At 66.2% G+C, this 55,713-nt stretch carries 55 protein-coding genes and 1 pseudogene (1 of these 56 only partly in view); 29 read left to right on the top strand and 27 right to left on the bottom strand.

Going from position 1 to position 55,713, the window contains the following annotated elements; translation table 11 throughout:
* The 3 genes from F7Q96_RS22860 to F7Q96_RS22850 all read right to left on the bottom strand — a co-directional run.
* Nucleotides 1-169, bottom strand: partial view of a VOC family protein gene (locus F7Q96_RS22860; RefSeq protein ID WP_053821711.1) — the 5' portion only. The gene continues 302 nt to the left of window position 1, outside the view; 169 of the gene's 471 nt are visible here — the first part of the coding sequence; the start codon lies at nt 167-169; its stop codon lies beyond the left edge, outside the window.
* A 69-nt stretch (nt 170-238) separates the two neighbouring features.
* Nucleotides 239-679: a YciI family protein gene (locus F7Q96_RS22855; protein WP_053821712.1), complete on the bottom strand. Its 441-nt coding sequence runs from the start codon at nt 677-679 to the stop codon at nt 239-241.
* A 48-nt stretch (nt 680-727) separates the two neighbouring features.
* A complete protein-coding gene (locus tag F7Q96_RS22850; protein WP_344234318.1) occupies nt 728-958 on the bottom strand; it encodes a YybH family protein in 231 nt (76 codons plus the stop codon).
* Between F7Q96_RS22850 and F7Q96_RS22845 the strand changes: the two genes are divergently transcribed.
* On the top strand, nt 850-1,998 hold the full coding sequence (locus F7Q96_RS22845; RefSeq protein WP_151023332.1) for an Nramp family divalent metal transporter: 1,149 nt from the start codon (nt 850-852) through the stop codon (nt 1,996-1,998). The two genes, F7Q96_RS22850 and F7Q96_RS22845, sit on opposite strands and share 109 nt — an antisense overlap.
* 118 nt (nt 1,999-2,116) lie before the next feature.
* Here F7Q96_RS22845 and F7Q96_RS22840 read toward each other — a convergent pair whose 3' ends face one another.
* Nucleotides 2,117-3,073: a manganese catalase family protein gene (locus F7Q96_RS22840; RefSeq protein ID WP_053821715.1), complete on the bottom strand. Its 957-nt coding sequence runs from the start codon at nt 3,071-3,073 to the stop codon at nt 2,117-2,119.
* Between the two features lie 298 nt (nt 3,074-3,371).
* The gene (locus tag F7Q96_RS22835) at nt 3,372-4,265 is read right to left on the bottom strand and encodes a c-type cytochrome (RefSeq protein WP_053821716.1); all 894 of its coding nucleotides are present in this window, start codon (nt 4,263-4,265) and stop codon (nt 3,372-3,374) included.
* Between the two features lie 205 nt (nt 4,266-4,470).
* On the opposite strand from F7Q96_RS22835, the gene F7Q96_RS22830 reads away from it, so the two are divergent.
* On the top strand, nt 4,471-5,148 hold the full coding sequence (locus F7Q96_RS22830; protein ID WP_144425783.1) for a J domain-containing protein: 678 nt from the start codon (nt 4,471-4,473) through the stop codon (nt 5,146-5,148).
* Between the two features lie 117 nt (nt 5,149-5,265).
* On the opposite strand, the gene F7Q96_RS22825 is transcribed toward F7Q96_RS22830, so the two are convergent.
* From F7Q96_RS22825 to pdxR, 4 genes are all read right to left on the bottom strand, one after another.
* The gene (locus tag F7Q96_RS22825) at nt 5,266-6,261 is read right to left on the bottom strand and encodes a tripartite tricarboxylate transporter substrate binding protein (protein ID WP_053821718.1); all 996 of its coding nucleotides are present in this window, start codon (nt 6,259-6,261) and stop codon (nt 5,266-5,268) included.
* Between the two features lie 144 nt (nt 6,262-6,405).
* Nucleotides 6,406-7,341: an alpha/beta fold hydrolase gene (locus F7Q96_RS22820; protein WP_212762931.1), complete on the bottom strand. Its 936-nt coding sequence runs from the start codon at nt 7,339-7,341 to the stop codon at nt 6,406-6,408.
* Nucleotides 7,342-7,462: 121 nt separating this feature from the next.
* Complete coding sequence (locus tag F7Q96_RS22815) at nt 7,463-9,892, bottom strand: DUF3772 domain-containing protein (RefSeq protein ID WP_053821719.1); 2,430 nt, start codon at nt 9,890-9,892, stop codon at nt 7,463-7,465.
* Nucleotides 9,893-10,148: 256 nt separating this feature from the next.
* Nucleotides 10,149-11,564 (bottom strand): MocR-like pyridoxine biosynthesis transcription factor PdxR, encoded by a 1,416-nt coding sequence (gene pdxR / locus F7Q96_RS22810; RefSeq protein ID WP_053821720.1) that lies wholly within the window; start codon nt 11,562-11,564, stop codon nt 10,149-10,151.
* 151 nt (nt 11,565-11,715) lie between these two features.
* Here pdxR and F7Q96_RS22805 point away from each other — a divergent pair, with 151 nt between their 5' ends.
* Genes F7Q96_RS22805 through F7Q96_RS22795 form a run of 3 tightly spaced genes read left to right on the top strand, consistent with a single transcriptional unit; the run spans nt 11,716 to nt 13,312 of the window.
* Nucleotides 11,716-12,171, top strand: coding sequence for a cupin domain-containing protein (locus tag F7Q96_RS22805; RefSeq protein ID WP_053821721.1), 456 nt, complete (start codon nt 11,716-11,718; stop codon nt 12,169-12,171).
* On the top strand, nt 12,168-12,623 hold the full coding sequence (locus F7Q96_RS22800) for a carboxymuconolactone decarboxylase family protein (RefSeq protein ID WP_053821722.1): 456 nt from the start codon (nt 12,168-12,170) through the stop codon (nt 12,621-12,623). Before F7Q96_RS22805 ends, F7Q96_RS22800 begins: the two co-directional genes overlap by 4 nt.
* Nucleotides 12,624-12,667: 44 nt before the next feature.
* Entirely contained in the window at nt 12,668-13,312 is a 645-nt protein-coding gene (locus tag F7Q96_RS22795; RefSeq protein WP_082371452.1) for an HD domain-containing protein, read from the top strand.
* Nucleotides 13,313-13,371: 59 nt separating this feature from the next.
* Here F7Q96_RS22795 and arsH read toward each other — a convergent pair whose 3' ends face one another.
* The 5 genes from arsH to F7Q96_RS22770 all read right to left on the bottom strand — a co-directional run bounded on the left by arsH (nt 13,372) and on the right by F7Q96_RS22770 (nt 16,707).
* Entirely contained in the window at nt 13,372-14,136 is a 765-nt protein-coding gene (arsH, locus tag F7Q96_RS22790; RefSeq protein ID WP_053821723.1) for an arsenical resistance protein ArsH, read from the bottom strand.
* Nucleotides 14,133-14,561 carry an arsenate reductase (glutaredoxin) gene (gene arsC / locus F7Q96_RS22785; RefSeq protein ID WP_053821724.1) on the bottom strand — a complete coding sequence of 143 codons (429 nt, stop codon included), beginning with the start codon at nt 14,559-14,561 and terminating at the stop codon, nt 14,133-14,135. Before arsC ends, arsH begins: the two co-directional genes overlap by 4 nt.
* Before the next feature lie 24 nt (nt 14,562-14,585).
* A complete protein-coding gene (gene arsB / locus F7Q96_RS22780) occupies nt 14,586-15,662 on the bottom strand; it encodes an ACR3 family arsenite efflux transporter (RefSeq protein WP_053821725.1) in 1,077 nt (358 codons plus the stop codon).
* The gene (locus F7Q96_RS22775) at nt 15,659-16,015 is read right to left on the bottom strand and encodes an ArsR/SmtB family transcription factor (RefSeq protein WP_053821726.1); all 357 of its coding nucleotides are present in this window, start codon (nt 16,013-16,015) and stop codon (nt 15,659-15,661) included. The genes arsB and F7Q96_RS22775 overlap by 4 nt, the downstream gene beginning before the upstream one ends.
* A gap of 104 nt (nt 16,016-16,119) precedes the next feature.
* Nucleotides 16,120-16,707 (bottom strand): hemerythrin domain-containing protein, encoded by a 588-nt coding sequence (locus F7Q96_RS22770; protein WP_226994863.1) that lies wholly within the window; start codon nt 16,705-16,707, stop codon nt 16,120-16,122.
* Between the two features lie 125 nt (nt 16,708-16,832).
* On the opposite strand from F7Q96_RS22770, the gene F7Q96_RS26900 reads away from it, so the two are divergent.
* Complete coding sequence (locus F7Q96_RS26900) at nt 16,833-17,003, top strand: hypothetical protein (RefSeq protein WP_158507257.1); 171 nt, start codon at nt 16,833-16,835, stop codon at nt 17,001-17,003.
* The gene (locus F7Q96_RS22765; protein WP_226994864.1) at nt 16,963-17,394 is read left to right on the top strand and encodes a hypothetical protein; all 432 of its coding nucleotides are present in this window, start codon (nt 16,963-16,965) and stop codon (nt 17,392-17,394) included. The genes F7Q96_RS26900 and F7Q96_RS22765 overlap by 41 nt, the downstream gene beginning before the upstream one ends.
* A gap of 8 nt (nt 17,395-17,402) precedes the next feature.
* Here the strand turns inward: F7Q96_RS22765 and F7Q96_RS22760 are convergent, their stop codons facing one another.
* Together F7Q96_RS22760 and trpS are read right to left on the bottom strand one after the other, a co-directional pair.
* Nucleotides 17,403-17,651 carry a hypothetical protein gene (locus tag F7Q96_RS22760; protein ID WP_053821729.1) on the bottom strand — a complete coding sequence of 83 codons (249 nt, stop codon included), beginning with the start codon at nt 17,649-17,651 and terminating at the stop codon, nt 17,403-17,405.
* Between the two features lie 233 nt (nt 17,652-17,884).
* The gene (trpS, locus tag F7Q96_RS22755; protein WP_053821730.1) at nt 17,885-18,901 is read right to left on the bottom strand and encodes a tryptophan--tRNA ligase; all 1,017 of its coding nucleotides are present in this window, start codon (nt 18,899-18,901) and stop codon (nt 17,885-17,887) included.
* Between the two features lie 347 nt (nt 18,902-19,248).
* Here trpS and F7Q96_RS22750 point away from each other — a divergent pair, with 347 nt between their 5' ends.
* From F7Q96_RS22750 to F7Q96_RS22715, 8 genes are all read left to right on the top strand, one after another.
* Nucleotides 19,249-20,466: a chromate transporter gene (locus F7Q96_RS22750; RefSeq protein WP_082371453.1), complete on the top strand. Its 1,218-nt coding sequence runs from the start codon at nt 19,249-19,251 to the stop codon at nt 20,464-20,466.
* 192 nt (nt 20,467-20,658) lie between these two features.
* Nucleotides 20,659-21,582 (top strand): LysR substrate-binding domain-containing protein, encoded by a 924-nt coding sequence (locus tag F7Q96_RS22745; RefSeq protein WP_053821731.1) that lies wholly within the window; start codon nt 20,659-20,661, stop codon nt 21,580-21,582.
* A gap of 172 nt (nt 21,583-21,754) precedes the next feature.
* Nucleotides 21,755-22,897, top strand: coding sequence for an NAD(P)/FAD-dependent oxidoreductase (locus tag F7Q96_RS22740; protein WP_053821732.1), 1,143 nt, complete (start codon nt 21,755-21,757; stop codon nt 22,895-22,897).
* Nucleotides 22,881-23,189, top strand: a complete 309-nt coding sequence (locus tag F7Q96_RS27065) for a (2Fe-2S)-binding protein (RefSeq protein ID WP_053821733.1) — start codon at nt 22,881-22,883, stop codon at nt 23,187-23,189. The genes F7Q96_RS22740 and F7Q96_RS27065 overlap by 17 nt, the downstream gene beginning before the upstream one ends.
* Entirely contained in the window at nt 23,186-24,682 is a 1,497-nt protein-coding gene (locus F7Q96_RS22730; RefSeq protein ID WP_211923519.1) for an FAD/NAD(P)-dependent oxidoreductase, read from the top strand. The genes F7Q96_RS27065 and F7Q96_RS22730 overlap by 4 nt, the downstream gene beginning before the upstream one ends.
* Before the next feature lie 177 nt (nt 24,683-24,859).
* The gene (locus F7Q96_RS22725; RefSeq protein ID WP_053821735.1) at nt 24,860-25,825 is read left to right on the top strand and encodes a Bug family tripartite tricarboxylate transporter substrate binding protein; all 966 of its coding nucleotides are present in this window, start codon (nt 24,860-24,862) and stop codon (nt 25,823-25,825) included.
* Between the two features lie 219 nt (nt 25,826-26,044).
* Nucleotides 26,045-26,983, top strand: a complete 939-nt coding sequence (locus F7Q96_RS22720; RefSeq protein ID WP_053821736.1) for a Bug family tripartite tricarboxylate transporter substrate binding protein — start codon at nt 26,045-26,047, stop codon at nt 26,981-26,983.
* An 11-nt stretch (nt 26,984-26,994) separates the two neighbouring features.
* Nucleotides 26,995-28,452: an N-acyl-D-amino-acid deacylase family protein gene (locus tag F7Q96_RS22715; RefSeq protein ID WP_053823082.1), complete on the top strand. Its 1,458-nt coding sequence runs from the start codon at nt 26,995-26,997 to the stop codon at nt 28,450-28,452.
* Here the strand turns inward: F7Q96_RS22715 and F7Q96_RS22710 are convergent.
* Nucleotides 28,430-29,371 (bottom strand): LysR substrate-binding domain-containing protein, encoded by a 942-nt coding sequence (locus tag F7Q96_RS22710; protein ID WP_082371625.1) that lies wholly within the window; start codon nt 29,369-29,371, stop codon nt 28,430-28,432. The two genes, F7Q96_RS22715 and F7Q96_RS22710, sit on opposite strands and share 23 nt — an antisense overlap.
* Before the next feature lie 98 nt (nt 29,372-29,469).
* Between F7Q96_RS22710 and F7Q96_RS22705 the strand changes: the two genes are divergently transcribed.
* Nucleotides 29,470-31,029, top strand: coding sequence for an amidase (locus tag F7Q96_RS22705; protein WP_226994865.1), 1,560 nt, complete (start codon nt 29,470-29,472; stop codon nt 31,027-31,029).
* 54 nt (nt 31,030-31,083) lie between these two features.
* Here the strand turns inward: F7Q96_RS22705 and F7Q96_RS22700 are convergent, their stop codons facing one another.
* The 5 genes from F7Q96_RS22700 to F7Q96_RS22680 all read right to left on the bottom strand — a co-directional run bounded on the left by F7Q96_RS22700 (nt 31,084) and on the right by F7Q96_RS22680 (nt 36,079).
* Nucleotides 31,084-32,379, bottom strand: a complete 1,296-nt coding sequence (locus F7Q96_RS22700; RefSeq protein WP_053821739.1) for an MFS transporter — start codon at nt 32,377-32,379, stop codon at nt 31,084-31,086.
* 152 nt (nt 32,380-32,531) lie between these two features.
* Entirely contained in the window at nt 32,532-33,218 is a 687-nt protein-coding gene (locus F7Q96_RS22695; protein WP_053821740.1) for a TetR/AcrR family transcriptional regulator, read from the bottom strand.
* A gap of 137 nt (nt 33,219-33,355) precedes the next feature.
* Entirely contained in the window at nt 33,356-33,892 is a 537-nt protein-coding gene (locus F7Q96_RS22690; RefSeq protein WP_144425784.1) for a GNAT family N-acetyltransferase, read from the bottom strand.
* Between the two features lie 14 nt (nt 33,893-33,906).
* Entirely contained in the window at nt 33,907-35,034 is a 1,128-nt protein-coding gene (locus F7Q96_RS22685; protein ID WP_053821742.1) for a CaiB/BaiF CoA transferase family protein, read from the bottom strand.
* Between the two features lie 55 nt (nt 35,035-35,089).
* Nucleotides 35,090-36,079, bottom strand: coding sequence for a Bug family tripartite tricarboxylate transporter substrate binding protein (locus F7Q96_RS22680; protein WP_053821743.1), 990 nt, complete (start codon nt 36,077-36,079; stop codon nt 35,090-35,092).
* Between the two features lie 99 nt (nt 36,080-36,178).
* Here F7Q96_RS22680 and F7Q96_RS22675 point away from each other — a divergent pair, with 99 nt between their 5' ends.
* Nucleotides 36,179-37,150, top strand: a complete 972-nt coding sequence (locus F7Q96_RS22675) for a LysR family transcriptional regulator (RefSeq protein ID WP_053821744.1) — start codon at nt 36,179-36,181, stop codon at nt 37,148-37,150.
* A gap of 226 nt (nt 37,151-37,376) precedes the next feature.
* Here F7Q96_RS22675 and F7Q96_RS22670 read toward each other — a convergent pair whose 3' ends face one another.
* On the bottom strand, nt 37,377-38,255 hold the full coding sequence (locus F7Q96_RS22670; RefSeq protein ID WP_053821745.1) for an alpha/beta fold hydrolase: 879 nt from the start codon (nt 38,253-38,255) through the stop codon (nt 37,377-37,379).
* A 127-nt stretch (nt 38,256-38,382) separates the two neighbouring features.
* Here F7Q96_RS22670 and F7Q96_RS22665 point away from each other — a divergent pair, with 127 nt between their 5' ends.
* Nucleotides 38,383-39,348 (top strand): AraC family transcriptional regulator, encoded by a 966-nt coding sequence (locus F7Q96_RS22665; protein ID WP_151023334.1) that lies wholly within the window; start codon nt 38,383-38,385, stop codon nt 39,346-39,348.
* 304 nt (nt 39,349-39,652) lie between these two features.
* On the opposite strand, the gene F7Q96_RS22660 is transcribed toward F7Q96_RS22665, so the two are convergent.
* Nucleotides 39,653-40,243, bottom strand: a complete 591-nt coding sequence (locus tag F7Q96_RS22660) for a hypothetical protein (protein WP_149320284.1) — start codon at nt 40,241-40,243, stop codon at nt 39,653-39,655.
* A 362-nt stretch (nt 40,244-40,605) separates the two neighbouring features.
* Here F7Q96_RS22660 and F7Q96_RS22655 point away from each other — a divergent pair, with 362 nt between their 5' ends.
* The 3 genes from F7Q96_RS22655 to F7Q96_RS22645 are packed head-to-tail and all read left to right on the top strand — an operon-like array spanning nt 40,606 to nt 45,047.
* The gene (locus F7Q96_RS22655) at nt 40,606-42,636 is read left to right on the top strand and encodes a hypothetical protein (RefSeq protein WP_198751781.1); all 2,031 of its coding nucleotides are present in this window, start codon (nt 40,606-40,608) and stop codon (nt 42,634-42,636) included.
* 3 nt (nt 42,637-42,639) lie between these two features.
* Entirely contained in the window at nt 42,640-43,620 is a 981-nt protein-coding gene (locus F7Q96_RS22650) for an ATP-binding protein (RefSeq protein ID WP_149320283.1), read from the top strand.
* Between the two features lie 2 nt (nt 43,621-43,622).
* A complete protein-coding gene (locus tag F7Q96_RS22645) occupies nt 43,623-45,047 on the top strand; it encodes a TniQ family protein (protein ID WP_151023330.1) in 1,425 nt (474 codons plus the stop codon).
* 239 nt (nt 45,048-45,286) lie between these two features.
* Here F7Q96_RS22645 and F7Q96_RS22640 read toward each other — a convergent pair whose 3' ends face one another.
* Entirely contained in the window at nt 45,287-45,538 is a 252-nt protein-coding gene (locus F7Q96_RS22640; RefSeq protein ID WP_150084112.1) for a hypothetical protein, read from the bottom strand.
* A gap of 639 nt (nt 45,539-46,177) precedes the next feature.
* Nucleotides 46,178-47,482, bottom strand: a pseudogene (locus F7Q96_RS22630) (sensor domain-containing diguanylate cyclase).
* 619 nt (nt 47,483-48,101) lie between these two features.
* On the opposite strand from F7Q96_RS22630, the gene F7Q96_RS22625 reads away from it, so the two are divergent.
* From F7Q96_RS22625 to F7Q96_RS22615, 3 genes are all read left to right on the top strand, one after another.
* Nucleotides 48,102-48,359, top strand: a complete 258-nt coding sequence (locus tag F7Q96_RS22625) for a hypothetical protein (RefSeq protein WP_149320281.1) — start codon at nt 48,102-48,104, stop codon at nt 48,357-48,359.
* Between the two features lie 284 nt (nt 48,360-48,643).
* A complete protein-coding gene (locus F7Q96_RS22620) occupies nt 48,644-48,928 on the top strand; it encodes a hypothetical protein (RefSeq protein WP_149320280.1) in 285 nt (94 codons plus the stop codon).
* 160 nt (nt 48,929-49,088) lie between these two features.
* Complete coding sequence (locus F7Q96_RS22615) at nt 49,089-49,328, top strand: AbrB/MazE/SpoVT family DNA-binding domain-containing protein (protein ID WP_149320289.1); 240 nt, start codon at nt 49,089-49,091, stop codon at nt 49,326-49,328.
* Nucleotides 49,329-49,680: 352 nt separating this feature from the next.
* Here F7Q96_RS22615 and F7Q96_RS22610 read toward each other — a convergent pair whose 3' ends face one another.
* On the bottom strand, nt 49,681-49,929 hold the full coding sequence (locus tag F7Q96_RS22610) for a hypothetical protein (protein WP_151023328.1): 249 nt from the start codon (nt 49,927-49,929) through the stop codon (nt 49,681-49,683).
* A gap of 271 nt (nt 49,930-50,200) precedes the next feature.
* On the opposite strand from F7Q96_RS22610, the gene F7Q96_RS22605 reads away from it, so the two are divergent.
* The 5 genes from F7Q96_RS22605 to F7Q96_RS22585 all read left to right on the top strand — a co-directional run bounded on the left by F7Q96_RS22605 (nt 50,201) and on the right by F7Q96_RS22585 (nt 55,258).
* Nucleotides 50,201-50,476 (top strand): hypothetical protein, encoded by a 276-nt coding sequence (locus tag F7Q96_RS22605; protein WP_151023326.1) that lies wholly within the window; start codon nt 50,201-50,203, stop codon nt 50,474-50,476.
* 93 nt (nt 50,477-50,569) lie between these two features.
* Nucleotides 50,570-51,082: a Csu type fimbrial protein gene (locus F7Q96_RS22600; RefSeq protein WP_149320270.1), complete on the top strand. Its 513-nt coding sequence runs from the start codon at nt 50,570-50,572 to the stop codon at nt 51,080-51,082.
* Nucleotides 51,083-51,162: 80 nt separating this feature from the next.
* Nucleotides 51,163-51,867 carry a fimbrial biogenesis chaperone gene (locus F7Q96_RS22595; protein WP_149320269.1) on the top strand — a complete coding sequence of 235 codons (705 nt, stop codon included), beginning with the start codon at nt 51,163-51,165 and terminating at the stop codon, nt 51,865-51,867.
* A gap of 50 nt (nt 51,868-51,917) precedes the next feature.
* A complete protein-coding gene (locus tag F7Q96_RS22590) occupies nt 51,918-54,290 on the top strand; it encodes a fimbria/pilus outer membrane usher protein (protein WP_149320268.1) in 2,373 nt (790 codons plus the stop codon).
* A complete protein-coding gene (locus tag F7Q96_RS22585; protein WP_170265944.1) occupies nt 54,287-55,258 on the top strand; it encodes a Csu type fimbrial protein in 972 nt (323 codons plus the stop codon). The genes F7Q96_RS22590 and F7Q96_RS22585 overlap by 4 nt, the downstream gene beginning before the upstream one ends.
* Nucleotides 55,259-55,713: the final 455 nt, after the last annotated feature.

Genomic DNA, 55,713 nt, shown 5'->3' with positions numbered 1-55,713 from the left:
GCAGCATCGCGTGCATCAGCTGGCCCTGCGGCGTAAGCAGCTTGAATTCCTCCGCCGCGCCGAATGCGCGCTTGTAGAACTCGATTGCTTCCAGCGCATTCTTGCAGACGATATGCGGGGTCAGCGTGGGCATGCCTTCGGGGATCGGCTTGACTTGCGTTTGTGCCATCTTGGTTCTCCTGTCTGATCGTGCTGTTTGAACGGTCCTGGACCGTCTGTCCTGCGCGTGATCGCGTCGTTATTGCGATTGTTGTGGCGATTGCTGTCGCTGCTGTATTTGTTCCAGCTCGCGGAAGCGCTCGATACCGTCGCTCGGTGGAAAATCCTCGAGGTCGTACAGCTGGCGTACCTCGATTTCGCAGTTGTCGTCATCGGTGGCCGGATTGGGAAAGCGCCGCGTCCATTCCAGTGCTTCCTCACGGGACTTCACCTGGATGATCGTGTAGCCCGCGATCAACTCCTTGGTCTCGGCGAACGGTCCGTCGGTGACGGTCCGCTGCTGGCCTTGATAGCGGATGCGCCAGCCCTTGGCGCTGGGTTGCAGGCCCGACGCATCGACCAGTACGCCGGCCTTCGATAGCTCTTCGTGGTAGGCCGCCATTTCGGCAATCAGCCCGTCCTCCGGCATCACGCCGCTTTCTGTCTTTTGCGTGGCCCGAACCAGAATCATGAAGCGCATTGCGGTATCTCCTGTCGGTAGATCAGTCTAGGCGATGCCAATCGCAGCTCAGGGTTGCAGATCGAACAGCGCCTTGCCGCTTTCCATGTCGAACGGTGCGGAAAAATGATCGTGCGCGATCTTCCAGCCCTCGGGGGTCTTGCGCAGGCCGACGGTAACGCGCATCCACGATCCGCTCTCCTTGCCGTTCTCATCCTGGTGGCCGCAACGCAGCAGGTAATGGCCATAGCCGAACTGCTGGTCGACGAACAGTTGCAGGTCGTGCATCTCGAACACCATCGGGCCTGGCGCAGGCCTGCCGGCAGCATTCGGGCAAACGCTCGGCGCTGGCGCAATGGCTGCTGTGCGAACTGGCGATTTGCGCGACCGATCTGGCTGAGGTGATCGGCACCGCCATCGCGCTGAATCTGCTGTTCGGCATTCCGCTGACCTGGGGCGTGGCCGCGACCGTGCTCGACGTGCTGCTGATCCTCGCGCTGCAGCAGCGCGGCTACCGGCAGCTCGAGGCGGTGGTCATCGCGCTGCTGGCCGTGGTGTTTCTCTGCTTCGCAATCAATCTGGTGCTGGTGCAGCCGCAATGGGGCGAGGTCGCGCGGGGCTTCGTGCCGAGCACGCGCGTGCTGACCGACACCAACATGCTGTACATCGCGATCGGCATCGTCGGCGCGACCGTGATGCCGCACAACCTCTACTTGCATTCGTCGATGGTCGGGCCGCAGCGGATCCGGCGCGGTCACGAAAGCATCGGCACCACGCTCGCGTATTACACGGTCGACATCATGCTGGCGCTGGTGATCGCCTTCTTCATCAACGCCGCCATCCTGGTGACCGCGGGTGCGGTGTTCCATGCCGGCGGCATGCACGAGGTCAACGACCTGCGCGCCGCCTACCAGCTGCTCGGGCCGCTGACCGGCACCGCGATCGCCAGCGTGCTGTTCGGCATCGCGTTGCTGGCGTCGGGCCAAAGCTCGGCGGTCACGGCGACGCTGGCGGGGCAGATCGTGATGGAGGGATTCGTCAAGCTGCGGCTGCCCGCCTGGGCGCGCCGGCTGCTGACGCGCGGCATCGCGGTGGTGCCGGCGATGTTCGTTGCGCTCGCCTACGGCGAAGCGGGCATCGGCCAGCTGCTCGTCCTGAGCCAGGTCATCCTGAGCCTGCAATTGCCGTTCGCGGTGGTGCCGCTGATCTGGCTGACCAGCCGCCGCTCCGTGATGGGGGCCCACGTCAACAAGCCGTGGGTCACGGTGCTGGCAGTGATCGCGGTGACGCTGATCATCGGCATGAACGTGACGCTGCTGGCGACGACCGTGTGGCCGTAGCGATCGCCATCGCGAAGGCCGGCCAACACCGATGGGCGTTGCCGACCTCCAAAGGAAAAAAGGCGGCCGATGCGGCCGCCTGGTTCTTCATCGCCCAACAACTCACGAGCGCAGCCGTTCAGGCCTGCCCCGGGGGAGTCTTTGGCGAACGCGATGCCGCGCCACCTGCACCGCCTGCGCCCGGCGCGCCGGTGTCGGTCGGCAGCTCGGACTCGTCGACGCTGCCCAGGTCGGCGCCGGTCACCGGATCGCTGTTGACGTCCGACTCGGTGCGCATCGCCGCCGCTTCCACGGCGCTGGCCTGGGTCGGCTCGAGCTGGACTTCCGGCATGCCGCTGCCGCCATCGACCGCCGGCGGGGGATTCTCGACGAACTCGAACGTCGAATCGGCATTCCACGGGCCGCGCAGCGCGTCGCCCTGCGACATCTTGTAGTAGACGCTGGCGAACTCGGGCATCGGCGGCGCCTTGCCCGGCGGGAAGCTGGGCTGGATCGAGTACAGGGCCTTTTCGAACGACTTCTGGTGCGACACCTCGCGCGTCATCAGGAAGCCCAGGGCTTCCTGCACGCCAGGGTCGTCGGTGACGTTGATCAGCCGCTCGTAGATGATCTTGGCGCGGGCCTCGGCCGCGATATTCGAGCGCAGGTCCGCGGTCGGCTCGCCGATCGTGTCGATATAGGCCGCGGTCCACGGCACGCCGGCGGAGTTGGTCAGCGGTGGGCCGCCGCCATACAGCAGCTGGGTCACGTGGCTGTCGTTGCCGGGCCCGGACAGCGAACGATAAAGTTCGGCTTCCTGCTCGACACCCTCGGCCAGCTGACCCTTGGCTCCCTTGTTCAGCATCGCGACGATCGATCCGATGACCTCCAGATGGCTCAGTTCCTCGGTCGCGATATCCAGCAGCATGTCCTTGCGGCCCGGGTCGTCCTCGGCCAAAGCCTGCGTGAAATACCGAATGGCGGCCGCCAATTCGCCCTGCGGACCGCCGAACTGCTCGAGCAACAGATTGGCCAGACCCGGATCGGGCCGCGCTACGCGTACGGTGTACTGCAATCGTTTGTTGTGAATGAACATGGGGATCCTCCGATCTCGGTCAACGGACATCAAACAGGGACTCAAGCGGTACTTCACGCCGCATGGGCGTGGGTTGCGCTGCAATGCCCATGCCCGCAGCAGGGACCGGCGCGGAGAATCGCCGTCGTGGGCACCGGCCGCCGGAGCGGCCGGCGCGAGATCAGGGGAGGGGAGGAGGCCCTATCGTAGTTGCGGCTCGGTGAAATTCGGCAATCGTGTAAAACTTTCGCCTTTGACTCTGTGCCGGGCGCGATGTCGCAAGCAGGCAACGCTCGCGCTCAGTCGGGGCCGAGTCGCTTCAGCGCGCCGCCTGCGTCACCGGCAAGGCCTTCAGATGGAGATAGAGCGCGGTCAGATCGGTGTCGCTCATCTTGCTCAGGCTTTCGAACGGCATCACCTTGCTGACCTCGGTGCCGTCCGGCCGCACGCCGGTGCGCATCATCTCGATAAAGCGATCCGGCGTGCGGTAGCGCAGCATCACGGCACCCGGCCGCAGGTCGGCGGCAGCGGGCCAGTCGGGCGGCGCACCCGCAATCTTGCCGCCAGCGAGGTCGGTCCCGTGGCAGCCGATGCAGGCGTTGGCGACATAGGCGCCATACGCCGCGGTGGGCGCGGGTTCCAGCGCAGGCGAGGGCGGGCGGCTGTGGTCGATCTTCGCGGCGGCGTCCTCGATCATGCCGAAGCCGTAGAGCACGCGCGCCATCATCGGCAGGCGGATCTCGGTCATGCCGCTGAGCAGCGGCGGCAGGCTGCGCATATAGGCGACCAGCGCCGACAGGTCTTCGTCGCTGAGCTGGTTGTAGTCCTCGCTCGGCATGATCATCAGCGGCCGGCCGGAGGGCGCGACGCCATGGCGGATCGCCAGCACCCAATCCCGTTCGCGATAACGCGCGACATCCGGATTGCCGGCGGTCACGTTGGGCGTGCGCACGAACATGCCGCCCGGGTCGTTGATCATCACGCGGCCACGGCCGTCGGCACCGTGGCATTCCATGCAACCGCGCGATTCATAGAGATATTTGCCGCGCGCCAGGGCTTGCGCGTCATCGCGATAAGCGACGGGAACCGCTGGCACATGCACGCGCCGTTGGGCCTTGCGTTCGGCCAGCAGAATGCCGGTCGCCAGCACCAGGCCCGCAACGACCGCCAGTCCGGCGATCGTCCAACCCGCAATACGGAACACGCGCTTCATCGTCGCCCCTGTCGATGCGGAAAGGCGATATTGCAGCGATGGCGGTGCTAGCGGTATGTGCGCGAGCGCACCAAGGGGGCGGCCGGGCGCGATGGGCACGCCATGCGGCAGGAGGGAAAAGCGAAAGGCAGTTGGTTTCCGCGGTAGCGGCCTTGCGGACATGGCGCAAAGATGGCAGCCCCCATGTCCTCAAGGAGAGTTATCAATGTCCCCCATTGCCATCCATGCCCAGCGGCCTTTCGACATGCCGGTCCTGCCCCAGGCGAAGTCCCCCGATCGGCGTTACGCGATGTCGCCGCAGGATGCCGTCAACGTGCTGCTGATGAACCTGCTGATCGCCAACCTGACCGCCAATGCATTTGCGCCCCGGGCAGCGGCGCCGATCCAGATCAATGCGGTCGTGCTGGTCGACAATGCCGGCAAGCTGTCGGCGGCCATCGTGGTGCTGTGGCCAGCGCGGAATCCCGAGCCGGAACCGAAGCAGCGCGACGATCGGCAAAGCGAGCGCGCCAGACAGCAGCGTCATCGGCCCGAACCGTCGCACAGCACGTCACAGCCGCATCGGCCCGAACCGTCGCACAGCGCACCGCCCCCGCAGCGGCCCGAACCATCGTACAGCGCGCCGCCCCCGCAACGACCCACCACTGCCGTCAATCCCCACGCGCCCGACGGATGGAGCTATGACCGTCTGCCGCACGAGATCCTTGGGCTGAACGCCGGCGAGACCGATGTCGCGAAGATCGGCAAGGCGTTCCGGGCGGCCTCGCTGAAGGCCCATCCCGACAAGGGCGGCACTCAGGAGGCAATGCAGGCGGTGTCCGCGGCGCGGGACTTCATGCAGGCCCAGGCCGAACAGGCGACCGCAGGCTCGGCTGCCCGCTAAGCGGCTTCTCACCAAGCGGCTGCCCACCAGGCGGCAGATAGCATAGGCGCCCCGAGGCGCCAACACTGGCCCGTCCAGCGCAACAAGCGGACGGGCCAGTCTGTTTTCGGTCTGTTCTCAGTCGACCTGCGCGCCCGAAGCCTTGACGATGCGCGCCCACTTGTCGATATCGCCCTTGAGCTGCGTCGCGAACTGCTGAGGCGTGGCGGACAGGGCTTCGGCCCCTTGCGCACCGAGCTTTTCGCGCAGCGCGGGGTCGGCCAGCGCGGCCTGCATGGTCTGGCCCAGCTTCTGCGTGATCTCTTTCGGCGTCCCCTTGACCGCGAACAGGCCGACCCACAGGTCGCCGCTATAGCCGGGCACCGTCTCGCCGATGGTCGGGATATCGGGCGCGAACGGCGAACGCCGGGCCGAGCTGACGCCCAGCGCCCGGACCTTGCCGGCCTTGATGTGCGGCAACACCGAAGGCAGGCTGGCGAACGCCATCGGCACCTGGTTGCCCAGTACATCGTTCAGTGCCGGTGCCACGCCCTTGTAGGGCACATGCTCCAACTGGATACCGGCCATGCTGTTCAGCATCTCGCCCAGCAGATGGTTCAGCGTGCCGTTACCGGCCGATGCAAAGCGATAGTGGCCCGGCTTCGCCTTCGCCATCGCGATCAGTTCGGGCAGCGACTTCGCCGGGAAGGCGGGATTGACCACCAGCACGTTGGGCACGGTCGCGACCAGCGCGATCGGCTCGAAGTCCTTGATTGGATCGAATGGAACCTGGCGGTATAGCGACGGATTGATGGCCTGGGAGCTGCTGATGGTCATCAGCAGCGTATAGCCGTTCGGCGTCGCGCGGGCCGCGAACTGCGTGCCGATATTGCCGCCGGCGCCGGGACGGTTCTCGACGACGACCTGCTGGCCGAGGCGTTGCGACAGATCGGCGGCCACCAGCCGGGCCACGATGTCGTTCGTTCCGCCCGGTGCTTGCGGCACGATCATCTGAATCGGCTTGCTGGGCCAGTGATCGGTCGGGGCGGTCGGGGCCGCGGCGCCGGCCGGCGTGGCGCCGATCCATGCCACCGCCGAAACGACGCAGGCGAGGGCCTGACGAATGCCTTGCATGATGTCTCCTCCTTGTTGACGCGCACCTCGGTCGCGCGCCTCGGTTGCGATGCGCGAGCGACTTTACCGAAGGAGAACCACGGCGAGAAATTCAATCTGCGACTACGGGCATAAGCGCCGCTTATCGGCGGCTTGACGCGCGCGTCACGGCCGGCCTGACTTCTCCAGGAAGGGCAGCGCGCGCGCCAGCAGCACGTCGGGCGCTTCCTCCGCGATATAGTGCCCGCACGGCAGCGGGCCGCCGTCGACGGCGGATGCCACGCGCTGCCATTCCTGCAGCGGCTGGAAGCAGCGATGGACCACGCCCTGTTCGCCCCACAACACCAGCAGCGGCATCGTCAGACGCTTGCCGGCCTCGCGATCGGCGCGGTCGTGCTCGAGATCGATGCCGGCGGCCGCGCGATAGTCCTCGCAGACGCCATGCGCGGCGCCGGGCAGCGCGGCGCAGCGCTCGTATTCGCGCAGCGCATGCGGATCGAACGGGCTCAGCCCGGCGCTGCGGCCGCCCATCAGGTCGCGGATATAGCGCGACGGATCGGCCTCGATCAGCCGCTCGGGCAACGGCGCCGGCTGGATCAGGAAGAACCAGTGCCAATACGCGCGGGCAAATGCCTCGGTGGTCTGCTCGTACATCGCCAGCGTGGGCGCGATATCGAGCAGCACCATGCGCTCGACCGCGTCCGGGTGGTCCATGCCGAGCCGATGGGCTACCCGTGCGCCGCGGTCGTGCGCCAGCACGCGAAAGCGCTCGAAGCCAAGCGACTGCATCACGCGCAGCGCGTCGCGGGCCATCGTGCGCTTGCTGTAGTTGCCATGGTCGGCCGTGCCGGCAGGCTTCGACGAGTCGCCATAGCCGCGCAGATCGCACGCCACCACGGTGAATCGCTGCGCCAGCGCCGGCGCGACCTTGTGCCAGATCGCATGCGTCTGCGGATGGCCATGCAGCAGCAACAGCGGCGGCCCGTCGCCGCCGACGACGGCATGGATCGTGACCTCGCTGTCGGTCTCGACGTCGATGCTGCGGAATTGCGGAAAGAGGGAAAGGTCCACGGCGCGATCTCCGAACGGGAATCGCGCCATTCTAGTGCGTCGACGGTACGCGATTGGGCGCCTGCCAGGCAACACAAGGCTAACTGGCAGGAAACAACGGCTGGAGGGCGGGGCCTGCGCCGCAGTGCCGCCGGTGCGCAGCCGATATCGATCAGGCCGCCAGCACCTCCGAATTGACCAGCCGCAGCGTCTGCGGATGCGTCAGCGGAATCTCCGCCGCGCGCAGCCGCTTCAGGATGTCGAACAGCAGATCGCTCTTGGTGCCGCCGGCGATGCGCGGGCTGGAGACGAAGCCGGTCACGGTCAGCGTGATGCCGTTCGGGGCCAGCTGGCTGAAGGTCACCGACGGCGCCGGATGGTCGAGGATCGTCTCGTTGTCGGCGTAGGCGGCGAGCAGCATGTCGCGGACCTCCTCGGGGTCGATGTTCAGCGGGAAGGTCAGCGTCAGCGAGGCCACGCCCAGCGTGCTGTTGTTCATCGTCACGTTGCGCACGCTCTGCGAGATCAGCTGCGAGTTCGGCACGATCATGGTCGAGCGGTCGCCCAGCTGGATCTCGGTGGCGCGCACGCTGATGCGGCGGATATCGCCCTCGACGCCGCCGATATTGACCATGTCGCCGACCTTGACCGGCCGCTCGGTCAGCAGGATCAGCCCCGAGATGAAGTTCTTGACGATCTCCTGCAGGCCGAAACCGATGCCGACCGACAGCGCGCTGACGATCCAGGCCAGGTTGTCCCAGCGCACGCCCAGCAGCGACAGCGTCATCAGCACCAGCAGCACGTAGCCGATATTGCTGAACAGCGTCACCAGCGAGGCCCGCATGCCCGGCTCCATGCCGGTCTTGGGCAGCAGGTCCGCATCGAGCCAGCGGCGCACCGAACGCAGGATATAGACGCCGACGCCGGTGGCGATCACCGCGTTCAGGATGCGCTCGGGCATGATGTTCATCGCCCGCAGCTTCTCGCCGCCCAGCACCATCAGCAGGCTGTCCAGCAGGTCCTTGGGCGTCGTGCCGAAGCCGCCGGTCAGCAGCGCGATCACCGCCAGCAGCAACAGCAGGCTCGAGCCGAGCCCCGACAGCACGGTCGACACCTGGTCCAGATGGCTGTCGCCGAGCCCGAACAGCTGCTTGATGATGCGGCCGCTCGAATAGTTGACCGAGAACAGGCTCTCGCAGGCATCGCGCGTCAGCTTGGTCAGCAGATACAGGCTGCACAGCACGATGTCGAACCAGACGATCTCGTAGGTCAGGAAGCGCGCGAAGGTGATATAGCCGGTCAGCAGCGCGGCCAGCGTCACGACGATGGTGACCGTCAGCCCGGCCAGCACGATGCCGGTCAGCGTCGAGCCGCTGCCCGGTCGCTCGCCGGCGGCGACCAGCGCGGCGCGCACGCGGTTGGCCCGCAGCAGCGCGGCGCCGATCGTCAGCGTCACCACCAGCGAGACCAGGCCGCGCCCGAACAGCGTGACCTGGACGCTGGTATCGATGGTGCGGTTCAACTGCTCGATGGTGCCAGCCAGCAACAGCAAGCCCGCCAGCACGATGGGGAAGGGCCGCAGCGCGCGGGCGATGTCGTCGTGCAGCGACGGCAGGCGCCAGGTCGGATGGCGCGTGCACAGCAGCGCGCGGCCCAGGCCGGCGATCAGCGCGCTCGTCATGGTCAGCTTGATCAGCTCGTCGGCCAGGTCGCGCATCGGCTCGGACAGCTCGTAGTCGCGGGTGAAGGCGAACAGCACGATGCGCACCGCCAGCGCGGTCGTCAGCACCGTGGCCAGCGCCGTCGACAGCGCCAGCGCGCTGCGCCGCAGCCGGTGCTCCGGCAGCCGGTGCAGGCAAACCCATGCCATGCCGCGCTCGATCAGCCGGCGGCCCAGCGACCAGATCGCAAAGGCCAGCGCCAGCAGCATCACCGTACCGGTCCGGTGTTCGGCGTCCCAGGCCTGTTTCGCCATCGGCGTGACCAGCGAGCGCAGCGACTCGAAGCGCTGCCGGTCCTGGCGGCTCGGGTCGAATGCCGGCATCCAGAAGTCGCCGCTGAGGATGCTGTTGGAGCGCAGCGCGACCTGGTCCTTCAGATGGCCGCGCTGCAGCTTGGCGATCTGCTCGGCCAGATTGCCCAGGCTTTCCTTGTCCTCTTCGGCCTTCTTCAACTGATCGTCGAGCGCCTTGGCGCGCCCGTTCAGCTCGGCGCGCTGCCGGGCCACCGCGGGCGCCTCCGATGCGCTGCCATCGGCCGGGGGCGGGCCCAGCAGATCGATCTGCGCCTGTACCTTGGCGCGCTCGGCCACCAGCGTGCCGCTCAGCGTATCGACGTCGGCCAGCAACCGGTGCACCGCGTCATCGAGCTCGGTCAACTGGTTGCCGCTGGTGTCCTTGGACGCTTGCTGCTTGATGCGGTCCTGTTCGGTCTGCAGCCGCTTGAGTTCCGCGCTGGCCGCGGCGGCGGAGAACGGGGCGGCGGGCTTGTCTTCGGTCTGGGACGGCTCGTCCGCGCCAAACGCCGCGGGCGCCGCGGCGGGTAAGCAATGCAAATAGACGATCAGCAGCAGGCTGAGCGCCATTCCGGGAAGTCGACGCATGTAGGGAGCACCTTTGAGCCGGCGCCTGCGGGCGCCGGACGTTGCCGTGGGGTCATCCGATGCGTGCCGGACGTCGCGCCATGCCGCGGGAAGTGGGCAAGGCCATGAGGGCGTCGCAGCCAACGCGAATGGACGCCGCCGGCACCGGAAAGCCCGGAATTATACATACGTCGTCGAACGCGGCTGCAAAAGTGGCTAAGTAGCCTCTATCTTGCTGGATGGTGGGTGTCGATGCCAGCGGGCCGGGGCCATCGCACTAGCGCCGGAAGCGCTCCACCACCGCCAGCAGACGGTCGCAGGCAGCCGCGACCTGCTTCGGCGGCGCGGTCGCGATGCCCAGCAGCAGACCGGACCGGGAGCGAGCCGGGGACGCATACCAGACCGACAGCGGCGACGGCGCGATGCCGAACGCCGCCGTTTCCTTCGCGATCGCGACATCGGCGCTGCCATCCGGCAGCCGCAGCAGCACGGCCAGTCCGGTCGGGGCCGCCGCGTCGCCGACGCGCGGTCGCAGATGGGCCAGCAGCCCGTCGCGCTGCGATGCGTAGAGCCGCTTGGTGCGCCGCAGATGCCGCAGGTAATGGCCGTCCTGCAGGAACTCGGCGGTGGCAAGCTGGATCGACGATGCCGGGGCCGGCGCGAGACAGGCCGCGATCTCGGCGAAGCGGGACACCAGCGACGGCGGCGCGACGACAAAGCCCAGTCGCAGGGTTGGACTGATGGTCTTGCTGAACGAGCCGATGTGGATCACCCGTCCGGCACGGTCCAGCGAGGCCAGTGCTGGCGCGGCACGGCCCTCGAGCCGCAGCTCGCTGAGGTAGTCGTCTTCGATGATCCAGGCGCCTTGCGCCGCGGCCCAATCGAGCAACTGCAGTCGCCGCGGCAGCGACAGCGTGCCGCCGAGCGGGGCCTGCTGTCCGGGCGTCAGCACCGCCGCCGCCGCATCGGCCGCATGCTGGACGCCGTAGTGGACATCGATGCCGTCGGCGTCCACCGGGACCGGTACCGGCGACAGGCCGGCCAGTTCGAGGCCGCGGCGCGTATACGGAAAGCCAGGGTCCTCGGTCCAGACCTTGCGCCCGTCCAGGCCCAGCACGCGCAAGGCCAGGCCGAGGCCGCCGGCGAATCCGCCGGTGATCAGCACCTGCGACGGCGAACACTGAATGCCGCGCGCGATGGCCAGGTAGGCGGCGATTTCGCGGCGCAACGCCGCTTCGCCGCGCGGATCCGGGTAGAGCGCGGCGGCGCCGAGTTCGGCGCGTGCGGCATGGGCACGCACCCGCGAGAACAGCTTGGCCGGAAGGCTCTGCTGGGCTGGCACGCCCATCTGGAAAATCGCCGGCCCCGCCATGAATTCCAGATACTTGTCGATGAACGAGCCGGGATCGGGCCGCTCGTCGGCATCGCCGGCGCGCCGCGCGGGCCGGTCGGCGACCCGGGTGCCGTTGGCGCGAGAGGCGACGACGAGCTGCGCGTCCGCCAGCTTCTCGTAGGCGGCCTTGACGGTGCCGCGTGCGACGCCAAGCTGGGTCGCCAGATCCTGCCAGGACGGCAGCCGCGCGCCGGGCGCCAGCACGCCGTTTTCGATGGCGGTGCCGATGCCGTCGCGGATCTGATCGACCAGCGGCGTCCTGGCGGACCGGTCGAGGGCGAGATGCAGGGGCTGGGTCATCGATGGCTCATGGTCAAGCAACTTCGCGAAGTACGGGACGCAATACATCGCCCTGGTACATCGCCGTAGTACATAAAAATAGATAATTCTTGGTTCTTTTATTTGTACCAGCGCGTGACCAGAATGGGAACACTTATCTGGAGAGTGTCCCGTGAATATCCGATCCTTGATTGGCGTCGCCTGTGCCGCGACGTATGCCGCCGCCGCCGTGGTCTGGAGCGTGTCCGCCTTTGCCCATGGCGCCGGAGAAACCGTCACCGAGAACTTCAATCAGCCGATTTCCAACATTCCCGGCAAGTCGCTGGTTGCCGTGGTGGTGGACTACGCCCCCGGCGCCGCGTCGCCGGCGCATCTGCATGCGGATTCGGCGTTCATCTACGCCTACGTCGTCTCGGGCGCGATCGAGTCGCAGGTCAACGACGGCCCGAGGCGCGTCTACCGGGCGGGCCAGAGCTTCAGCGAGTCGCCCGGCTCGCGCCATCCGGTCAGCCGCAATGCCAGTGCGACGCAGCCGGCGAAGCTGCTGGCCGTGTTCGTCGTCGACACCGAGGACAAGGTGCTGACTACCCCGATCCATTCCTCTGTCACCAAGGAGTCAAAGCAATGAGCAAGCGTCTCGACTACAACCAGATCGCCCCGGCCGGCATGAAGGCCCTGGGCGGTGCCTACGGCTATGTGATGCAGTCCGATCTGTCGCCGGTGCTGGTCGACCTGGTCTACCTGCGCGTGTCGCAGATCAACAATTGCGCCTACTGTCTCGACATGCATACCCGCGACCTGCTGAAGAAGGGCGTCAAGGTCGAAAAGCTCGCGCTGGTGCAGGCCTGGGCCGAGGCCGGCGATCTGTTCGACGAGCGCGAGCGCGCCGCGCTGGCGTGGGCGGAGTCGGTGACGCGCGTCGCGCAGACCGGCGTGCCGGACGCGGACTACCAGGCCGCGCGCGCGGTATTCGACGAACGCCAACTGGTCGACCTGACCATCGCGATCGGCGTGATGAACCTGTACAACCGCATGGCGATCAGCTTCCGCAATACGCCGCAGGCCGCGCTGGCGCAGTAGCCGGTTCGTTCCGCCGTTTCCGATCCATCTCTGGGAGTACCGCCGTGGCCACCGACGAGATTGCAGGCATCGCGATTCCGGACAGCAGGCTCGCCCGCGAAGCCGCCGAGCTGATTCGCGATACCGAGAGCGACCTGCTGTTTCACCACTCCGCTCGGGTCTATTTCTGGGGCAGCCTGCTGGGGCGAAGGCGGAAGCTCCGTTTCGATCCGGAATTGCTCTACGTCGCGGCGATGTTCCACGATATCGGCCTGACTTCGCGCTATCGGGACAGCCAGTTGCGTTTCGAAGTCGACGGTGCCAATGCCGCGCGCGACTTCCTGCGCAGCCACGGCATTGCCGAGAGCGACATCGCGACAGTGTGGGCCGCCATTGCCCTGCACACGACACCCGGCATTCCGCAACACATGCATCCCGAGATCGCGCTGATCCAGGCCGGGGCGGGAATGGATGTGGCGGGGCGCGGGTATGAAGATGTCGGCGACGACGAGCGCGAAGCGGTGATCGCGGCTCACCCGCGCGGACATGGCTTCAAGCACGGCATCATCGACGCGTTTTATGACGGCATGAAGCACCGGCCCGATACCACCTTCGGCACCTTCAACGACGATGTATTGGCGTTCAAGGATCCGAACTTCCAGCGCGGCAACCTCTGCAGCATCATCCTCGGCTCGCGCTGGCCGGACTGAGGCGGCCGGATCTACCGTCGGCGCTCGTGCCGGCGTGTTCGCTCCGGCAGAAGGCTGCCTTATTCCACCTCGCCGTCGTCGGTGTCGCCGACCTTGGCGTCCTGCTCGTGGCGCATCGCCGCGGCGGTCAGTGTCGTGGCGACCGCCGGCGCGGCCTCCTTGCGCTCGCTGTAGCGGTCGGTCAGATAGTCGGAGCGGTCGCGCGTCAGCAAGGTGAACTTGATCAGTTCTTCCATGACGTCGACCACGCGGTCGTAATACGACGACGGCTTCATGCGGCCGCTCGCATCGAATTCCTGATACGCCTTCGGTACCGACGACTGGTTCGGAATCGTGACCATCCGCATCCAGCGGCCCAGCACGCGCAGCGCATTGACGGCGTTGAAGGACTGCGAGCCGCCGCAGACCTGCATCACCGCCAGTGTGCGGCCCTGGGTCGGCCGAATGCCGCCGCTCTCCAGCGGCAGCCAGTCGATCTGGCTCTTGAAGACAGCGGTCAGCGTGCCATGGCGTTCGGGGCTGCACCAGACCTGGCCCTCCGACCATTCGGACAGCTTGCGCAGCTCGGCGACCTTGGGGTGGTCCGCCGGCACGCTGTCCGCGATCGGCAGCGCGTGCGGATCGAACACGCGCGTTTCGGCGCCAAGGCGCTTGAGGATGCGTTCGGCCTCCAGCGTAAGCAGCCGGCTGTACGATGTTGCGCGCAGCGAGCCGTACAGCAGCAGGATGCGCGGCGGGTGGGTGCTGGTCTTCGCCGGCTCCAGCTTGCGCGGGTCGGGAATGTCGAGCAGCGACGGCACGACGTTGGGCAGGTCGGCGCTCATCGGCCGACCCTCCGGCCCTGGGCGTCGATGACCAGCTCACCGTCCTCCTTGGCAAACGGACCTTGCTGCGGCGAGGGCAGGATGTCTAGCACCAGTTCCGACGGCCGGCACAGCCGAACGCCAAGTTCGGTGACCACGAACGGCCGATTGATCAGGATCGGGTTCGCCAGCATCGCGTCGAGCAACTGGTCATCGGTCAGCGACGGATCGTCGAGGCCGAGCTCGGCATAGGGTGTGCCCTTTTCGCGAATGGCTTCGCGCACGCTCAGGCCGGCCTGCCGGATCATGCCTTCGAGTTCGCCGCGCGTGGGCGGCGTCTTCAGGTACTCGATGACCGTGGGTTCGATGCCGGCATTGCGAATCATTGCCAGCGTGTTGCGGGACGTACCGCAGGCGGGGTTGTGATAGATCGTGACAGCGGACATGACGTTTTTTATCCGGGGCGTTTCTCAGGAGGCTTCGTACCAGCGTTGCGAGCGATTGACCACGCCGACGACCAGCAGCATGATCGGCACCTCGATCAGCACGCCGACCACGGTGGCCAGCGCCGCCCCGGATTCGAAGCCGAACAGGCTGATCGCCGTGGCGACGGCCAGCTCGAAGAAGTTGCTGGCGCCGATCAGCGCGGACGGGCCGGCGACGCAATGCGCCACGCCCAGCTTGCGGTTCAGGAAATAGGCCAGGCCGGAATTGAGCACGACCTGGATCAGGATCGGCACGGCCAGCAACAGGATGATCAACGGCTGTTCGACGATCGCATTGCCCTGGAAGCCGAACAGCAAGACCAGCGTTGCCAGCAGCGCGGCGATCGAATACGGGCCGAGCGCGCCGGTCACGCGCCGATACGTCGCTTCGCCGCGCGCCAGCAGCAGCTTGCGGATCGCCTGCGCGATCAGCACCGGGATCACGATGTACAGCACCACCGAGACGATCAGCGTGTCCCACGGCACCGTGATCGACGACAGCCCGAGCAGCAGCGCGACCACCGGCGCGAACGCCACCACCATGATGGCGTCGTTGACGGCGACCTGCGACAGCGTGAAATACGGATCGCCCTTGCACAGCTGCGACCAGACAAAGACCATCGCGGTGCAGGGCGCCGCCGCCAGCAGGATCAGGCCGGCCACATAGCTGTCCAGCTGTTCGGCCGGCAGCCACGGCGCAAACAGATGCCGCACGAAGATCCACGCGAGCAGCGCCATCGAGAACGGCTTGACCAGCCAGTTGACGAACAGCGTCACGCCGATGCCGCGCCAGTGGCCCGCCACCTGACCCATCGCGCCGAAATCGATCTTGATCAGCATCGGGATGATCATCACCCAGATCAGCAGCCCGACCGGCAGGTTGACCTGCGCGACTTCCATCGCACCGATGGCCTGGAACACGCCGGGAAACCACTGGCCGAGCAGGACCCCGGCCACGATGCACAGCGCGACCCAGATCGTCAGATAGCGCTCGAAAAAGCCGATGCCGCCGGCCGGCGATATCGTCGCCGTCTGTTCCGCCGCTCGTTCCGCCGCCGTCATGCCTTCGGCTCCACGACGCGCGGCGACGACACCGATACGGTGGAACAACCGGACACCGGGGAACACGGATTGCCGCCGCAGCAGTTCTCCGTCAGGTAGCCGAGCAGCGCATTCATCGTCTCGTAGCGGGCCATGTAGATGATCGAGCGGCCGTCCTGCCGGCTGCGCAGCAGGCCGGCCCGATGCAGTTCCTTCAGGTGAAAGGACAGCGACGAGGCGGGCATTTCCATCAGCTCGGCGATCCGGCCGGCAGGCAGGCCTTCCGGACCAGCCTGGACCAGCATGCGGAAGACGGCCAGCCGAACGGAATGGGCGAGGGCGGAGAGGGCCTCGAGGGCGGTATTGGTTTCCATGTTTCGAATATATTCGAAACATGGAAACCATGCAAGCAAGGCGCTCGGACGACGTGCGCACCACCCGTTCCTGTCCCGGTCGAGGGCGGCGGCGCCACGCCACCTCAGGCGCCGCGGCGCTGCGCCATCCGTTGGCCGATGGCCCGCAACGTCGGCTCGGGCAGGCGGGTCGCAAAGGGAAAGACCTCGCGCTCTTCTCGCTCGACGTGCCGCAGATAGCGCGCGGCGAACTCCGCGAGGGCGTCCGGCGCGGCGCCGGCCGAACCCTGCTGCACTGCCTCCAGCCACGGCCGGGCCTGATGCCACAACGCGTCCAGCGCGTCGTGGTCGTCCTCCAGCGCCCGCATCGCGGCCGTCAGCGCGTCGTCGCCGAGCGCGCGCAGGGCAGGGAACAGATCCGTTTCTTCATCGGCGTGATGCAAGGGCGCGGCAATCGTGAAGTACCGCACGATGCCGGCTGCCGCGGTGCGTGCCTGGTCGTCCGCACCATGCCGGGCGGTGTGTTCGGCAAGGCGGCCGCACAGCGATGCAAAACGGCGGGCCTTGTCGTGGCAGGCGGTCAGCAATTCGATCGGGGATTCGAAGGAGGGAATGGTGGGCGTGTTCGGCAGCATGGCGGGGCTATTATCGCGCTGTCTGCGAGGCACCGGCGCAGGCGACAATCGAGCGCCGTTTTTGCGGCGGGCGGGCAATCTTTACCGCCCGCGTCGGCCTGTACAACGGCAGCCGCTGCATTCCAGTGGTGGCGCAAGGCTTGCTTGGCGTCAATGGATTACCCTGCTGTACGACCGCTTTGGCTCACTCACTGGAGATCAATATGTCCGATGGAAAACTCGGCATCGCCGGCACGACGTTCATTGCCTTTGCCGTGGCCGGGCTCGCGCTGGCTGCTTCCATGTACCTGGCGTACCTCGCAGCGCCGCCGAAGGGGCGCGCCCTGATCCGCGATGCGCTGGATCGCGATTCGGGGGCGGGCCCGCAAGGCTGATGCAAGGCAGATCGTCCCGATGAAGGCGTTGCGCGACCCCAGGTGCCTGCTGGTTGAAAGCCGCTGGCTTGTCCCCCGGCATTTCGACGGCATCAGTCTCGGCCCGATCGTGCTGCTTCGCCCCGGCGTGTCGGCCGGGCTGATCGCGCATGAGCTGGTTCATGTGCGCCAGTTCTGGCGCCGGCCGTTCACGCACGGGCCGCGATATCTGCTGTCGAAGGCCTATCGCCAGGCCTGCGAGGTCGAGGCCTACCGGGCGCAGTTGCAGGCCGCGGGAAGGACGCCGTCCCGCATTGCCAATCTGGCGCGCTACCTGGCGACAAAGTACCGGCTCGATCTCGACGAGGAGACAGCGGTGCGGCTGCTTTCCGTCGAGGATTTGCCGCATTGACCTCCCGGTCAGCCCCGTTTCTCTTCCTCGGGAACACTGAACTGAGCCTTCATCGATTCGATGAAAGGCTGGATCCTTGCCATGCATGCCTCGGCATGCTCGCCTTCCATCTTCGAGAGCCCCCAGTTGCAGCCCGTGGCGTCGGGCGCCTGCACGCAGATATCGCCGAAGCACGCCTCCTTGCACTCGGGCCATTTGGCCTGCTCGGCCCGGATCATGGCGCGGATTTCCGCCTTGTTCTTGATCTGCCTGGTCATCGCTGTCTCCGTCGTTGTCGAGCGGCCGCCCTTTGCGCGGGGCTCCGGCAAGGGGACGGACGTGTTGCAGGCACTGCGGTGCTTTGGATCAGAGTACGTCGAAATGCGGATGCGCGCGTGACTTTCTGCACGCCGCGTGGCCGGAGAGCGCTCGCAGGACGATCCTGCACGGTGCGGCGCGTCCGGCAGTCCGGTCCGCAGACCTGAGCGACCCTGCCTCAGAGCCCGGCGATTCAGGCGCCAAAGTAATTCAAGCCCAGCGCCCCCTTGACCTCGGCGAGCGTCGCCCCGGCGGTTTCCCGCGCACGCATCGTGCCTTGCCGCAGGATCTCCAGCACGCCGGCGCGGTCGCGCTCGAACTCGCGGCGCCGCTCGCGGATCGGCGCGATCAGCGCCTGCAGGCGCTCGTCGAGCCGGCGCTTGACGACGCTGTCGCCAAGGCCGCCACGGCGATAGTGGGCCTTCATCTCGTCGATCGCAGCGGTATCCGGATCGAACGCATCGAGGAACATGAAGACGACGTTGCCCTCGACCTGGCCCGGATCGCTGACCCGCAGATGATTCGGGTCGGTGTACATCGCGTGGACCGCCTTCGAAATCTCGTCAGGCGTGGCACCGAGCGTGATGGCGTTGCCGAGCGACTTGCTCATCTTCGCCTTGCCGTCGATGCCGGGCAGCCGCGGCACCTGCGACAGCACGGCCCGGCATTCGACCAGCACGTCGCGTCCGACCGTCTGGTTGAAGCGGCGTACCAGCTCGTTGGTCTGCTCGATCATCGGCTGCTGGTCGTCCCCGACCGGCACGAGGGTCGCCTTGAAGGCGGTGATATCGGCGGCCTGGCTCACCGGATAGGTCAGAAAGCCGGCAGGGATGTCGCGCTCGAAGCCGCGCAACCGGATCTCTTCCTTGATGGTCGGATTGCGCTCGAGGCGAGAGACCGTCACCAGGTTCAGCAGGTATTGCGTCAGTTCCGCCAGCTCGGGCACCTGCGACTGGATGAAGATCGTGGACTTGTCCGGGTCGATGCCGACGGCGAGATAGTCGAGCGCGACCTCGACGACGTTCTCGGTGACTTGCTGATGACGGCCGACGTTGTCGGTCATCGCCTGCGTATCGGCGAGCAGCAGGAACTGCTTCGCTTCGTGTTGCAGCTGCACGCGCGAGCGCAGCGAGCCGATGTAGTGGCCGAGATGAAGGGGACCGGTGGTGCGGTCGCCGGTCAGGATGACAGGTCGGGAGGTCGTGGTCATTCGATGGTGTTCCGGTTGTCGACACCACCAGCCACTGTGCGCAGATACGAAGATGCCGCCAGCAGGCTGGCGGCATCGCGTTTTCGAGGTGCGTGTGGAAACGGGCCGCCTGGGTCAGGCGCGCCACCAATATTGCCGGGAGGGCGTGCTGTGCCTCGTGCAGGCGTTCATATTGGGCTTCGTTTCCATGAGGAGCGAGTATAGCGCAGGGGAGGCGGATCAGCCTGAGCGGCCCGATCCGCCCGCATGCCCCGGCGAGGGCCGCCATGGCGGTTTCTACGGTGTTGCCGCGATCGATCGGCCTGCATATGCTCGCGGTATGCCACCTACGGGGCCGATCGCCAACCATGACCTCGCATCAGCAACCGCCGAAGACCCCGCCCGCATCGACCGATGACACACCGGGCGCCAGCCGGCCCGGCTACACCCTGCGGCAACTGGTGCTGTATTTCCTGCGCCTCGGCACGCTGGGCTTCGGAGGACCGGTGGCGCTGGCCGGCTATATGCACCGCGATCTGGTCGAATCCCGGCAATGGATTGGCGAGGCCGACTACAAGGAGGGCCTCGCGCTCGCACAACTGGCGCCAGGGCCGCTGGCCGCGCAGTTGGCCATCTATCTCGGCTATGTGCATTACCGCATCGTGGGCGCGACGCTGATCGGCATCGCCTTCGTGCTGCCGTCGTTCCTGATGGTAGTGGCGCTGGGCTGGGCGTACGTTCGCTTCGGCGGGCTGACGTGGATGCAGTCCGTGTTCTACGGCGTCAGCGCGGCCGTGATCGGCATCATTGCCATCAGTGCGTACAAGCTCACCAGCAAGAGCGTCGGCAAGGACAGGTTGCTGTGGGCCGTCTACCTGGTGCTGGCGGCGGTGACCGTGATCACCGAGTCGGAGATGGCGTGGTTGTTCCTGGCCGCAGGCATTCTGGTGTGGTTCTGGCGCGCGCCGCCCCGATGGCTTCCCAACCGGCTGAACGCGGCAGCCGCCGCGCCGATTGCCGCCTCGGGCGGCTTGCTGAGCGCGATCGATTGGCCGCTGCTGACGCAGATCGGGCTGTTCTTTGCGAAGGCCGGCGCCTTTGTGTTCGGCTCGGGGCTGGCCATCGTGCCGTTCCTGTACGGCGGCGTGGTGACCGAACACCAGTGGCTCAACGAGAGGCAGTTCGTCGACGCGGTGGCCGTGGCGATGATCACGCCGGGCCCCGTCGTCATCACGGTCGGCTTTATCGGCTATCTGATTGCCGGAACGCCCGGCGCGTGCGTGGCCGCGGTCGCCACCTTCCTGCCGTGCTACCTGTTCACCATCGTGCCGGCGCCGTACTTCAAGAAATACGGCAAGTTGCCCGGCATCCTCGCCTTCGTCGACGGCGTGACCGCGGCGGCGATCGGCGCCATTTCGGGTGCGGTGATCGTGCTGGCCAAGCGTTCGATCGTCGATGTGCCCACCGCCCTGGTGGCGCTGATCACCATCGCCTTGCTGCTCAAGTTCAAAAGGCTGACCGAACCGGTGATCGTCTTCGGTGCCGCCGTGATCGGTCTGGTGGCCTATCCGCTGCTGCATCACTGAGCCGGCAGACAGTCGGTGCCGGCTACGCTCGGCACAGGGAACGCAAGCGAACCGGCCGGCTCGGGGCGTCATACCGGAAGGCCGGGCTATTGGAACCGGATATACGGATTCGTTATACCATCGGGCGGCCGCGCGCCACGAGCGCGGCTTGTCTTTCCGTTCTCCGTCCCCCGATCGAAGTCCGTACCTGGCATGAAGTTCAAGGAAATCAGTGCGTTCCAGGCCGTGATGCGCTCCGGCTCGATGACCGCGGCAGCGGCCGAACTCTATACCTCCCAGCCCAATATCAGCCGGATGATTGCGCAGCTCGAGCACTCCACCGGGCTGACGCTGTTCGCGCGCAATGCCGGCCGGCTGACGCCGACCGAGGAGGGATTGGCGTTCCTGCGCGAGGTGGAGCGCGCGTTCGTCGGCCTCGAGGCGTTGAAGGACGCCGCCCGCAATATTCGCCAGTTCGGCAAGGGCCGGCTGCGCATTGCCGCGGTGCCATCGCTGGCGATGACGGTGCTGCCGCTGGTGCTGCAGCGTTTTCATGCCGAATTTCCCGACGTCAACGTCGCGATGGAGACCGGCAGCACGCAGCTGGTCGCCGACCGCGTCGGCAGCCGCTACTGCGACCTGGGACTGGTGTCCTTCCTGCCGCCGGCCGCCGTGACCGAGTCCCAGCCCATCGCGCAGCTCGCCGGATGCTGCGTGGTGCCGCCCGGCCACCGGCTCGCCGAACGGGAAGTCATCACGCCCGCGGACCTGGCCGGCGAATCGTTCATCTCGATGAGCCACGGCGATGGCCTGCGCGCCGCCGTCGACGCCGCCTTTGCCGGCGATGACCAGCGCGTGATGCATTTCGAGACGCCCTACGGCGCCACCATCTGCAAGCTGGTGGGTCTCGGGCTCGGCGTGGGCATCGTCAACCCGCTGGTCGCGCGCGAGCATGCCGGCGAAGTGGTGGCTCGGCCGTTTCAGCCGCAGATTCCGTTCGTCAGCTATCTGCTGCTCGCCCGTAATCGGCCCGTCAACGTGCTGGTGGACCGGTTCACCGAGCGGATGATCGAGGTGATCGACGCCGAAATGGCATCGCTGCCGCCGGGCCTATCAGGTTATTGCATGGGAGCCTGACGGACTCGTATTTGCCGCTGCGGTGCGCGCGCCGCATACTCGCTCGAACCGACACACCGGCCTGGTCGAATCCGGACAGGCGATCCGACCGGTGGCATCACGATTCCTGCGAGACCCACATGAGATTCACCAGGGCCCAAGGCCCGCATCGTTCGCTGCGGAGGCGCGCCTGATGCCGGCAGCCTCACCTTCCCGATATCCGTTGTTCGACGTCGCCGTGGTTGGCGGCGGCCTGGTCGGCTCGGCGTTGGCCTATGGGCTGCGCCAGCATGCCGGTTCGATCGCCGTGCTCGACGAGGGCGATATTGCGCTGCGGGCGTCCCGCGGCAATTTTGGCCTGGTCTGGCTGCAGAGCAAGGGCTATGGCATGGGCGCCTACAGCCGCTGGACACTCAAGTCCACGCGGCTGTGGCCGACGCTGGCCGCGGACCTGCTGCAGGAGACCGGCATCGACGTCGCGCTCGAGCAGAAGGGCGGCCTGACGCCGCTGATGGGTGACTACGAGATCGAGGCGCGGCTGGCGTGGGTCAACACGCTGATGTCGCAGCCGGACGTCGAGCCCTATGAGTGGAACCTGCTGGACCACCATCAGGCCGCGTCGCTGGTGCCGGGCCTCGGACCGGATGTGACCGGCGCGATCTGGACCCCGCACGACGGCATCGTCAATCCGCTGAAGCTGCTGCGCGCGTTCCATACCGCCTTCAGCACCAGCGGGGTGCAATACCTGCCGCACCACGGCGTGACCGGCATCGTACAGCAGGCCGGCGGCGAATTCGTGCTGACCACCGCCAACGGGGTCGTGCGTGCGCGCAAGGTCGTGCTGGCCGGCGGGCTGCGCAATGGCGATCTGGGCCGCATGGTCGGCATCGATCTGCCGATGGCCCCGCAACGCGGCCAGATCCTGGTCCTCGAGCGCACGCGCCGGCTGCTCGATACGCCGATGGTCACGCTGCGCCAGAACGACGAGGGCAGCTGGCTGGTCGGCGACTCGCAGGAAGACGCCGGCTACAACGACCACGTCACCACGCTGCCCGTGCTGGCCACGCTGGCCGACCGTGCCGTGCGCACGCTGCCCGCGCTGCGCGACGTGCGCGCGGTGCGCGCCTGGTCCGCGCTGCGCGTGCGCGCCAAGGACGGCTTCCCGGTCTACGAGCAATCGGGCACGCATCCTGGCGCGTTCGTCGTGACCTGCCACAGCGGCGTGACGCTGGCGGCAACGCACGCGCTGCATCTGGCCCCGATGATCGCCGCCGGCGAACTGCCGCCCGAGCTGGCCACTTTCTCGACCCGGAGGTTTCATGTTCCGAAGAATTGACGCGGCCGTCTTGCAAGAGGCGGACCGCAAGGTGCGGGTCACGGTCGATGGTGCCTCGCTGGAATGCCGGGAGGGCGACAGCGTCGCCGCGGCGCTGTTTGCCGCCGGCGTGCTCGCGTGCCGGGATACCGCGGTGTCCGGCGCCGCGCGCGGACCGTTCTGCATGATGGGCGTCTGCTACGACTGCCTCGTGCGCATCGACGGCCGGCCCAACCAGCAGGCCTGCATGACCCCGGTGCGCGAGGGCATGACGGTGGAGCGCCAGCTTGGCGCGCGCGAGGTGGCCGCATGACCGTGGACATCTTGACCTGCGACCTGCTCGTGGTGGGCGCAGGCCCCGCCGGCCTGGCTGCCGCGACCCGTGCCGCCGGGCTCGGTCTGTCGACGGTGCTGATCGACGAGCAGCCGGCGCCAGGCGGACAGATCTATCGCGCCATCGGCAATACGCCGGTGCGCAATCGGGCGATCCTCGGCGAGGACTACTGGCACGGCGAGAGCCTGCTCGAGCCGTTCGCCAGAAGCGGGGCGCGGCATCTGTCCGGCGCCACCGTGTGGTCGATCAATGCCCGCGAAGGGCAAGCCGCTGCTGGCGCCGAAGGGCAGGGCGAGAACCGTCGCGCGGGCTTCGAGGTCGCCTATTCGGTCGCGCGGCCCGGCCAGGATCCGCAGGCCGGGCTGCTGCATTGCCGCCATATCGTGCTGGCGATCGGCGCGCAGGAACGGCCGTTCCCGATTCCCGGCTGGACATTGCCGGGCGTCATCACCGCCGGCGCGGCGCAGATCCTGCTGAAGACGTCCGGCGTCGTCCCGGAGGGGCGCACGGTGCTGGCCGGCGGCGGTCCGCTGCTCTATCTGCTGGCGTGGCAGTACCTGAATGCGGGCGTCAAGCTCGAAGCCATTCTCGAAACCACGGACGCCGGCCAATGGCGCAAGGCGCTGCCGCATGCCTGGGGCTTCCTGCGTTCGCCTTATCTCGGCAAGGGGCTGAAGCTGCTGCGCGCGGTCCGCAAGGCCGTGCCGATCGTCAGCGGCGTGACGGCGCTTGAAGCGCTGGCCGGCGCCGACGGCAAGGTCGCTCAATTGCGCTATCAGGCCGGTGGGCAGGACCGCACGATCGCGGTCGACCAGGTGCTGCTGCACCAGGGCGTCGTGCCCAATACCAACCTGTCGCGCGCGGCCGGTGCGGAGCATGCATGGAACGAGCGGCAGGACTGCTGGGAACCCGTGGTGGACGCCTGGGGCGCGACCTCGGTGCCGCACCTGACCATTGCCGGCGATGGCGCCGGCATCGCGGGGGCGGTGGCCGCGGAGCATCGCGGCCGGATCGCGGCGCTGCATGCCGCCGCGGACCTCGGCCGGATCGGCATCGCCACGCGCGACAGGGAGGCCGCGACGCATCTTGCGGCGCTTGCCAGGGCGACGCGCGGGCGCGAGTTCTTCGAAATCCTGTACCGCCCGCTCGCCCAGTTCCGGCGCCCGGTCGGCGACACGATCGTCTGTCGCTGCGAGGAAGCGACCGCGGAACAGGTGCGCCACGCCGCGCGCATCGGCTGCCAGGGTCCCAACCAGCTGAAGGCATTCCTGCGCTGCGGCATGGGTCCTTGCCAGGGGCGCTTCTGCGGGCTGACCGTCACCGAGCTGATCGCCGACGAGCAGCAGCGCCATCCGCGCGACGTGGGCTACTACCGGCTGCGTTTTCCGACCAAGCCGGTGACGCTCGGCGAGATCGCGACGCTGCCGCAGACGCAGGCATCGCGCGAGGCCGTGGTGCGCTTCAAGAAGTGAAGCGCGACACGGCGATGCAGACCACCGGCCCGCGCCGCGGGCCGGCCTGAACACAGCAACACCACAATAAGCGAGCAAGGCCGGATCGCCCCGAGGGAATGCCGAGTCTTGCCGATTGCACCAGCACAGCGACGAAACCTGAGAGCACTCCCCAACACTACCTATCGAGGTTCAACCATGGCGTTTTCCAAGATTGTCCCGGCTCTCGCCCTCGCACTGGCCGCCACCCATGGCATCGCGCAGGACTTGCCCGCGGGCCCCATCCGGATGCTGGTCGGCTTTGCACCCGGCGGCGGCAACGATGTGATTGCCCGCCTGGTTTCGACGCAGTTTCAGTTGAATACCAAGACCACCGTCGTGGTCGAAAACAAGCCCGGTGGCGGCAGCACGATCGCGACCGCCGAGATGACGCGCGGCAAGCCCGATGGCTCGGTGCTGCTGCTCGGTTCGGTCGGCGGGCAGGCGATTGCGCCGTCGATCTACAGCAAGCTGCCTTACGATCCGGTCAAGGGCGTGCAGCCAGTTTCGCTGGTCGCCAAGTCCGCCAACGCGCTGGTCGTCAACAACGATCTGCCGGTCAAGACCGTGCAGGAGCTGGTGGCCTATGCCAAGGCCAATCCCGGCAAGCTGAACGTGACGTCGCCGGGCAACGGCACCATCTCGCACCTGTCGGCCGAGCTGTTCAAGAGCATGGCGGGCGTCTCGATCACGCATATTCCTTACCGCGGCGACGCACCGGCAATGCAGGACGTGATGGCCGGCCAGGCCCAGATGACGTTCGCCAGCCTGCCGTCGGCGAAGGCCGGCGCGGATTCCGGCAAGGTCCGCATTCTGGCGGTCACCAGCACCAAGCGCGTCGACACGATGCCGAACGTACCGACGATCGCCGAGTCCGGCGTGCCGGGCTATGAGGTCGTGTCGTGGTACGGCGTGTTCACCACCGGCGGCACGCCGATGCCGACGGTCAACCGCCTTGCACAGGAAATCGCCGCGGTGATCGCCCAGCCGTCCATCCGCGACGCGATCGCCAAGCAGGGCATGGAGCCGAGCGCCCTCGGTCCGGTCGAGTTCACGCAGCTGGTCAACCGCGACACGCAGAAATGGGCCAAGGTCGTGAAGACCGTCGGCATCAAGCTGGACTGAACGGGCTGAGGTCCGCCGGCCGGCGGATCTCGCCGGCGCGAGGCCGGGCGCACCGCCGGTCTGGTACCGGTCCGGCGGCGCCTGCCGATGTATTCCGTGGTGGAATACATCGCCGACAAAACTTCACGCGGGGCGCCGCGCGCTACTCCATACTCGCTGCATCATCGAACGCAGCGATCGTGGAGGAGCACCGTGAAAATTGCATGCGCATGGATCTTGATGGCGGCCGCACTCGGCATGTCGATGCCGTCGGCACAGGCGGCGTGGCCCGAGAAGCCGATCAAGCTGATCGTACCGACCGCGGCCGGCGGTGCCCCCGACATCGTTGCCCGCCTGTTCGGCGATGCGCTGTCCAAGCGGCTGGGCCAGGCCATCGTCGTCGAAAACCGGCCCGGTGCCGGCGGCAATATCGGCATGCAGGCCCTGCTGCAGGCGCCCGCCGACGGCTACACCATCGCCTACGGCAACAACGCCACGCTGGCGACCAACCGGTTCCTCTATAGCAAGCTGCCGTACGATCCGGACAAGCTGGTGCCCATCGTCGGGCTCGTGACGACATTCAATATCCTGGCCGTCAACAACGCACTGCCGGTGAAGTCGGTGCGCGAGCTGATTGCCTATGCGAAAGCCAATCCCGGCAAGCTGTCGATGGGTTCCGCCGGCAACGGCACGACCAGCCATCTGGGCGGCGAGTTGTTCAAGACGCTGGCCCATCTCGATATCGAGCACGTGCCATACAAGGGCAGCACCCCGGCGCTGCAGGACCTGGTCGGCAACAACGTGCATCTGATGTTCGACAACGTGCCTTCGATCGGGCCCTATGTAAGCAGCAACAAGGTGCGCGCGCTCGCCGTGACATCGACCAGGCGCTCGCCGCATTTCCCGCAGGTGCCGACGATGGACGAAGCCGGCATCAAGGGCTACGAATTGACCGCATGGGCGGGGCTGGTCGGCGCGCCCGGCATGCCGGCCGAGGTGGTGGACCGGCTCAATCGCGAGGTCAATGCGGTGATTCGAGATCCCGGTTTCCGTGCGCAGCTGGACCGGCTCTCGTTCGAGCCGCTGGGCGGATCGCCGCGCGACTTCCAGGCGCTGGTGACATCGGAGACCGTGAAGTTCGGCGAGCTGGTGCGCAAGAGCGGCGCCAAGGTCGATTGAAGGTGCACGGCATGTCATCTCATTTCGATCTGATCATCCGCAACGGCGACCTGATCGACGGCAGCGGCGCGCCGCGGCGCTCGGCCGACGTGGCAGTGCGCGACGGCATCGTTGCCGCCATCGGTGCCGGCCTCGACGCCACCGCCGACGAGGTCGTCGATGCCACCGGCATGGTGGTCGCGCCGGGATTCATCGACACCCATACGCACGACGACTGGATGGTGTTCGAGTCCCCGCAGATGCTGCCCAAGGTGACCCAGGGCGTCACCACGATCATTGCAGGCAACTGCGGCATCAGCCTCTTTCCGCTGGTCACCGACAGCATCCCGCCGGCGCCGCTCGACATCATGCGCGGCGGCTTCGTATTCGAATCGGTGCGGGCCTACCGCGAGGCGTTCGCCGCCCGGCCGGCCGCCGTCAACGTCTCGGTGCTTGTGGGCCAATCGACGCTGCGCGCGCGCCGCGTCGCCGAGCTGGGACGTGCTGCGACCGACGGGGAGATCGAACACATGCGGCGCGACGTCGAGCAGGCCCTGCTGGAGGGGGCGATCGGCGTTTCCACCGGCACCTTCTATCCGCCGTCGGCAGCGGCACCCGAACAGGAGATCCTGCGGATGTGCGAGCCGATGCGGCGGCTGGGCGGCGTGCTGGTCTCGCATATGCGCGACGAAAGCGACAAGGTTGCCGAGGCGATCGACGAGACTGCCCGTCTGGGCCGGGCGCTCGATGTGCCGACCGTGATTTCGCACCACAAGCTGGTCGGCAAGCGCAATCACGGCCGCAGCCGCGAGACGCTGGCGCAGGTGCGGGAACTGGCGAGCACGATGCCGCTTTGCCTGGACTGCTATCCGTACGCGGCCTCGTCGACCATGCTGCGTCCGGAACGGGTCGACCAGTGCGACCGCATCCTGATCACCTGGTCGGCCTCGCATCCGGAAGCCGCCGGCCGCTATCTGGAGGATCTGGCCCAGCAATGGCGGCGCTCGCGGCGCGAGGTGGCCGAGGCCTTGCTGCCGGGCGGCGCGGTGTACTTCATCATGGACGAGGGCGATGTGCGGGACATCCTAAGCTACCCGGACACGATGATCGGCTCGGACGGCATTCCGTCCGACGAAACGCCGCATCCCCGGCTGTGGGGCACCTTCCCGCGCGTGCTTGGACTGTACTCGCGGGATCTCGGCCTGTTTCCGCTCGAGCGCGCGGTTCACAAGATGACCGGTCTGCCCGCACAGCGCTTCGGGCTGGAGGGGCGCGGCCACCTTGCGGTCGGCAAGGTGGCCGACATTGCGGTGTTCGACCCGGCGACGATCCGCGATTGCGCGACCTTCGATGCGCCAACGCAGCCGTCGGTCGGCATCCGGGACGTGTTCGTTGCGGGGCAGGCGACGCTGCGCGATGGCGTGCCTACCGCCAACCGGCCCGGACGCTTCGTGACGTCGACCCTGGTCAGGTCGGGCGCGCCGGCGTGAGCCGATGCCGGGGGCGGTGCGCGTCAGCCTTGGCCGTCTGCAGCAGCCAGTCGAGAAAGGTGACGAGGGTAGGGTTGGCGCGCTTCTCGTCGAGGCAGACGAAGTAGTACGACTTCGGCGACAGATAGCTGGTGTCCGACAGCCGGATCAGGCGGCCGGCCCGCAGGTCGTCGCCCGCGACGAATTCCGGCAGCAGCGCGATGCCCATGCCGCTGACCGCGGCCTGCAGGCCCATGGTCAGCAGGCCATAGCGCGGACCGTCTCCCGGCCTGGCCACCTTGGCGCCGATCTGTGCGAGATACGCCGGCCACGCGTCCAGCGCGGTATGTTGATGGAGCAGGGGCAGCTGCCGCAGCGCCTGCGCCAGCGAGCCACCTCGTGGCCGCCGCTCAGGCGCGCACACCGGGAACAGCTCCAGCGGCATGACTTCGACGCCGAAATGGCCGGGCGGCGGCCCGCCGCAGTACATGATGGCGGCGTCCAGACCGCTGTGGGGCAGGTCGACGGGCCCGACCTTGGTCGTGATGTTCAGCTGGATCTGCGGATGCTGCTTGGCAAACTGCAGCATGCGCGGCAGCAGCCAGATGTTGCCCAGCGAGACCGGCACCGACAGATCGAGCCGCCCGCCGGACCCGCGGCCGGTGAGCACTTCCAGCGTGGCTTCCTCGAGCAGATTCAGTACCTGCGTGACGCGCTTCAGGTATTCGGCGCCGGTCGCGGTCGCGACGACGCCACCCTTGCGCCGGTCGAGCAGCCGCACGCCAAGGAAGTTCTCCAGCTCCGTCAGCTGCTTGCTGACCGCGCTCTGCGTCAGGCACAGCTCGTCGGCGGCCTCGGTCACGCTTCCCTTGCGCACAGTGGCTTCCAGGGCGACCAGATTGGCAAGGGCGGGCAGATTGCGGCTGGTGGTGCTTTTCATCGCGACATCCTCGGGGCGGGCGGCGGCTTTCGGTGCCATGGCGGCAAGCCGGGGCTGCGCCATTGTCGTTCATGTATTCCGTGAAGGAAACCAACACGATGTCCGATCGTTCTGCGGATGAAAGGGCCGCAACCGCCGATCCGGCGGCCGTCAGCGAGATGGCGCCGGTATCCGATGTCTTCGAAATGCCGATCGCGGAACTGGCACGCCGCATGGACGCCGGCACGCTGACCGCCGAACAGCTGGTGGCGGGCCACCTTGCACGCATCGAGGCGTTCGACCGCGCCGGCCCGTCGATCAATGCGATCAGCCGCCTGCATCCCGACGCGCTGCGCGAGGCGGCCCGGCTGGACCGCGAACGCCAGCGGCACGGGGCGAGGAGTCCGCTGCATGGCATTCCGATGGTGGTCAAGGACAACATCGACACCACGGGATTGCCCACCACGGCCGGCTGCGCGGCATTGCACGACGCGCGGCCCGCAAGCGACGCGCCGGTGGTGGCCCGGTTGCGCGCCGCCGGCGCGATCGTGCTCGGCAAGGCCAATATGTCGGAGCTTGCCGCCTCCAATGGACGCTTCGGCTACAGCTCGGCCAACGGCCTGACCTTGAATCCATACCGGCTGTCCCGCAACGCCAGCGGCTCCAGCAGCGGCACGGGTGCCGCGGTCGCGGCCGGCTTTGCGGTGTTTGGACTGGGCACCGATTCGTTCGGGTCGGTACGCGGGCCGGCCTGTGTGCATGCGCTGGTCGGTTTCCGTCCGACTCATGGGCTGCTGGAGTCGGACGGCGTGCTTCCTCTGGCGCAGTCCTTCGATACGGTGGGACCGCTGACCCGCAGCGTCGACGACGCGGCGCTGGTGCTGGCCACGCTGGTCCCGCAAGCCGGCTTTGACCGCACCGAGGAACGCCTTGCCGGCCGGCGGCTCGGTATCGTGACGGACTTCAATGGCGCCAACGACGAGATCGACGCGCTGTTTTCGCAAGCATGCGCGGATCTCGTGGCCGCCGGCACGTCCATCGTGCCGGTCGCGCTGCCGGTCGAAGCACGCGACCTGTACGCGCGCGTGCTGGGCGATATCGCGCGAAGCGAATGGGCAGGGCAGCTCGACCGCTATCTGGCCGCGCTGCCTTCGTCATGCCCGCGCGATACGGCGGCGCTGCTGGCGCGGATCGAGGCGCTGGAGAGCGATGCGCAAGGTGGCGATACGTCGAGGGCCGGCGCGCGAATCGCCGATGCGTCGCGACGCTCACCGAACCCGGTGACGATCGCCGCGCTGCGCCATGCCCTGGCAACGCGCAACGAACCGCCACGCCGCGGCCTGTCCGCCGCGCGCGCATTCGGCGCTGCGCTCGCCGGTCTGATGCAGTCCAGCGGTTGTGCCGCGCTGGTGTTTCCCACATTGGCCTGCCCGGCGTCGCCGCGCTTCGATCGCGACGATCCGACCTACCGCTGCCGCGTCTCCAATCCGCTGGCGGCGATGCATATGGCCAGCGCGGCCGGCTTTCCCGAGATCAGCGTGCCAATGGGCCGGACCGAGGCCGGCGTTCCGGCCGGGCTGTCGCTGCTGGGCCGTGCCGGCGACGACCGCCTGCTGCTCGGCATCGCCCGCGATTACGAAGCGGCGACGCGGCATCGCCGGCCGCCGGGCTTGGGGTAGCAAGACACGCTTGCTCCGGTCAACGCCCCCGAAGCGGCGGCAGGATGCTGTCCATCAGGCTTGCGCAGGAGCCGGCACCACCGCCGGCCGCGGACCGCGGGCCATCATCGCCATCGCCGCCGCGACCAGGCACATCGCGCCCGCGGCATACAGCGCCGGCGTATAGGTCAGCAGCAGCGTGCGCGTCATGCCCGCGCCATAGGCGGCAACGGCCGCACCCACCTGGTGGGCGGCAAACACCCAGCCAAACACCATCGCCGCACGCTCCTTGCCGAACGCGCTGCCCGCCAGCTTGACGGTGGGCGGCACCGTCGCGATCCAGTCCAGGCCGTAGAACATCGCGAACACGGACAGGCCGACCAGCGTGAAGGTGGAGTGGGGCAGCCAGAACAGCGACAGCCCGCGCAGCGCGTAGTACCAGAACAGCAGCTTGCGGTTGTCATAGCGATCCGACAGCCATCCGGACAGGATCGTGCCGACGAAGTCGAACGCGCCCATCATGGCGAGCGCCGATGCGGCGGGCACCGGCCCCATGCCAAAGTCGCCGCACAGCGCGATGAAATGCGTCTGGATCAAGCCGTTGGTGCTCAGGCCGCAGATGAAGAACGTTCCGGCCAGCACCCAGAACGTGCGGTTTCGGATCGCTTCCCGCAATACCAGGAACGGGCCGGACCATCGCATTGGTGCGGCGGGCGCTGCCGCGACCGAGGTGCCGGGCGCCTCGCCGAACGGCAGCAGCCCGACGTCGGAAGGACGATTGCGCATCAGCGCGGCGACCAGCAGCGCCAGCAGCGCACACGCCAGCAAAACCGGCAACACAGCGGTGCGCCAGCTGACATGCTCGATCAGCCAGGCGGCCAACGGCAGGAAGGCGAGTTGGCCGGTTGCCGCGCTCGCGGTCAGGATGCCGATCACAAGCCCTCGCCGCTGGCTGAACCAGCGATTGGCAATGACCGCGCCCAGCACCAGCGCCGTCATGCCAGAGCCGGCGCCCAGCATCAGGCCCCATGCGATGAACAGCTGCCACAGCGTGGTGGCCACCATGCCGAACCCCATGCCGCCGGCGATCAAGGCCAGGGCCATAAATACGATGCGGCGCACGCCATAGCGGTCGATCAGCATGGCCGCGAAGGGCGCCATCAGCCCGAACAGCGCAAAGCGAATGGCCAGTACGGTCGAAATCCTGTCGGTGTTCCAGCCGTGTTCGTTCGACAGCGGCACCAGCAATGCCCCCGGCAGTCCGAGCGCCGCCGCGGTGGTCAGCATGACAAGGAAGCCCAGTGCTGCAACGATCCAGGCGTAGTGGATGCCGTGCCGCTCCAGGCGGCGCGCAAGCAGTTCAGCAAACATGTTCGAGGTCGGGGAAAGGAGGGTGGATTCGACGGTGGATACGCGCTGCTCGATAAAAAAAAGCAAAAGGAGGCCGGCGTTCCCGATGATGGGGAACGAAACGACATGGCAAATCGAATGAGGCCGCACGCCCGGCAGCGTGCTGCGACCGGTCAGTCTTCGGGGGCCGCCGGGCGGGAGGTTCGCTTCTTGCCTCGGGTCGAGGTCTTGGCGGTGTCAGCGGCGTTGCGGGAGGGCGGTCGATCTTCCCCGGCGACGGGCCGGGTCAGCGCGGCAAGCGTCGCGGAAAGAATCTGCTCGGACAGCGGCGCGCCCTGCGTGGCGCGGGCCAGCATCACGGCGCCCATCATCATCGCCATTTCGGCCAGCGCCCTGTCACGCCGCGTATCGCCCGGGCCCGGCAGCGTGCGCTCCCACTGCGCGATCAACCCTTCGAGGCCGTCGATATAGGACTGGCGAACCGGCTTGTCCGCGCTCTCGCGCGCGACGTCGGCCGCAAGCGCGACGCCGGCGCATCCCGCCCCAGGCGCATCGCGATGCCGCTCCGACAGATAGGGCACGACCACCGCGGCGCGCGCCGCATCGGCGTCCCCGGGATGGGCGTCGATGCGCTGCCGCCATCGCTCCAGCGCCTCGGCAAACGCGCGATCGCAGGCGGTGGCGGCCAGCGCGTCCTTGGACGCGAAATGGCTGTAGAAACCGCCGTGGGTCAAGCCGGCGGCTCCCATCACATCGGCCACGCTGATGCCCGTCAAACCGTGTTCGCGGAACAGGCGCGACGACGCCTGCTCGATCGCTTCACGGTTCTGACCGGCTTTTTCGCGGGAGGAGCGCGGCATGATGCTTCTCTATGCTGAGTCGATGGACAGCATATTAGATGATGGGTGTCATGTATTCAAGGGGCGGCATCGGGACAATCCGTCCGCATGCATGACGGCGTGCAGGGCAGGGAAGTCACGGTTTGACTTGATTGTCTCTATTGGCGAGCCAGGTCACGCGACGTCGCGAGCAGCATCTGGGGCCGCTGGCGCAACGGTTCTCCGTCCAGTGGAGCCGCGACGGTGCCAATCCGTTGCGCCCCGCAGGCGAGATAGAACGGTTCGGCATACGGCTCCGCATCGATGGTCAGATGCTTGACGCCGTGACCGGCAGCCAACGCCGCCGCATGCCGCAGCAGGGCTCGTCCAACACCACGCCGCATGTAATCCGGTGCGACCCAAAGATGCTCGAGCGCCCATGTCACGGCGTCCGTCGGAAATACCGAATGAAATCCGGCGATCGATCCGTCGATTTCCGCAACGTAGGTCAACGATTGCGCGACATAGGAACCTGTGATTGTCAGGTCCTCGCGCCATGCTTGAAGCTGGGCCTGGGTATATGGCCAATGCGCCTTGGCTTTGTTGGCGATTTCAGTCAGCAAGGGCGCCTCGCATTCGAGGCCGCGTCGGATCTTCATCGGTCGTGCTTCGTGCAAAATCGTATTCTGCTGCATCCGCAGGGATTGGATCGCCACGTTTGTTGTTTGGCTTAGATTCCTGACTCCCCACCTTTGAACGTTTGCACGCCGAAACCAAGGCCCGGCGAAATCACCGAAGCCCCCTCTGCATGCAGCGAAACCGTCGACACCTGATTATGCCGCTGCGCCCAGGTGGCGAATTCACCCAGCCTGCGGACCTTGGCCGCGGGCACACCGTATAAGGCGCAGCGCTGCTCCAGTTCTTCCGCATTCAGCATGTGCAACCGTTCGGCAATGATCGCCTTCAGTCCAGCTGGATTGATGGAGCGCACAAACGATGCCGGCGAGTCCGGATTCAGCGGCTCGGCGAAATACCGCGGATCGCCTGCCATATCGGCGAGCCCGAGCACGTCCAGCAGCCGGATCAGTTGTCGCGGCGTATTGGCGCCAAGCGCAATCCAGCCGTCCCGCGTGGCGAAGAAGTCCGCAGCCGGGCTGCCGGAATAGCCTTGATTGCCGACCCTGGCAGGCGACGCGCCGTTTGTCAGCGCTTCGCATGCGAACGAGTACATCAGCTGTAGCGCCGCGCCGGTCATCGATACGTCCAGCTGCACCGCGCACGCAAGCCGATCGCGCTCGCGTAGCCCCGCAAGAATCGCCAGCGCCGCCTGCATGCCGGTGGCCGCGTCGACCACCGGGAAGCCGGTCTTGATCGGCGGATCGTCCTCGGTGCCGGCCATGAACGCCATGCCGGTTGCTGCCTGGATGATGTGGTCATAGGCAGGGCGCTCGGCCACGTCGGCGCTGCTGCGCCCATACCCCGAGATCGTGCAATAGACGACCGTCGGATTGAGCGAGCGGATCGCCTCGAAACCCAGCCCGAAGCGCGCCAACACGCCAGGACGCAGGTTGTCGACCACGACATCGCAGGTCGACGCCAGGTCCAGCGCACGCTTGCGGTCGGCCGGATCGCGCAGGTCGACCGTGTGGCTTTCCTTGCCGGCATTCAATGCGGCAAAGCCCTGGCGGCCTTTCTCGGTGCGGCGCATGACGTCGCCACCATTGGCGTTTTCCATCTTGAGCACCGTTGCGCCGAGTTGCGACAGATAGAACGTCGCCAGAGGGCCGGCGATCACGTGCGAGAAATCGAGTACGCGGATACCGGCCAGAGGGGCGAAGGGTAGTGGGGTGGCAGTCATGTTCGGTCGCTTGTGATCGGTCGGTTGTGGTCGGTCGATTGTGGTCGGTCGGCCATCATTGAAGCGCAATGCGGCTCTGCTCGACGATGCGGCGGTACTTCACCGTCTCCTCCGCGATGAAGCGGGAAAAGGCCTCGGGCGTCGGCGTAGGGTCGATGACCGAAGCGGCCTTCTCGTAGAAGTCGCGCACCGCCGGATCGCTCAGCGCTTTCCGGAAGGCGGCATGCAGGCGCGCCACGACCGGCTTCGGTACGCCGGCCGGTGCCCAGATGCCGCTCCACGAGTCCAACACCAGGTCCTGGCGGCCGAGCGCCTCGTTCAGCGTCGGCACCCCCGGCAGGTTCGGCAACCGATGCGCCGACGTCACGGCCAGCGCACGCACCGTGCCCGTCGCCAATGGCGGCATTGCAGTCGAGGCAACGGGAAAACCGAACGTCGTATCGCCTCGGATCAGCGACGGCACGATCTCGACCGATCCCTTGTACGGAATGTGAACCATATCGACGCGCACGGCATTGGCGAACGCGGCACCGGCAAGATGCGCGGCGCTACCGATCCCGCCCGATGCGTAATTCAGCGTACCGGGCGCGCTTCTTGCTGCCTGCGCCACGTCCGCCACGGTGCGATAGGGCGTGCCTGCCTTCACTACCATTACCTGCGGGCTGAAGCCTGTGCGGATGACATGCGTGAACGTCGCGGGATCGAACTTGACGGACGGCTGCATCAGCTTCTGCGTGACATGTGTCGATGCGCCGATCATCAGCGTGTAGCCATCGGCCGGCTGTTGCGCAAGCACTTCGGCAGCGAGGATGCCGCCCGCGCCGACCTTGTTCTCGACGACCACGGGCTGCCCCAGTTCACGTGAAACGACCTCGGCCGTCTTGCGCGCCAGAACATCCGGACCGCCGCCTGCGGCGTAGGGAACGATCAGCCGGATCGGCCGACTCGGAAACGGAGCGTCGCTGGCCCTGGCCGCGCCGGAGAGCAGGGTGGCGACGGCCACCGCCAGGCCCAGCCTCACCGCGAGTTTTCCTGTCGTGCGCACTGCGTTGTCTCCTTTCTTTGTATCGCCATGGGCCCGATTGTGTGTGCGGCATACTTGCCTGTAAATTATTGATTTTCGATCCAGTCATCACGTTTTGTTATGACAAAGAATTCGGCCGGTATCGGCGCGCGCCTAGATCGCCTTCGCATCCGCCATCTGCGATTCCTCGAACTGATCGACACTCATGGCTCGCTGTCGGCCGCCGCAGGGCAACTTTCGCTGAGCCAGCCGGCCGCGACAAAGATGCTTCAGGAAATCGAGTCGGTGTTCGGTGCCGCGCTGGTCGAGCGCACGACGCGCGGGGCCGCGCTGACGCCGACCGGACAGCTCGCGCTGGGACGCCTGCGCATCGCGTTGAACGCCCTTTCCGCCGCGATGGAGGCCATCCATGCAACGCCGGCACCGGTGCCGATCGTCCACGTCGGCATCCTTCCGTTGGTTGGCGTGGTGGCCATGCCCAGGCTGTTGGCAAGATTGGCCGCACGGCCTGGCTTCCCTCATCTCGTTATCCACGAATCGACGGTCAGTGGTTTGCTCGGGATGCTGGACCGCGGGGAAATCGACTGCATGGTCGGCCGCATCGGATCGCGCAGGGAAGGGGAGGCGACGAGCGGGATGCGCGTGATGCCGCTTTGGGAAGAACGTCTGACGGTCGCCTGCGCGTTGGACCATCCGCTAGCCCGAAAGCGCTCGGTGGCGCTGTCGCACCTGTGCGAGTACGACTGGATTACCACGCCGCGCGGCGCCAGCACGCGCATGCTGTTCGAAGCACCATTCCTGGACGCGGGAATCGTGCCGCCGCAGCCAAAGATCGAGTCATTCTCGTTCCATACCAACCTCTGCATGGTGGCCGGCAGCAGGCTGCTGACAGTCGCCCCCGAAACCGCGGTTCGACACTACGCAGGGCTTGGCATGGTGCGACAGGTCCGGCATGGGAGCTGGTTTGCTGGCGGTCGTACGGTGTTTGTGACGCGTGAGGACGCGGCGGATGCGCCGGGCGTTGCGGCCGTTGGCGAAGCGTTGGCCGGGCTGATGGGGGGCGGGGAATTGGGCGGGGCTGGGGGCAGGTGATCGCTACGTTGTTGTGCGCCAGGGCGCGCCGCGTCTCATCCTCCAGGCGACATCCGAGAAGAACGTTCCCTGCCGAACCCCAGGCCCGGCGACACCACCGAAGCCTCCGACTTCCAGGTCAAGCCCGGGGGATGTCCGCGTGGCTAACCGGAAACGAGCGACGCAGGATTACGCTGGAATGGCGTCATGACCGGATGGCGGGCGGCGGGGAGGGATAGAGCGCAGTCTAGCGATTGGCCGAGGAGACGAAGTTCTCCAGATCGCGGTTGAATCGCTGCGGCTCCTCGAGGAAGGGCGCATGGCCGGAATTGTCGTACAGGCTCACTCGAACACGCGGGTTGAGCGCCCGGGCACGTGCAATGGTCGGTTGGGGCATGACCAGAGCGTCCCTGGCCCCGTACAACAGCAGTGTCGGCACCCCCGCCTTCGGCAGCCCTTCGGCGGCGGCCACCGTCATCGACGGCGTTGCCCGTGTCATGGTCCACGAAGCCATTGCCGCATTGGCCAGCAATCGCTCCATCGTTGGCGCATCCGGTTGCGTGTGAAAGCACAGCCGCAGGAAGGTCCGCACAGCGTCCAGATGCGTTCGCAGATCGTCGGAGGCGAGACCGGCATACACCTCCGGATGTGGCGCGATTTGCTGCGTGTTCAGTTCGATCACGCCATCCACATACACCGCACCGGCAATCGCCGCGTCTCCATAAGCGGCAAGGTAATTCGAGATGACGACCCCGCCCAAAGACCATCCCACCAGTACCGGGCGTTTGACTCCGCTTGCCTCCAGCACCGCAGCCAGATCGTCGGCATAGCGACGGCCGTCGTGGTAGGCCGCTGCGTCCTCGGGTTTCCCGGAGAGTCCATGGCCGCGCAGATCGTAGGTAATGATGCGGAAGCGCTGGAGGTCCGGACTGCTGGTCTGCTTTTCCCAGTTGATCCGGCTGCCCAGCAGTCCATGGATAAAGACGATGGCGGGCCCGTCCGTATTTCCCGATTCCTGCACCGCCAGTTGGACACCGTCCGGTGCAGTCACGGTGAAATGCCTTTCGGCAGCGACTGCTGCCAAGGACACGCTTGCCAGGGCCACGGCCAACAACGCCGCGCGCATGACACGAAAAAAAGAAAAGCGCCTCACAAGTTCGCTCCAAAGAGGGTAGGGACACCAGTCTAGTTGGGGGTAGTCGGGATGATCTATGATCGATGGTTTCAATATATTGATCATTCGTCCTGTTTTTATGTCCGCGCCTATTGCCGTAAGCGGCGACCTGATCGATGAACTGCTGCTCGGAATGCGCCTGTCCAGCGTCCAGTTCCGCAGGATCGCCATGGGGTCGGCCGCGGGCGTCGGTTTTGCCAACCCGGTCGGGCGGGGGCAGTTTCACTTCGTCGGCCGAGGCCCGGCATGGCTACGCAGTCCGGATGGACAAACGCACGCGCTCGGTACGGGCGACGCCTTGCTGATTCCGCGGGGAGGGCACCATTCCATGCTGTCCTCGCCCGACGCGGCGCCAGGGGACGTCCGGACATTCGACCCGGCTCTTTCAAATCAAGCACGCGCGCACGGGGCCCATCGGGGAGACGAGGTGTGGCCATCGTCCGGCGCTGTGCTCTTCAGCGGCTGTATGGAACTGGACTTGGGCGGCATGCAACCGCTGGTCGCGGCGATGCCGGAAGTGATGCGAGTCGATACGCTGCTGCAATGCGCACCGGAAATCGAGCCAATGCTCGCCGCGATGGAGCGGGAATCCAAGGTGGAGCGAGCGGGCCACGCCGTCATCATGGCGCGCCTGGCCGAGGTCGTGGCCGCCCTGATCGTTCGTGGCTGGGTCGCAAGCGGGTGCGGCGGTGCATCCGGCTGGATAGGCGCGCTGCGTGATCCTCGACTCAGCATGGCAATCGTGGCCATGCACCGGCAACCGGATCGAGACTGGACGGTCGCGCAGTTGGCGAAGGAAGCGAGCAGTTCGCGCTCGGTCTTTGCCCGCAGGTTCCTGCTGGCCACCGGCGTATCGCCGTTGCGCTACCTGACCGAGCTGAGGATGCGTCTTGCCGTTCGCAAGCTCAGTCGCGAAGGGCAGTCAGTGGAAGAGGTGGCAAGTCAGTTGGGATACGGATCGCTGGCCGCGTTCAGTCGCGCATTCAAGCGAACTGTGGGCGTGTCGCCCGGTGCATGCCGGACGGCATGCACGGACCGCCGATAACGCTCCGGCATCAGCACCGTGTCCCCGGCAGCGTGATGGCGGCATGGGCCGCCGCCATGATCACGAAGGCGAGGACAGAATGACCGCCTGAAGCGACCGTTGTTTTGCGTAATTTTGTTACTCACGCACTGACGGCGTGACGCTGCTTGTCGCTTGCCTAGTAACAAATTTAGTTGAACAAACTTTGCAGAAAATTGTTACTCCGTTGAACGGTTCAACTTAAAGTGTTCTTTGGATGTACGGCGGCCATGTTACGTCTTCAGTCTGTCAGGTAGCGTGCGAAGGGGCCTGTCTCCCCGGCAGGTTATTCGTCTGCCAGTTTAAACGTGCCGTCGCCCCTCGCAATAATGCGTTCTGACCTGATCAGCGACGCCAGTCCTTCCAGAACATCGGCTACTTCCATCTCGAGCAGCTTGGCGATTTGGACCGCGTGCAACTTCTTGACGCTTGCACTGACGAGGTCGAGAATCTGGCCTTCGGGCCCCGACTCATAAGGTAGCCAGCTCAGCCGGCGGTGCTTGTCTGCGGTCCTGTCAATCTCAGGTTCCCGCTCTCTTTGCCGTGCAAGAAGTCGGTTCCGCATTTGCTCGTCTTCTTCGGCACTGGCGCGCTGTCTCTCGCGCTGTGCCGCAAGCCGCTGCGGACCTTGGGCAATAAAGGCGTCCATCACCTCGATCGGTCCCTTTCGGAAAGGCACTCCTCGAAATGCGCCGTGCTCATATAGCAGCTGTCGCAACCGTTCACATCGATACGATTCGCTCTCGCAGACGTCGGGTAGGTATTGCGCCTGTTGCTCCGCCGGTATGTCACGGTAGTAACGGCCACCAATCATGACGTAGCGCTCGATGAGGCGGAGCAACAGCTCTTCTCTGCTTAGTTCGTCGGGGTTTCCCATTGCCGCTCACAATGAAAAGAGGGCTGGTTCATCGAGTTAAAAATCGTAACAAATCTGTGCAGAGATCGAGCGGGTAGGCGATGAACTGTGCGTATCCGCCCGGCACGACGCTCGCTTGCTGGTGTCCTGGGGAAGTTTGCCAGCCTCGCGCGACTGTCGGGAAGAGGACCGCAGCGACGGTCGGCAGACGGGGCGGGAAAGGCTGTAGCAAGTTCACTACGGACTTCTCCTGCGAGACGCGCCTAGCCTGACTGCGTGTCAGCCCTGGCCCCATGCGTCGCTTGCATTCTCGTGCAAGCCTTCTATCGTTCAAACGTTTTCCTAGGCAATGTCGCCCGTCCTGCCAAGTCGAGGACCGCTTCATGGATCCAGGCAACGATGAACATTACGGCGGCGGGCGAGTCCTCCGTGGCCAACGCGTCGACACGTCGGATTGGCCAACGCCAGACGAGGGCGCGCTCGACGATCCGCGGCGCGCCTTGTATTTTTCCAGAAAACACGCGGTCCAGCTCTATCTTTCCGGCGCCGACGCCCACACCATCAAGCGTCTGACCTCGTTCAGCGACAAGCAAGTTTATCGTTTGATTTCCGAGCGTTGTCTTCAGGCGCATCCAGATGGCCGGCCGTATGGGTGGCGTGGGTTGGTGCCGTGGCTAAGAGTACGGCCATACCGCCGCCGCACGAAAATCCGTGTCGACCGGTTCGGCGGCGGGGCAGCCGGAGCGCTGCAAGCCACACTAGATGCGCACCCGGAACTGCGCCTGTCGTTTGAATCTCGCATCCGCTCCAGCCCATCGTCCAAACGGTTATCCGAGGCCAGGCGATCGCCCCGACGGCATTGGCTGTGGTTTCTTGACCAACTGCGCGAGCGCGGCTATGAGGCGCGCGGCGACTGGCCGTTCAATACATCGACGCGCGCTTACTTTACGATCTGTCGCTTCGTTGAACAGGTGCTGTCCTCGGACCCGAAATCGCTCGCGGCCAGCATCGGGGGAGCCGATCTGGTGCGCAAGCTCAAGGCCGGCGATGGGTCCGGCCGGCCGGCCCTGCGGTTCATGCAGCGGGTCGAAATGGACGCGCACAAACTGGACGGTCGCTTCTGCGTGTCGCTGCCGCTCGCCGGCGGCGGCTTCACGGAGAAGATCGTGCACCGGCTCTGGGTGATTGTGATCCTCGAGGTGGTCTCGCGCGCGGTGGTTGGCTACTACTTCAGCACCGGGCGAGAAGTCTCCAAAGACGATGTCCTGCGGGCGATCAAGACCGGACTGAGCCGGCCGAAGCTGCGTCCCGTGACCTTTTCCGACACCCCATACTTGCCTGGCGCAGGGCTGCTTGGCTCGCTCGGCGAGGAGTTTGTGGGGCTGTGTTGGGATGAAACCAGCGTCGACGGCGCACTGGCGGAAACCTGTCAGCACGTTCGCGCTGCGCTCCAACAGGCCGTGGGTTCGACCCTGCTGGAGCCGCGCAATTCGTTCGCCGCGCGACGGAGCAAAGACGATCGCCCGTTCATTGAGTCGTTTTTCCGCAACCTCGCCGGACGTGGCTTTCAGCGCTTGACCAACACGACCGGGGCGAAGCCGCAAGATCGGCAGGGCCGTGAGCCAGACGGCGTGGCGCTGGCCAGCCGCTTCCAATACGAATATGCCGAAGAGCTGTTGGGCGTGCTGATCGCCAACTATAACGCTACCCCTCACCGCGGCATTGGCAACCGGACGCCCTTGCAGTATGCGGCCTTCCTGCATCGGCATGGCGGCGAGACGTGGCGCCGGGTGGATGCCGCCGCCATGCAAGGCTTGTTTAGCGTGAGAAGGCGTTGTGTGGTCAGGGGCGGCGCGGCGGTGGGGCGGGCACCGTACGTGAACTTCCATTATGGCCGCTACAGCAACGAGGTACTGCACAACCGGCAGGATCTGGTGGGCACCGAGATCTGGGTGATCTGCCATGAAGAGGACGATTGCCGCGTAGCCCTCGCCTCGACGCTCGATGGAGTGCCCCTGGGGGTGCTGCGCGCGGCGCCGCCATGGCACCTATCGCCGCATAGCCTGGCGGTACGCGCGGCCATCTGCCGCGCTTGTGCCAGAGGCCAGTTTGCGATTTCCCCCGGCGGCGATGCGATCGAAGCCTTCATCCAGTACGTCGAGATGCAGCCGCACAAGAAGCTCCCGGTTCATCCGGCGTACCTGGAAGCCAGGCGCATCCTGGCGGCGGCCTCCCAGCTTTCCATTGGTGCCGTGATGCTTGATGCCGCGCTGGAGCGCGGTCGCGGCGGGTCATCCCGAGGTGGGCAGGCGCCCGAGGTCGCGCCGGTCGTGACACGGGCTCACACAACCGGTGACCTGGGCACGGATCGGAAGGGTGAGCTTCCCCCGCGGCGCATGGCGCGAACGGAGTAGAACGTGTCGTTCTCGCTGCCTGAGCGCATCGATCCGCGTCACTGCATTGTGACCAAGCAGTATGCGGTCTACACGCCGCCGATGCATGCCATGATCGAGCAGATAGGCGAGTGGATCGATCAGCAGCGCCCGGGCGGCTATATCTATGGTGCGTCGCGGCTCGGCAAGTCGCGTTGCGTGCAGTGGTATGTCGGCAAGGTGCTGGAGGAGCGATTTAGCGCCGTCGTGCCTCTGGTGGTATGGAGCCGACGCCCCGACAGTCATTCCAACGAAGCGGCGTTCTGGCATCAGATTCTGATGGCGTCGCACTTCGAGTTCGTCAACCCGGCCAAGGTGCCCAAGCGGGTCGAGGCGGCCTATCTCTGTCGGCAACGCTTCATTGCCATCGCCAACAATGCGTGTCGCAACTATGTCGTCTTGTTGATTGACGAAGCGCAGGATTTGACGCTGCGCGAGTGGAAGTGGCTGGTGGGCCTGCAGAACGATCTCGATTACGACGGTTACCTGCTCAGCGTCTTCTCGGTCGGCACGCATCAGTTGAACTATCGCCATGAATACATGGCCAGCACCGGCAACGCGCATGTGGCCGCCCGCTTCATGGCAGCCCATGCGCGCTTTCACGGTCTGCGCTCGGTGCAGGAGGTCGAGTATGTGCTGAACGGCTATGACGTCGACTCCGAATGGCCGGTCGACAGCGGGGTGCCGTTTCTGGCGTATTTTGCGCCAGAGGACTTTGCCCGCGGGCGCCGGCTGGCCGGCAGCGCCAAGCTTCTCTGGAACGCCCTGGTCGAGTTGTCACCGCAGCAGGCGCGACGGCGGCATGAGTTTCCGATGCAACACGTTGCCAAGGCGACCGAGAGCGTGCTGTTCCAACTGGCCCGCGGCATGGACTGGGACGAGGCGACCTGCTACGAGAACTGGCTCAGAGAATTGGCCAAGACCAACTTCTCTGACCACATGAGAATCATCGTCGCGGGCAGTTAGCAGTGGCGGGCTATCCCTCGGTCAACTGGTGGCCACACAATCTGCGCCCCTACGAGTCGGCGCTGTCGTTCGTCGCCAGGTTTTGTGCGCTCAATGGCGTCCCCGCGCGTGCCGGCACCGCGTTCCTGGGAGTCGAGCCACGCCATCCGCGATTCGTCTCTGATGATGACGTCGCGCGGGTGTCATCGCTCTTGGGCGAGGATCCGGCTCGGTTGACCGATGTCCTCCAGCACGCGCTCGATTTTCGTCAGTGCGGCACCTATGCGCCCCCTCCGGCTTACAGTCAGGGGCCGAGCGTCCGGTATTGCGCAGCCTGTGCGCAACAGGGCTATCACAGTTACCTGCATGAGGTGCCCTGGCTAACCAAGTGCCCGGTCCACCTGACGGCGCTGACCACCGTGCCGGCCAACCGGAGCGGGAACATAGGCGAGCGCCGCCTGGGGGCGTTCAAGCGCCTGATGCAGGGGCATTGCGCCGCTTGGCCGCACTTCGCTCCGGACGGATTTCCGACGCGCGAGCCCGGGGCGCTGCTGACCTTGGCAGCGTGGGTGCGCGACGCGTGCGACGCTTCCAAGCGGATGCAGGCAGGCGAGCTGTGGCGGTCCGAGGCAGGGACGCATCGTGGCGCAGTCACGATGGCGCAGGCCCTTGGCCAGCTGCACACGCTTGCCCCCCTGCCCACCGAGCTCGAGCCACTGCTTGCCGACCGCGGTGACGCTTGGGTCGTCCATCAGGCGCGTTTTCCGCGCGCAGTCAGTCGCGAGCTGGCGCGCCTTGGCGAGCGTGGCTTGCGGTTTGACGCCCTGTTTGCGTTCTACAAGGACAGCGGCGATACGTCCGAAGGCTCGCCAGCGTGGTACTGCCAGTCCGTCCAGCAGCAGATCCGGCAGCGCCATGGCACCTGCGCGTGCCGGTGGGAACGCGTCAACGCCGGGTTCGGCGCGTTCTGTTGGATCCAGACCCAGCCTGATGAGTTGGGGCAAGAGCCGTTGCAATGCCCGTTTGAAGTGGCGGTGCAGGACCTGGAGCTGGACTGGGGAAGCCAGGGCAGGGCGCTGCCGTCGCGGCTCGCGCAGCAAGAGATGTATCGCTTTCTGAAGGAATCGCACGCGATGCGCGATGCTGGAGTGCTCTCCTATAAGGAGGGAGCGCAGGTGTCCCCGGACGGTTATCTTTACCTCATGCAACGGGTATGGCCCTGCTGCGAATGGAATCGGGACTCCCCTTTGCTTGACCTGTTCCGGACTGCCGCGCGCTGGGAGATCGATAGCGAGCATCGCGCCATCACGCGCTGGTTGGACGATATTGAAGCCGGCAGCCACCCTTCCCACCGCCAGGATCCCCTCTACTGTGTGCGCTTGCGCAGCGATGAACAGGGAGCGTCGCTTCTGCATTGGCGATCGGCCGACCACCAGTCTCGAGGGTGAGGGGCGGCGCTGGCGGGCCGGGCGCACGAGGGACCGCCGGCGGCCGTCAACCGTCTACGGTCCCGAAATCAGGGCACCGACCGGGCCGGCAGCTATCCGTTGGGCATCGTGGTCGCGTTTTGCGGATGTTCTGGGACAGTCGGCCGTAGCCAGTAGGCTGGTGCGACCAGGGATGAAGCGCACCGATCGGCTGCCGATACGGTGAGGCGACAAAAAGCCCGCCTGTGACGGCAGGCGGGCTAAAACGGTCGACGCGGGGGTGCCTTGCCGCGCCGTTCCAGCTGCAGGGCACTGGCGGCAGCGCGGTCGCGGCGCGCGATCTGCACCGCTACAAGTGACGCCGGGCTGGCGAGGCGGCGCCCTGTTTCAATCAGCCCACCATACAAACCACAAGCGCGCGTCGCCTCAGCCATCGAATAGTGATGGCCATCAATCAACGCAAGGCGCACTTGGTCGCCATAGCGTATGCGCGAGCCATCCACGGGTTTCATGCATCGATTGTATCGTAGCCTGGAAGCGGAGCCGCTGTGCCCGCGGTGGCCGGCAGCCATCATGGCCGGCGTCTGCTCGGTGAACGGGGCTGGGCAGACGCCGTTTGATGGCCAGAGGTCTGCCGTTCCTGGCCCACGGCCGGGCCGAAATCCACTTCACCGTGGCGGTTTTCAGGTGTGATGCCAGCGATCAGAGCCTCTACGTCATACGCATCCTTGGCCGCTTCCGCGATCTCGGCCGGGCGCCGGAGCGAGGTGCCCTTACCCGACTTTCGTATTTTTGTTCGCATCCGATGCGCTCCCGACATTGCCAGCCCGTCGATACTATACCGTGGCCACCGTTGCGAAACCGGGCCAGGCGCTGAGGCCGTCAGCGGCGATCCCGGCCTCGCGCTATAGCGCACGAGCCATGAAGTGGACTCGGCAAGGGGGTACGCCACTGTGCCTGGCGTCGGTCTCCGTGCCCGTCTGCAGAAGCGGTCAGCGCCTCTCGGGGCGCCGCAATGCGGCATGCGGGGTTCGTGTTGAAGACCTACCCAGTTGCCATCTGGGCGAAACCAGGCGCCGGCTCAGCGCCAAAATTTGTCGCTCGGCTGCAGGCGCCGTTGAAATGGTGCGAATCCTTGGGTGCGGCCGCCATCATGCTGGTGAATCGACCGCGCGCAGGCTCAGTACGCGGTTGCGGCCGGCGCGCTTGGCCCGGTACAACGCCTCGTCCGCTGCACGAAAGAACGCCCGCAGGTCGGGATACACGGGCGATGCGCCACCATTGCCTTCGGTCACCACGCCGACGCTGACGCTGATTCGGCCAAAGGGGCTTCCTGCGTTCTCTACGCCGAGCGCAAGGACGGACGCCCGCACAGCTTCGGCGATGGCCGCAGCGCGCGCCGCGTCGGTGCCGGGCAGCAACACGGCAAACTCCTCCCCGCCATAGCGTCCCGCGTAGTCGCCCGCACGGCGCAACTACTGGCGAACGCATTTGCCCACGGCGGCGAGCGCATCATCGCCAGCCACATGGCCGTAGCGGTCGTTGAACTGCTTGAAATAGTCCACGTCGATCATCAACAGCGACAGCGGCTGCAGCTCGCGCCGGCTGCGACGCCATTCACGGTCGGCAATTCCATCCAGGGCGCGGCGGCTGCCCAAGCCGGTCAAGCCGTCGGTGTCCGCCAGCCAGCGCAGGTGCGCTTCGACCGCGAGGCGTCGCCGCCATTGCCGGGCCAGCGAGACGGCCAATGTCACGATGGCCAGGTTCATCGCCATCACCAGCCCAGCAAACCACCAGGCTCGCGTGCGCCAGACCGCCAGCACGTCGTCCATGGCGCGCCCCACCACAACTGTCAGCGGAAAGCCATCGACCCGGCGGAAACTGTACAGGCGCCGTATGCCGTCGACGGTGCCCGCCGCAATCAGTTCGCCATGCGGTTCACGAAGTATGGGCGCAAACGCGGGCGTGGTCGGCACCGTGCGGCCGATCAGACTGGCATCCATGGGGCGGCGCATGAGGATGGTGCCGTCGTGGCGCATCAACGCCAGTGCGCCGCCCTCGCCCAGGGCCACGCCGGCGAACAGCTTGCGGAAGTACTCCAGCCGCAGCGTGCTGGCCACGATGCCAGCGAATTGGCCGTCGGGGCCGGGCACGCGCAGACTCAGTGCGATCGAGGTCGGGTTGTCGGGTACCAAGCGAGGCTGGAACGGGCGGCTCAAGTAGACCGCGGACTGCCCCAGGTCTCGTTGCGCGATGAAGTAGTCGCGATCGGCCAGGTTCACCGGGCGCGGCGGCCAGTGCCGGGAATCGAGGATCAGGCGCCCCTGCGCGTCGGCCACCAGTAATGCACCAGTGTCCTCCGTTTCGTTGAACGCTCCGAACAGCACACGCTGGCGCAGCGGTGGCGACAACGCCATGACGGCGGGATTGCGCATGGCATCGAGGGCATGACGCATCGACGCCTCGTGCAGCTGGAGGTTGCGCGCGATGCCGCGCTCCAGAGTCAGCGCGAGGTTGGCCGATGCCTCCCGGGCGCTGGCCAGCGCGTCCCGGCGCATCTGCAGCAGGGCGGTGGCTGTCAGCGCCGTGATCGCGGCCACCAGCATCAAGGCAAGCGGGACCATCAACGCGGCCGGCGAAAAGCGGGCAGCCGTCATCGGCTGCGGCGGCAAGGGAGCAATGGCGGTGTCTGGAGCTGAGGTCATCGTTGTCGTGCGCGGGTCGCCCATTCGCTACACCTTAGCCATGGGCGGCAAATCCACGCTCGCTCGTCGGATTGGCGTTGTGCCTTCGCGCTCGTCAGGTAGCGCTCGAGCAGGGCGATACGGGCATGCAAGCACCACAGCACGCTGTTCGCATGCGCCACACAAATGCGGCCAGGGCGCCAGCGTTGCCTGAATAGGCGACGGCGTTGTGCGGCCGCCTGCGTGTGCAGCAGGAGCAGAGTTGCCTCAAGTCGGGCCAGATTCATCGCGCGGGACAGTGTGGTTTTTCCAACGCGGATTATGTACCGTCTCTGGCACTTTATGGCGACTGGACTCTACAATCGCTGCCGTGCCCACTTTCAGGTGTGCGATGACCGACCGAGCCGACGACCCGTTGATTGCCGCCCTCTACCGTGTACCAGAAGGCTGGATGGTGGCGGAAGTACAAGGCAGCCGGGTCATGCAACTGGGACCGTTGCCGACCGAACCGATGCCGACCGATCTGATCGCGGCGATGTTTCCCGACGCCCCGGTGTTGCACCTGGAGCCAGCGCCGGCGCCGTTGGAGGACGCCGTGCTGCTGCAGCACCTGACAGCACACTCAGGCCCCTTTTCGGACCGGCGCTAGCGCGCCGTGTTCACCGGACGATCGATTTCGCCGGATTCCCAACCCGGCGTAGCGCCCGCTTCGGCGGGCGTCTTTTTTCAGGCATTTTTTGCCGCGGCCGCCAACCGTGATTGTTAGATACAAATAAGTCACAGTTTCTCGGCGACTTGCCTCCAGGCTGCCGGCCTCGTCAACTGTCGGCGGGCATAATGGCGTGCACCGCCGGGTTCCTGCTTTATGCTTAGTGCCGGATCAGCGCACGACGTGACGTTACGGCGTTTCCCTAAAATCAAACAAGACATCAAGTGGCCGAAAATAACAATGACGCGAGCGCACAGCAGCCAGCCGACGACGCCGCGGTGCAAAACCGCTCGTTCACCATTCCCGTTGACGGGCCGTTGAGCGTGACGCTGAAGGGCAACCGCGTCGAGATCAATGTCGTCATGGGCATCTCCGGCCAGGTGGAAGGGATGCGCACCGTGTTGAGCTTGACGCCGGAGGCCTCCGGCCAATTGATTGGCTGTATCAAAAAGGCGCTCGATGAGGGGCTGATGACGTTCACCTTGGGCCGGGCTACCCCACTGCAGTGAACCGGGCGCGGCCGTGCACGGCTTGGCTGGATCGCTGAGACTCGGTTACCTTCTTCGCCTTAGGTGCGTCGCGGGCCGCCGTCACCGGCGAAGCAGCTGCCGGTTATTGTGCGCAGCGCTAAGCCCGGTCGCTTGCAACGTGACGACCGTCGGAGGAAAAATGGCCATCACGAGAGCCTTCCAGTATGGCGACGCGTTCGCGGTTTGTATTCCGGCCGCGCTTGCATACGAGGATACGGATATCGAACTGGAGATCGAGCGCATCGGCGACGAATTGCGGATCCGACCTGCACGGCGCTCGCTTGCCGGTGTCGTGCAGAAGTTCGCCAGTTTTTCCCCTGACGGATTGCCATACGAACGCGACGACCAGGAGCAGGCCGATCGCCAAGCCCCGTCATGACGGCCTTGAGCTGGCGCAAAAAAAAAGCGCGAGCTTTCTGGGAGCGTCGCGCCAATGTCCGCATTGGGGTGCGGGCGGGGGAATTCTGCCATCGAATGGAGCCGTCAGCAATCCTGGTGGGCACCACTGTCCGTCAGCTCACTGGCTTGTCGGATGACCCAGTCGACCATTGCGCCAAGGGACCAGTTGGCATTCTTACCGTGCCTTCGGTCGAGTCGCACGCGGGACACGCAACGCGACCATGTGGCTCCAGCGGCAAGACTTGCCTGCACGCGTGGCAGTCAAACACGAAATCGGTCATTTGCACGCTCCCCGGTGGCGTCCACTGCTTGAACCGAACTGCATGAGGTCGCTAACCCATGTTCCATGGGCGATCGCTCGGCAACGCCCGCCGGTATGCACCCACATCGAGCCTGGCCAGCTGGCGAGCGACCTTGTCCGCCGACACGCCGTTGCACCGAGCGGTTTCAATGAGCCGCTGGTGCCGCGCGCAGGACACGCTGGCTTCCGTCATCGAATAACCGTGGGCATCCAGCAGACACAGACGGAGCTGATCCTGATAGCGGGCTCGTTGCATCAAGCGGGACGGGAAGGTCGACATAGAAAATTCTAGTAACAGTGCTGCGCGAACGCATCGTCCATAAGGGGGCGTGGGAGGGACTGCAAGCGCTCGGCGGCATGCCGCGATTCAAGTCCGAGCCTCACTCGTCTTGCTCCTCCAGCGCAGCGCCAGGCTCGCTGGCTCCTATGCCATCGAGGGGAACGTCCCCATAGGCACGCAGCACGTGCGTCGGCAAGCCCGGCGCACGCCAATTACCCCTGAACGTTGCAAGAAATCTGCCGTTTACAGGCGGGTACTTCCTCTATGCATCATGAAGACCCGTTCTATTGCTTTAGCCGTCGCCATGATCGTGCCAGGCATGCCATGGCGCGACGCGCATGCCGCCACATGGCCCCGGCTCGGGGTGCGGCTCGCCATCCCGGATGTCTGCGTCATTTCCAGCACGGAGGGAACCTTACCACAAGTGTCGTGTGCGCTTAACACCGCTTTTAGGATCGACTCCATCTCGCAGACGCCGCCATCGCGCAGACATGACGAACCGATGGCCGAGGCTCAGGATTTTTCCCTGCTCGAAATTGAGTTTTAAGCCCGTTTTACCATGGTAACAAAACGTTGCAGCAGGAAACTTCCTTATCGGTGTGCGTTAGCCTTTGCTTAACACCAATAGGAGAGGGGTTCCATGCGATTCTCCCTGTTGCGTCCGCAGCAAAAACTCGGACGCGTGGCTACGCTGGTCTTGGCCGCACTGTTTCCGAGTTGGCTGGGGGCGGCCACCAAGACCACCACCTTTCAGGTGCGGTTGACGCTGGCAAACGACTGCGCCATTTCCGCCTCCGATCTGGATTTCGGCTCTCAGGGCGTACTGGGCGCCAATATCGACCAGACCACGACAGTTAGCGTCACCTGCACCACCGGAGCGCCGTATAACGTCGGCCTCGATGCCGGTACCGCGGCCGGGTCCACCATTGCGAACCGGCTGCTGGCCGGGCCTGCTGCGGCAACCGTGCGCTACCAGCTGTATCGCGACGCGGCTCGTACCCAGATCTGGGGCAACACGCCCGGCACGGATACGGTCGCCGGCACTGGCAACGGCGCCGCCCAAACCTTGACGGTGTACGGCCGCGTACCGCCGCAGACCACGCCCGCGGCCGGTGCCTATACGTCGAACATCACGGCAACCATTAATTTCTGATGGTGGCCCCGCCCGCGACACGGGTGCGGCGATCGAAGGCGCCGGCGGCGCGATGTCGCGCTGCGCTGCTGACGTATGCCATGCTCGCCAGCGCCGCACATGGCGCCGCGCTGCAGATTTCGCCGATCCGTATCGACATGCCGACAGCGCCTGGCGCTGGCGCGCTGATACTGCGCAACCAGGGAGATACGCCCATCCATGCGCAGGTGCGCGTCTTCCGCTGGACGCAATCGGGCTTGGACGACGTGCTGGAACCGACGGACACCGTCGTGGCAAGCCCACCAATCGTGCGCATTGCGCCGGGCGAGGAGCAGCTGGTGCGGGTGGTGCATCCCCATACCGCCGCCAGCGCCGCAGAAACAAGCTACCGTTTGCTGATTGACGAGCTGCCGCAAAGCGGGCCTCCCGCCGCCGGCGTGCGGGTGCAATTGCGCTATTCCGTGCCGGTCTTCGTTGGCACGCCTCAGGGAATACCGCCTGCCTTGCAGTTCACGCTGCGGCAAGACAGTGCGCAATGGCGGCTCGAGGCACGCAATGGCGGTAACCGCCATGCGCAAATCAGCGATGTCACACTGGTCGCACAGAGCGGCGCCAAGCTCGCCGTCACGCGAGGGCTGCTTGGCTATGCGCTGGCCGGCTCCGGTCGCCAGTGGGCGCTGCCCGCCGACTATCGGATCTCCCCCTCTACGAGCTGGCGGCTGGAGGCCTCGGTCAATGGCGTTCGCATCACCGCTGCAGTCCGCGTAGCAGCCCCCGGCGAGGCTGGCAGCGCCGATGCCAGGTAAGGACGGACCGGGCTGTGGCGGGCGCCGTTCGGGCTGCCGAGCGCCGGCACATGCGGCAACGTTGGGCCGACCCGCAGTGGATGCTCATGGTGGCGTGGACGCTATCGCTGGGCTTCCCGCCCGCCCTGGCCGCCCAGGCAGCGGCGCCGACATCGCTGACAGCGGCGGTGCAGTCCGGCAATGCGTTGGCAGAAGAGGCCCCGCTCGAGGTAGTGCTCGACGTGATTCTCAATGGCGATGCCCTCGGTCTGGTTGCGCGATTCCGGTTGAGCGGTGGCCGGCTGTATGCCACACCGGAGGAGTTGCATGAGATGGGCATTCGCACCGATGACCTGACGGCCGGGCCGGACGGCACTATCGCGCTCGACAGGATTGGTGGCCTGTCCTACGAATACATGGCTTCACGCCAGCAGGTACGGCTGACCGCAGACAACGCCCGCCGGCGGCCGCACCTCGTGGAGACGATGCCGCGTCGCTCCGTCACCGTCACGCCGGGTACTGGATTGCTGCTGAACTACGACGCCTATGCGCAGCCAGGCACAGCCGCTACGGTGGGCCTGTACAGCGAGCAGCGCTTCTTTTTCTCGCAGGGCGTAATTTCCAATACCGGCTTTGCGACCTTCTATCGCGATCAGAACCGGTTCATCCGACTCGACACCAGCTACACCCGTCCCGACCCTTCCGGCCTGACGACACTGCAGGTGGGCGACACGATTTCCGGCGCGCTGTCATGGAGCCGATCTGTCAGGCTCGGGGGCGTGCAGTATCGCCGCAACTTTGCGCTGCGCCCCGACATGGTGACCTATCCGGTGCCGCAGTTGGGCGCGACTGCCGCGGTGCCGAGCGCCGTCGACCTGTATGTCAATAACGTGCGCCAATACAGCGGCCAGGTGCCCAGCGGCCCGTTCGTGCTGAGCGGCGCGCCGGCGTTGACCGGTGCGGGTCAGGCCACCATTGTCATGCGCGATGTGCTCGGTCGCGACGTGGCCACGTCGGTGCCCTTGTATGTCGATACGCGCATGATGGCTGCGGGCCTGGTGGATTACGCCATCGAGGCCGGCTTCCTGCGCGAGCAGTACGGCGTCAGCTCCTTCCAGTATGGCAGCCAGCTTGCGGCGAGCGGCTCGCTGCGCTATGGCTGGAGCTCGGCGGTGACGCTCGAAGGCCATGTCGAGGCGATGCCGGGCACTTACGTCAGCGGCGCGGGCCTGCTCTGGCGGCTTGGCGGCGCCGGCGTGATCAACGCCGCGGCCGCGGGCAGCAGCGGCCGCGGCAACGGGGCGCTGTTCTCGCTGGGCTATCAGTTGCGCACGCCTGCACTGACCCTGGACTTGCAGGGTAGCCGCACCGCGGGCAAGTTCACCGACCTCGCTGCACGCGCCGGTGCACCGTTTCCGGCGGCGTTGTACCGCGCGACCTTCGCCATGCCGGTGGCACGCAACGGCAATGTGGCGCTCAATTACGTCCATCTGGACGATGGACTGTTGGGCCGCTCGCGCATCGGCTCCATTGCCTTCACGACGCAGCTTGCCCGCGACTATTCGCTGAGCCTGAGCGCCTACCGTGATTTCGCCGAACCCCGCTTGCAAGGGGTGCTGTTGACCCTCACCGCCGTCATCGGCCCATCAGGGTCTGCCTCGGTGTCGGCGGGCAGCGACGCAGGCAGGGCAACGCTCTACGCCAACGCCGGCCGCACGCCCGATTTTGACGGCGGCTGGGGCTGGCAGGTGCAGGGGAGCCGAAACGCCGGACTGTCCCGTGGGCTGGCCCAACTGACCTATCGTGGCCCGTATGGCGAGCTGCTTGGCGGCGTGCAATCGTTCGATGGGCAAGTCCGCACGGCCCTGAATGCGACCGGCTCTGTGGTCGCGATGGACGGGGCCGTATTGCCCGCGCGCCGGGTCACCGATGGCTTTGCCTTGGTTTCCACGGGCGGCCATGCGGGCGTACCGGTGTTGGTCGAGAACCGTCGGATTGGCGTCACCGATCGCAATGGGCATTTCCTCGTACCGAACCTGATGCCGTATCAGGCCAATCGCGTGGGCATCGATGCGCTCGCGCTGCCGGCCAATACCCGGCTGAGCCAGCCGACACTGAACGTCGCCCCGGCCTGGCAGGCGGGGGCGCTGGCGCACTTCGACATCACGCCAATTCGCGGTGGCCAGGTGGTGCTGGCCGATGACGCCGGCCGGCCGCTGCCTGCCGGCACCGTGGCGCGATTGTTGGCGGCCGACGATGCCGGCACCGTACTGGCCACCACGATGGTCGGCTACGACGGCCTGGTCTACTTCGACAGCTGGTCGGACCGCAACGTCATCGAAGCCGAGCCGCCGGCGGGCAGATGCCGCGCCACGTTTGGCTATCAGGCCTCCGCGTCGCCGCTGCCGATGATGGGCCGCGTCACTTGCCAGCCGGTGCCATGATGAAGCGCGCCGGCATCTTGACCATCCTCGCCACAGTGCTTCTGTGGGGGCTTGCGCTGCCGCTGACGGCGCACGGCCAGACCTGTACGGCGACCGCGTCCAATGTCGTCTTCAATAGCGTGAGCCCGGTGTCGGGCGCTGCCGCAACGGCGAACGGCACGATCTCGATCCAGTGCACCGGCTTCGCGCTTGGGCGCGCGCGCGTCTGCCTGGGTATCGGCACGGGCTCTGGTGGCACCACCATGCTTCCTCGCACCCTGACCAGTGGCAGCGGGACGCTGAACTACAACCTCTATGCGAACAGTGGCTACACCACGGTGTGGGGCACGCGCGGGGCGTCGGGCACCAGCTACGTCCAGCTCGACATCCCGATGACGCTCGGTACCGGGCAAGCGACCGTGACGGTGTATGGCCAAGTTCCGGCCAACCAGAGTGCAGTCCGAGCCGGCGCCTATCAATCATCGTTCACGTCGGCGTTTACCGAAATGAACTATGCCGAGTACGTCTTGATCGGCCCCAACTGCGCCACGCTGACCAGCCCCGTCGCGCGCTTTCCTTTCACCGTGACGGCAAACGTCGTCAGCGACTGCGTCATCACAGCTACCGACGTGGACTTCGGCACGCGCGGCGTGCTGGCTGCCGCGTCGACTGCGACTGGCACCATTACCGCCCGCTGCACCAATGGCAGCCCCTACACCCTGTCGATCAATGCTGGCACGTCAGCCGGCGCTTCCATCGGCAACAGGCGCATGCAACGCAGCGGCGGCACAGAACAGGTCAGCTACCAGCTGTATCAGAACGCGGGCTATTCGATCCCCTGGGGGGATGGCACCGCCGGCACGAGTGTTTTGTCGGGCACTGGAACCGGTACCGCGCAGACCTATACCGTCTACGGCCGTGTGCCGGCGCAAATCACGCCGATCGCGGGAACCTACGTCGATACGGTCACCGTCACGGTCACCTACTGAGGAGTGTCCCGCCTCGCGGTCTGTGACTGTGGCCGGCACATAGCAGGCCGGAGTCTGTAGGACGAATCCTTGCCGAAATGGGGCAGCGGCCTACGGCGGCGCATGTCCTTGCTGCGGAATACTGCCGGAAACGCCTCTGTGTGGTGCCGTGCTCTCGCTCCTGTTGCTGACCTTCGCCGCGATCGGACTGATCGCCATTGTGATTTACCTGTCCCGATAATCCATCGGAATAAGTCCTTCTTGCACAAGCGGCTGCGTAAGGCGTTTCTCGGGACAATGCTTGAACGGCGCGCTTGGATACGAGCCGCGCGACGAACACCGCTATTACGATAAGTATCCTTATCGTAATAGCCAGTTCGCTGCGCTAAACTGGCCCCCATGAAATCACGCCTGACCCTACCTAACTCCACATCATCCGCCAGCACGGGTATGGATACGGCCCCGACCGATGCCTC

It is taken from the genome of Cupriavidus gilardii (assembly GCF_008801915.1).
GTDB lineage: Bacteria > Pseudomonadota > Gammaproteobacteria > Burkholderiales > Burkholderiaceae > Cupriavidus > Cupriavidus gilardii.
This window is presented reverse-complemented; position numbering and strand designations above follow the sequence as displayed.

Bases quoted from the DNA above. Each gene is read 5' to 3' on its own strand.
- F7Q96_RS22825 (WP_053821718.1), bottom strand. From the start codon at position 6,261: ATGCAAGGCATTCGTCAGGCCCTCGCCTGCGTCGTTTCGGCGGTGGCA.
- F7Q96_RS22720 (WP_053821736.1), top strand. From the start codon at position 26,045: ATGGCGGCCGCACTCGGCATGTCGATGCCGTCGGCACAGGCGGCGTGG.
- F7Q96_RS22615 (WP_149320289.1), top strand. From the start codon at position 49,089: ATGGCCATCACGAGAGCCTTCCAGTATGGCGACGCGTTCGCGGTTTGT.
- F7Q96_RS22855 (WP_053821712.1), bottom strand. From the start codon at position 679: ATGCGCTTCATGATTCTGGTTCGGGCCACGCAAAAGACAGAAAGCGGC.
- F7Q96_RS26900 (WP_158507257.1), top strand. From the start codon at position 16,833: ATGTCCGATGGAAAACTCGGCATCGCCGGCACGACGTTCATTGCCTTT.
- F7Q96_RS22715 (WP_053823082.1), top strand. From the start codon at position 26,995: ATGTCATCTCATTTCGATCTGATCATCCGCAACGGCGACCTGATCGAC.
- F7Q96_RS22775 (WP_053821726.1), bottom strand. From the start codon at position 16,015: ATGGAAACCAATACCGCCCTCGAGGCCCTCTCCGCCCTCGCCCATTCC.
- arsB (WP_053821725.1), bottom strand. From the start codon at position 15,662: ATGACGGCGGCGGAACGAGCGGCGGAACAGACGGCGACGATATCGCCG.
- F7Q96_RS22745 (WP_053821731.1), top strand. From the start codon at position 20,659: ATGAAGTTCAAGGAAATCAGTGCGTTCCAGGCCGTGATGCGCTCCGGC.
- pdxR (WP_053821720.1), bottom strand. From the start codon at position 11,564: ATGACCCAGCCCCTGCATCTCGCCCTCGACCGGTCCGCCAGGACGCCG.
- F7Q96_RS22675 (WP_053821744.1), top strand. From the start codon at position 36,179: ATGACAAAGAATTCGGCCGGTATCGGCGCGCGCCTAGATCGCCTTCGC.
- F7Q96_RS22730 (WP_211923519.1), top strand. From the start codon at position 23,186: ATGACCGTGGACATCTTGACCTGCGACCTGCTCGTGGTGGGCGCAGGC.
- arsH (WP_053821723.1), bottom strand. From the start codon at position 14,136: ATGAGCGCCGACCTGCCCAACGTCGTGCCGTCGCTGCTCGACATTCCC.
- F7Q96_RS22710 (WP_082371625.1), bottom strand. From the start codon at position 29,371: ATGAAAAGCACCACCAGCCGCAATCTGCCCGCCCTTGCCAATCTGGTC.
- F7Q96_RS22600 (WP_149320270.1), top strand. From the start codon at position 50,570: ATGCGATTCTCCCTGTTGCGTCCGCAGCAAAAACTCGGACGCGTGGCT.
- F7Q96_RS22840 (WP_053821715.1), bottom strand. From the start codon at position 3,073: ATGTTCATTCACAACAAACGATTGCAGTACACCGTACGCGTAGCGCGG.
- F7Q96_RS22800 (WP_053821722.1), top strand. From the start codon at position 12,168: ATGAGCAAGCGTCTCGACTACAACCAGATCGCCCCGGCCGGCATGAAG.
- F7Q96_RS22830 (WP_144425783.1), top strand. From the start codon at position 4,471: ATGTCCCCCATTGCCATCCATGCCCAGCGGCCTTTCGACATGCCGGTC.
- F7Q96_RS22585 (WP_170265944.1), top strand. From the start codon at position 54,287: ATGATGAAGCGCGCCGGCATCTTGACCATCCTCGCCACAGTGCTTCTG.
- F7Q96_RS22750 (WP_082371453.1), top strand. From the start codon at position 19,249: ATGACCTCGCATCAGCAACCGCCGAAGACCCCGCCCGCATCGACCGAT.
- F7Q96_RS22685 (WP_053821742.1), bottom strand. From the start codon at position 35,034: ATGACTGCCACCCCACTACCCTTCGCCCCTCTGGCCGGTATCCGCGTA.
- F7Q96_RS22595 (WP_149320269.1), top strand. From the start codon at position 51,163: ATGCTCGCCAGCGCCGCACATGGCGCCGCGCTGCAGATTTCGCCGATC.
- F7Q96_RS22640 (WP_150084112.1), bottom strand. From the start codon at position 45,538: ATGAAACCCGTGGATGGCTCGCGCATACGCTATGGCGACCAAGTGCGC.
- F7Q96_RS22700 (WP_053821739.1), bottom strand. From the start codon at position 32,379: ATGTTTGCTGAACTGCTTGCGCGCCGCCTGGAGCGGCACGGCATCCAC.
- F7Q96_RS22760 (WP_053821729.1), bottom strand. From the start codon at position 17,651: ATGACCAGGCAGATCAAGAACAAGGCGGAAATCCGCGCCATGATCCGG.
- F7Q96_RS22820 (WP_212762931.1), bottom strand. From the start codon at position 7,341: ATGGCGCGATTCCCGTTCGGAGATCGCGCCGTGGACCTTTCCCTCTTT.
- F7Q96_RS22655 (WP_198751781.1), top strand. From the start codon at position 40,606: ATGGATCCAGGCAACGATGAACATTACGGCGGCGGGCGAGTCCTCCGT.
- F7Q96_RS22815 (WP_053821719.1), bottom strand. From the start codon at position 9,892: ATGCGTCGACTTCCCGGAATGGCGCTCAGCCTGCTGCTGATCGTCTAT.
- F7Q96_RS22610 (WP_151023328.1), bottom strand. From the start codon at position 49,929: ATGTCGACCTTCCCGTCCCGCTTGATGCAACGAGCCCGCTATCAGGAT.
- F7Q96_RS22835 (WP_053821716.1), bottom strand. From the start codon at position 4,265: ATGAAGCGCGTGTTCCGTATTGCGGGTTGGACGATCGCCGGACTGGCG.
- arsC (WP_053821724.1), bottom strand. From the start codon at position 14,561: ATGTCCGCTGTCACGATCTATCACAACCCCGCCTGCGGTACGTCCCGC.
- F7Q96_RS22695 (WP_053821740.1), bottom strand. From the start codon at position 33,218: ATGCCGCGCTCCTCCCGCGAAAAAGCCGGTCAGAACCGTGAAGCGATC.
- F7Q96_RS22605 (WP_151023326.1), top strand. From the start codon at position 50,201: ATGAAGACCCGTTCTATTGCTTTAGCCGTCGCCATGATCGTGCCAGGC.
- F7Q96_RS22765 (WP_226994864.1), top strand. From the start codon at position 16,963: ATGCGCTGGATCGCGATTCGGGGGCGGGCCCGCAAGGCTGATGCAAGG.
- trpS (WP_053821730.1), bottom strand. From the start codon at position 18,901: ATGACCACGACCTCCCGACCTGTCATCCTGACCGGCGACCGCACCACC.
- F7Q96_RS27065 (WP_053821733.1), top strand. From the start codon at position 22,881: ATGTTCCGAAGAATTGACGCGGCCGTCTTGCAAGAGGCGGACCGCAAG.
- F7Q96_RS22665 (WP_151023334.1), top strand. From the start codon at position 38,383: ATGTCCGCGCCTATTGCCGTAAGCGGCGACCTGATCGATGAACTGCTG.
- F7Q96_RS22590 (WP_149320268.1), top strand. From the start codon at position 51,918: ATGCGGCAACGTTGGGCCGACCCGCAGTGGATGCTCATGGTGGCGTGG.
- F7Q96_RS22740 (WP_053821732.1), top strand. From the start codon at position 21,755: ATGCCGGCAGCCTCACCTTCCCGATATCCGTTGTTCGACGTCGCCGTG.
- F7Q96_RS22725 (WP_053821735.1), top strand. From the start codon at position 24,860: ATGGCGTTTTCCAAGATTGTCCCGGCTCTCGCCCTCGCACTGGCCGCC.
- F7Q96_RS22670 (WP_053821745.1), bottom strand. From the start codon at position 38,255: ATGCGCGCGGCGTTGTTGGCCGTGGCCCTGGCAAGCGTGTCCTTGGCA.
- F7Q96_RS22660 (WP_149320284.1), bottom strand. From the start codon at position 40,243: ATGGGAAACCCCGACGAACTAAGCAGAGAAGAGCTGTTGCTCCGCCTC.
- F7Q96_RS22625 (WP_149320281.1), top strand. From the start codon at position 48,102: ATGACCGACCGAGCCGACGACCCGTTGATTGCCGCCCTCTACCGTGTA.
- F7Q96_RS22850 (WP_344234318.1), bottom strand. From the start codon at position 958: ATGGTGTTCGAGATGCACGACCTGCAACTGTTCGTCGACCAGCAGTTC.
- F7Q96_RS22705 (WP_226994865.1), top strand. From the start codon at position 29,470: ATGTCCGATCGTTCTGCGGATGAAAGGGCCGCAACCGCCGATCCGGCG.